Origin of the sequence: Pseudomonas sp. HS6-2 (genome assembly GCF_049325675.2) — a bacterium.
GTDB classification, from domain to species: domain Bacteria; phylum Pseudomonadota; class Gammaproteobacteria; order Pseudomonadales; family Pseudomonadaceae; genus Aquipseudomonas; species Aquipseudomonas putida_N.
In genome coordinates this window covers 2655681-2713351 of sequence record NZ_CM143906.1, presented here as the reverse complement: position 1 = coordinate 2713351, position 57671 = coordinate 2655681, and the positions used below count along the sequence as shown (strand labels likewise).

The window sequence follows — 57671 nt, the reverse complement described above, 5'->3', positions numbered from 1 at the left end:
ACGCCCTACTGGCCATCGTTCGAACGTAGCGGCGAGCTGCAGGTAGTGGATGCCTGGCAGGTTCTGCGCAATGAAGCGCCCCTCGGCCGCTCGGTGCTGGTGATCGACTGGCGCTGCGACTGGATCGGCCCCGGCATCGCCGAGCGCCTGGTCCGCGACGGTCACCAGGTGCAACTGGCGGTAAACGGCACCCACTGCGGCGAAACCCTGCCGCTGTACGTACGCGACCAGCTGGCTGGCGAGCTGCACCGCCTGGGCATCCCGATCACCCCTTACGCCCGCCTGTACGGCTGCGACGACAACACCGTCTACCTGCAGCACACCGCCAGCGGCGAACCGATGATCTTCGAAGGCATCGACACCCTGGTGCTGTGCCTTGGCCACCAGCCTCAGGACACCCTGGCCGCCGAACTGGCAGGCCTGGTGGAGGTGCGACGCATCGGCGACTGCCTGGCCCCACGCACGGTCGAGGAGGCGATCCATGAGGGCCTGACAGTTGCCTGGGCACTCTGAGCCTGTCCATACTGCGGCTTTCCCGATGGACCGAAGCGCATGAGCCAGCAACCCCAGTTCCCGCCCGCCGCCGAAGACGGCGGCAGCGCGCCGCAGTTCCTCGGTGGCCGCATCCGCGGCCTGCGCAAGCGCCGCGGCATGACCCTGGCGGAGCTGGCGGCGCACAGCGAGCTGACCGCTGGCTACATCAGCCAGCTGGAACGCAACCTGTCGTACCCATCGATCCCGGCGCTGTTCAACATCGCCCGCAGCCTGGGCGTAACCATCCAGTGGTTCTTCGCCAGCGAAGCCAGCACCGCCCCCGAAGACCAGGGTTATGTGGTGCGGCGCAACAGCCGGCTGAGCGTGCATTACGAGGACGGCATCGTCGACCAGCTGCTCACCCCGCAGCCCAACCGCCAGCTTGAGATGCTGCACTCGCGCTTTCCGCCGGGCACCTACAGCCAGCAGAGCTACAGCCATGAAGGCGACGAAGCGGGTTATGTGCTCTCGGGCAGTTTCGAGGTGTGGGTCGGCGAGCGTCACTTCTTGCTGGGCGAAGGCGACAGCTTCAGCTTCTCCAGCCAGGAGCCGCACCGCTATGGCAACCCTGGCGAGGTGGATGCCGTGATCATCTGGGTGATCACCCCGCCGACATTCTGAATCCGAGGACGCCATCACCACCAGGCGACGCCCGATACAATGACCGAGCCCAACCAGCAACTTGACCCACCACTGCTCCCCGTCGGCCACCCAAGGGTCCTGGTCTTCGTCGCCTATCCGCAGATGGGCTTGCTCGACCTCAGCGGCGCGCAGACCGTGTTCTGGGCCGCGACCAAGGCCATGACCGAGCGCGGCCTGCCAGGCTACCGGCTGCACACCGCCAGCCTTGAAGGTGGCCTGCAGCAAACGGCCGAAGGCCTGGTAGTAGCCAGCGAGCGGCTGGACGATGTCATGAGGCAAACCGTCGACACGCTGATCGTGCCCGGCGCCCCCGACATCATCCGCAGCCTCCCCGATCACGGCGCGCTGATCACCTGGCTTCGCCGTGCCAGCTACCACGCCAGGCGCACCGCTTCGGTCTGCAGCGGTACATTTCTGCTGGCCAGCGCTGGCTTGCTCGATGGCCGACGCGCCGCCACCCACTGGGCCATGTGCGAGGTATTGCGCCGCGACTTCCCGGCCGTGGAGGTGGACCATGAGTCGATCTTCGTCCAGCAGGGCAGCGTCTGGACCTCTGCCGGCGTGAGCGCGGGTATCGACATGGCGCTGGCCCTGGTCGAATTGGACTGCGGTCGCGACGTCGCGATGCAGGTGGCGCGCGAGCTGGTGGTGTTTCTCAAACGCCCCGGTGGCCAGGCCCAGTTCAGCGAACTGCTCAAGTCCCAGGGCCAGGACACGGGGGCGTTCGAGGCGCTGCACCTATGGCTCAACCAGCATCTGCACGACCCACGGCTCAGCGTCGAACGCCTGGCCGAACAGGCGCACATGAGCCTGCGCAACTTCACCCGGGTGTACAAGCAGAAAACCGGCCGCACCCCGGCCAAGGCCATCGAGGTGTTCCGCCTCGAAGCGGCGCGGCGGCGGCTGGAGAACAGTGACGGCCACATCGAGCAAGTTGCCCGCCAGTGCGGCTTCGGCAGCGAAGAGCGCATGCGCCTGGCCTTCCAGCGCCATCTGGCAGTCACCCCTCGCGACTATCGGGCGCGCTTTGCCCGCACGGTACCCTTGGCCGAAATTCAGGGTTCTCTGGCCTAGGGTGCGGCAGCTGGCCGCTCGTAACATCGTTGACCGCACTGACGGTCTACCTTGTCCACCGGTCTTTCCTCATGGACACCCCAGGAGCATAACGATGAAAAACATCCTGATCATTGGCGCCGGCTTCGCGGGCCTGTGGAGCGCCCTGAGCGCCATCCGCCAACTCGACCTGCACGGCCGCAAGGATGTCCAGGTGACACTGCTCGCCCCCCAGGCCGAACTGCATGTACGCCCGCGCTTCTACGAACCTGAAGTGCATACCATGGCCGCGCCGCTGCAGGAGCTGTTCGATGCGGTGAACGTGCGCTTCGTCCACGGCACGGCCTTCCATGTCGATGAAGCCGAGCAGCGCGTACGCTATCGCACGTCATCCGGCACCGAATGCAGCCTGCCCTACGACCGCCTGATCATGGCCTGCGGCAGCGTGCTCAATCGCCCGGACATGGTGGGTATCGAACACGTCTTCGATGTCGACAAGATCGACAGCGCCACGCGTCTCGAAACCCACCTCAAGTCCCTGGCCGACCTGCCCGAGAGCCCCGCACGCAACACCGTGGTAGTGGCCGGCGGCGGTTTCACCGGTATCGAGACCGCCACGGAACTGCCGACGCGCCTGCGCGCCATTTTCGGCGAGGACACCAGGCTGCGGGTGGTTGTGATCGACCGTGGGGCGAAGATCGGCGCCGCGCTAGGCGATGGCATCCGTCCGGCCATCGAACAGGCCTCCGCGGCACTAGGCATCGAGTGGATCTGCGGCGCCACTGTCGCCTCGGTGGACCGCGACGGGGTGCTGCTGGACAACGGCCAGCGCATCGACACCGCCACGGTCATCTGGACCGTGGGCTTCAAGGCCAACCCGCTGACCGAACAAATCAGCGGCGAGCGCGACCGCCTAGGCCGCCTGCATGTCGATGGCAATCTCAAGGTCATCGGCAATGCCGCGGTCTACGCGGCCGGGGACGTGGCCTATGCCGCCTGCGACAACCAGGGCAACTTCGCGGTGATGTCGTGCCAGCATGCCATTGCGCTGGAGCGCTATGCCGGCAACAACGCAGCGGCCGAGCTGATCGGCGTGGCACCGATGACCTACAGCCAGCCCAAGTACGTGACCTGCCTCGACCTTGGCGCCTGGGGCGCGGTGTATACCGAGGGCTGGGAGCGCACCGTGTCACCACCGACCGACAAGGCCGAGGCCAAGCTGCTGAAATCGCAGATCAATTCGATCTGGATCTATCCGCCGACGGCGGACCGTGCGGCTGCCCTGGCGGCGGCGGACCCGACCATTCCCGTGGCCTGACCCAGCGCATTCGCGGGCATGCCCCGCGAATGCGCCCTCCATGCAGCCCACGCTCGCGCCCGATGCATTTGCGCTTTTCTCCGAACCCGTGGCATAGATGCAGGTCAACGTCTTTGACTGACTGCCTTCGCGCCTTCCCAGGAGAACCCTGCATGAGCAAGCACCCTTACGTACCGCCCAAGGTCTGGCGCAACGACGCGGCCTCCGGCGGCCAGTTCGCCAGCATCAACCGGCCGATCGCCGGGCCAACCCATGACAAGGACCTGCCGGTCGGCAAGCACCCGCTGCAGCTGTATTCCTTGGCCACCCCCAACGGCGTCAAAGTCACCATCCTCCTCGAAGAACTGCTTGCCCTGGGCCACAGCGGCGCCGAATACGACGCCTGGCTGATCCGCATCGGTGACGGCGACCAGTTCTCCAGCGGCTTCGTCGAGGTCAACCCCAACTCGAAGATCCCCGCCCTGCTCGACCGCAGCGTCGAGCCGCCGGTGCGGGTGTTCGAGTCCGGTTCGATCCTGCTGCACCTGGCGGAAAAATTCGGCGCCTTGCTGCCGAACACCCCGGCCGCACGCACCGAGACCCTCAACTGGCTGTTCTGGCAGATGGGCGCCGCGCCCTACCTGGGCGGCGGCTTCGGCCACTTCTATGTGTATGCGCCGGAGAAGTTCGAGTACGCCATCAACCGCTTCACCATGGAAGCCAAGCGCCAGCTCGACGTCCTGGAGCGCCGCCTGGCGGTCAGCCGCTATCTCGGTGGCGACGAATACAGCATCGCCGATATCGCCGTATGGCCGTGGTACGGGCAGCTGGTGCGCGGCAACCTGTATGGTGCGGCCGAATTCCTGTCGGTGGCCGAGTACCCGCATGTGCAGCGCTGGGCCGAGGCCATTGCCCAGCGCCCGGCCGTACAGCGTGGCACCCGGGTCAATCGCACCTGGGGCGATGAAGCCAGCCAGGTGCCCGAACGGCACTCGGCGGCCGACCTGGATTGAGGGCAACGGGGCCGCTGCGCGGCCCCGACAATGCCCCGTTGCAAAAAACCATTTCTCCCGCGCAAACCTCCCAGCCCTGATCCCTTCTTGTACACTCCTCGCACTAGCCCCAACCTGCACAAATTTTGGTGAAAGCATGATCGAGGTAACCGAGGTTTCCATTGCCGAGCTGCGCGACGCACTCGAAACGGGCCGCACGACGGCGGTCGAGCTGGTCAAGGCCTACCTGGCGCGCATCGACGCCTACGATGGCGCCGACACCGCCACCGCCCTGAACGCCGTGGTCGTACGCAACCCTGAAGCGCTCAAGGAAGCCGAGGCCTCCGACGCCCGCCGCGCCAAGGGCCAGGCCCTGAGCCCGCTGGACGGCATTCCCTACACTGCCAAGGACAGCTACCTGGTCAAGGGCCTGACTGCCGCCTCCGGCAGCCCGGCGTTCAAGGACCTGGTCGCCCAGCGCGACGCTTTCACCATCGAGCGTCTGCGCGCCGCCGGTGCCGTGTGCCTGGGCAAGACCAACATGCCGCCGATGGCCAATGGCGGCATGCAGCGTGGCGTCTACGGCCGCGCCGAAAGCCCGTACAACGCGAAGTACCTGACCGCACCGTTCGCCTCTGGCTCGTCGAACGGCGCCGGTACCGCCACCGCCGCCAGCTTCAGCGCTTTTGGCCTGGCCGAGGAAACCTGGTCGAGTGGCCGCGGCCCGGCCTCGAACAACGGCCTGTGCGCCTACACCCCCTCGCGCGGTGTGATCTCGGTACGTGGTAACTGGCCGCTGACCCCGACCATGGACGTGGTAGTGCCTTATGCCCGGACCATGGCCGACCTGCTGGAAATCCTCGACGTGGTGGTTGCCGACGATGCCGACAAGCGCGGCGACCTGTGGCGCCTGCAGCCTTGGGTACCGATCCCGGCCGCCTCCTCGGTGCGCCCGGCGTCCTACCTGGACCTGGCCGTCGACGCCAGCGCGCTCAAGGGCAAGCGTTTTGGCGTACCGCGCATGTACATCAATGCCGACGCCGAAGCCGGCACTTCCGAGAAGCCAGGCATTGGCGGCCCGACCGGCCAGCGCATCTTCACCCGCGACAGCGTCATTGCCCTCTGGCAACAGGCTCGCAAGGCCCTGGAAGCGGCCGGCGCCGAAGTGCTGGAAGTCGACTTCCCGCTGGTATCCAACTGCGAAGGCGACCGCCCTGGCGCGCCGACCGTCTACAACCGTGGCATTGTCAGCAAGGAATTCCTCCATGACGAACTGTGGGAACTGTCGGGCTGGGCCTTCGACGACTTCCTGCGCGCCAACGATGACCCCAAGCTCAACCGCCTGGCCGATGTCGATGGCCCGCAGATCTTCCCGCACGACCCGGGCACCCTGCCCAACCGTGAGGACGACCTGGCCGCCGGCATGGATGAATACGTCAAAATGGCCAAGCGCGGCCTTAAGACCTGGGACCAGATCGAGACCCTGCCCGATGGCCTGCGCGGGCTGGAAAAGACCCGCAAGATGGACCTCGAAGACTGGATGGACGCGCAAGGCCTGGACGCCGTGCTTTTCCCGACCGTGGCCGATGTAGGCCCGGCCGATGCCGACGTCAACCCGGCCTCGGCCGACATCGCCTGGAGCAACGGCATCTGGGTGGCCAACGGCAACCTGGCCATCCGCCACCTGGGCGTGCCGACCGTGACCGTGCCGATGGGCGTGATGGCCGATATCGGCATGCCGGTGGGGCTGACCTTTGCCGGCAAGGCCTATAGCGACAATGCGTTGCTGAGCTTTGCTGCGGCCTTCGAGGCGACCGGCTCGCGCCGGATGATTCCGCCGCGGACGCCAGCCCTGAGTTAAGGCATAAAGGGGCCGTTTTGCGGCCCATTCGCGGGACAAGCCCGCTCCTACAGGTACAGCACTGGCCCACGACCTGTGCTGTACCTGTAGGAGCGGGCTTGTCCCGCGAATGGGCCTGGAAAGGCACATCGCGTAATTCAACTTAATGTGTAAAAATACACAATAAGTTGAATTTCGTGATGTCCCATGTCCCCAGCCGAAGAACGCCAGCTCACCCTCACCGTCCTCAAGGCCGCCCTCCAGGCCTTGGGCAGCGTTGCCGCGCGCAACATGGAAATCCTCCTGCACGACCTCGACCACCCGGAACACTCCGTGGTGGCAATCGTCAACGGCCACCTCTCCGGCCGCATGGTCGGCAGCCCGATCCTCGCCGCCCCCGAGCAGGACCAGGGCTTCAAGGCCCTGATGCAGGCCAGCGCCGATCAGCAAGGCGCTGCCCCCGTGGTACTGCCCGACTACCCCACCACCCTCAAGGGCCGCACCCTGCGCAGCGCCACAGCGATCTTCCGCGACAGCAACGGCCACCCGTTCGCCAGCCTCTGCGTCAACACCGACATTACCGGCCTCGACGCCGCCATGCATTTCCTCCAGCAGCTGCAGCCACTGGGCGCATCCCCCGCCGAGGCCGGCGAGCCCGCCGACATGGCCATCCTGATGAGTGAGATCATCGAAGACTCGCTGCAGCGCACCGGCCAGGGCCGAATGAACAAACAGGCCAAGGTCGAGGCCGTGCGCGTCATGCAGGAACGTGGCCTGTTCATCGTCAAGGGCGGGGTGGAGAAAGCGGCTGCGGCGCTGGGTGTGACCCGCTACACCATTTACAACTACCTGGAACAATTGCGAGGAGCCAACCCATGACCCTGCACATCGAGACACCGTTGATCGAATCCCGCCCGCTGTCGCTGGCCGCAGGCCGCTCGGTCTGGCTCAAGCTCGACGCCCTGCAGCCCTGCGGCTCGTTCAAGCTGCGCGGGGTTGGCCATGCCTGCGAGGTGCACCACGCCCGTGGCGCGCGCCATTTCGTCTCCTCGTCGGGCGGCAATGCCGGGCTGGCCGTGGCCTATGCCGGGCGCAAGCTGGGGGTGCCGGTGACCGTGGTGGTACCTGAGACCACCACCGAGCGGGCCAGGCAGCTGCTGCGCCTGGAAGACGCCAAGGTGGTGGTGCATGGCAGCTCGTGGCAAGAGGCCAACGAGCTGGCGTTGACCCTTGTCGGCGAAGGCGATGCTTTCATCCACCCTTTCGACGACCCGCTGCTGTGGGCCGGGCATGCCAGCCTGGTCGACGAAGTGGCGGCGACCGGGCTCAAGCCGGATGCGGTGGTGCTGTCGGTGGGCGGCGGCGGCCTGCTCAGCGGTGTGGTCGAAGGCTTGCAGCGCCATGGCTGGGGCGATGTGCCGGTGCTGGCGGTGGAAACCACTGGAGCCGCTTCGCTGCAGGTGGCCATGCAGGCCGGGCACACGGTGGAGCTCCCACGTATCGCTTCGGTGGCCAGTTCGCTCGGCGCAAAACGCGTCGCCGAACAGGCACTGGCCTGTACCCGACAGCATCCCGTGCACAGCCACCTGGTCAGTGACCGGGCAGCGCTGGAGGCTTGCGAGCGGTTCCTGCTGGACCATCGGGTACTGGTGGAGCCGGCGTGCGGGGCGGCGTTGGCAGTGGCTTATGATGCGGATGCGCTAGCCAGCTACCAGAACGTGCTGGTTGTTGTGTGTGGTGGGGCTACTGCGACCCTGGAGCAGATTCGGGCGTGGTTGGAACAGGTCGATTGAGTACAAGGGTGAATTGCATTATGGCTGGCAGGCGTTCGACCCGGCATTGGTCAGCCTGTCATCAGAATGTTCATTTCCCTCTGTATTACTGGCCCCACGCAGACGAAATACACCATCCGCCCTTTCGATCTGCGGCAAGTGAAGGCACAATGCGGGTCTTTTTTTTGGCCGGCCTGGCCGGGGGCCTTTAAATGATCAAGACGCCGTACTACCTCATCGACAAAACCAAGCTCCTTAGCAACATGGAGAAGATCGCCTACGTGCGTGAAAACTCCGGTGCAAAGGCGCTGCTCGCCCTCAAGTGCTTCGCCACCTGGTCGGTATTCGACCTGATGCAGCAGTACATGGATGGCACCACCTCGTCCTCGCTGTTCGAGCTCAAGCTCGGCCGCCAGAAGTTCGCTGGCGAAACCCACGCCTACAGCGTGGCCTGGGCCGATGACGAGATCGAGGAAATGCTCGAGAACTGCGACAAGATCATCTTCAACTCGATCGGCCAGCTGCAGCGCTTCGCCGAACAGTCCGAAGGCAAGGTCCGCGGCCTGCGCGTCAACCCGCAGGTGAGCAGCTCCGACTACCTGCTGGCCGACCCGGCCCGCCCGTTCAGCCGCCTCGGCGAGTGGGACCCGGCGAAGATCGAACAGGTGATCGAACAGATCTCCGGCTTCATGTTCCACAACAACTGCGAGAACGGTGACTTCGGCCTGTTCGACAAGATGCTGTCGCACATCGAAGAGCGCTTCGGCCACCTGCTGCACAAGGTCGAGTGGGTCAGCCTCGGTGGCGGCATCCACTTCACCGGCGAAGGCTATGCGCTGGACGCCTTCTGCGCGCGCCTGAAAGCCTTCTCCGAGAAGTACGGCGTGCAGGTCTACCTGGAGCCGGGCGAAGCCGCCATCACCAACAGCGCCTCGCTGGAAGTGACCGTGCTCGACACCCTGTACAACGGCAAAAACCTGGCCGTGGTCGACAGCTCGATCGAAGCGCACCTGCTCGACCTGCTGATCTACCGCCTCAACGCCAAGATGGCCCCCAATGACGGCGAGCACACCTACATGGTCTGCGGCAAGTCGTGCCTGGCCGGTGACATCTTCGGCGAGTACCAATTCGAGCGTCCGCTGGCCATTGGCGACCGCCTGTCGTTCATCGACACCGCAGGCTACACCATGGTCAAGAAAAACTGGTTCAACGGTCTGAAGATGCCATCGATCGTGGTCAAGCAGCTCGACGGCAGCGTCGAGGTGGTTCGCGATTTCGGCTTCGAAGACTACGTTTCCAGCCTGTCGTAAGACCGGCTTTCCGAGTAAGGAGCAAAAGGTAAATTGAAGAAGAACGTTCTTATCATTGGTGCAGGAGGTGTCGCCAAGGTGGTGGCCCACAAGTGCGCGCAGCATAACGACGAACTGGGTCGTATCGCTATCGCGTCACGGAACATCTCCAAATGCCAGGCCATCATCGACAGCGTCAAGGCCAAGGGTAGCCTCAAGGTACCCGCCGACATCCAGGCCTTCTCGCTCAACGCCCTCGATGTCGAGGCGACCAAGGCACTGATCCGCGAGACCGAATCGCAGATAGTGATCAACGTCGGTTCCGCCTTCCTCAACATGTCGGTGCTGCGTGCCTGCATCGATACCGGTGTCGCCTACCTGGACACCGCCATCCACGAAGAGCCGGGCAAGATCTGCGAGACCCCGCCGTGGTACGGCAACTACGAGTGGAAACACCTCGAAGAGTGCCAACAAAAGAACATTACCGCCATTCTCGGCGTCGGTTTCGACCCGGGTGTGGTGAACAGCTACGCGAAACTTGCGCAGCAGCAATACTTCGACAGCATTGATTCGATCGACATTCTCGACGTCAATGCCGGTTCGCACGGCAAGTACTTTGCCACCAACTTCGACCCGGAAATCAACTTCCGCGAGTTTACCGGGCAAGTATGGAGCTGGCAGAACAGCCAGTGGACCAGTAACACCATGTTCGAAGTCAAGCGTACCGACGACCTGCCGGTGGTAGGCTCACAGAACCTGTACCTGACCGGCCACGACGAAGTTCACTCGATCTCGAAGAACCTCAATGTGCCGAACGTGCGGTTCTGGATGAGCTTCGGCGAGCACTACATCAATGTGTTCACCGTACTGAAGAACCTGGGCCTGCTCTCCGAGCAACCGGTGAAGACCGCCGAAGGCCTGGAAGTGGTGCCGCTGAAGGTGGTCAAGGCCGTGCTGCCTGACCCGGCCTCGCTGGCCCCGGGCTACACCGGCAAGACCTGCATCGGTGACCTGGTCAAGGGCACCAAGAACGGCCAGCCGCGTGAAGTGTTCATCTACAACGTGGCCGACCACGAAGAAGCCTACGCCGAGACCGACAGCCAGGGCATTTCCTACACCGCCGGTGTACCGCCAGTGGCTGCGGCCCTGCTGGTCGCCCGTGGCGAGTGGGATGCCAAACGCATGGTCAACGTCGAGGAGCTGCCAGCCGAGCCGTTCCTCAAGGCGCTGGACGTGATGGGCCTGCCGACCCGCGTGAAAGATGAAAATGGCGATCGTCCGTGGGACGCTGAAGTTTAAGCTATGAACCAGAAGGGGCGTCAATCAGGCGCCCCTTCTGCATTTTGCAGGCCCGGCCTCTTCGCGGGACAAGCCCGCTCCAACAGGTTTCGTGTAGGAGCGGGCTTGTCCCGCGAAGAGGCCGACACAGGATTACACCTACTTCCTGGCCTCCAGAATGAGGTTGAACGGTGTCTGCGTGGCTCGCCGGAACCTTGTGAACCCCGCCTCCTCGAACACCGCCCGCAACCGCGCCTCCCCAGCCTGCGCGCCCAACCCCAGCCCCACTTCCTGCGACAGCGAGTTAGGCGTGCAGATGAAGGTCGACGCCGCATAGAACAACCGCCCGACCGGCGTCAGGTTACCCTCCAGCGAGTCTTCGGCGTAGGGCTCCACCAGCATCACCGTGCCATCCGCCTTCAACGCCCGGTAGGCATGCTTCGCCGCGCCCACAGGGTCGCCCATGTCATGCAGGCAATCGAAGAAGCACACCAGGTCGTGGTCGTGCCCCGGATAGTCCTTGGCCGATGCCTGCTGGAAGCTCACACGCTGCGCCAGCCCGGCCTCGCGCGCACGCTCGCTGGCCGTGGCAATGGAGGGTGCGTGGTAGTCATAGCCCGTGAAGCTGGACGCTGGAAACGCCTGCGCCAGGACCAGGGTCGAAGCGCCATGGCCACAACCGACATCCGCCACCTTGGCCCCGGCCTGCAGCTTGGCCACCACGCCTTCAAGCGCTGGCAGCCAGTCCGCCACAAGAAATGTGCGATAACCGGGCCTGAAGAAACGTTCGGTGCCACTGAACATGCACGGGTGGTGGTCACCCCAGGCTAACCCGCCGTCGCCACGCATGGCCGCCACCAGCTTGTCCTTGTCATGGAACAGTGCCGCGATGACCGCCGCGCCGCCAGCCATGTACACCGGCGAATCTTCCAGGGCCAGGGCCATGGCCTGCTCCTCAGGCAGAACGAACATGCCCTTGTCATGCACCATGTAGCCGGAGGCCGCCTGGGCGTTTAGCCATTCGCGCACCAGCCGCGGGTGGCAGCCGGTCTTTGCCGCCAGTGCCTCGGGGCTGGTCGGCTGGCTGTCGGCCATGGCCCGGTAGAGCCCGAGTTCATCGCCGAGGATCACATTGGCCAGGGTCGCCGCAGCGCCCATGTCACTCACCAGCTTGCCCATGAATTCGTGAAGCCTTGCCTCGTCCATGACCTGCCCTCCTCTGCAAGAAGGCCACCGTCGACGATCAAGTCCGGTTCGAGGGAGCGGTGGTCAGTGGGATGAATGGATGTATATCCGTTATGAGTTTAGCTCCTCGGCACCACCACCACTTGAGGCAACTTACCGGCCTCCACTGTCATACAACTGACATTTCTTAGAGCAATTTCCTCTCAACTTCCAGGCTGCGCCAGGCGCTCTTTTGTGCGCCGGGAAGATGCGTTTGCCTTTTATTTGCAAAGCAAACGTGTGCATGAGCAAGGCGCCTTCATATCCGGGCTTAAGTAACAAGATTTAAACAAAAATGTGACATTTTTTTCTACTTTTTCGCCAAGGATCTCTGCGGCCAAATGCCAAACACCTGCGTCAGCAGGGGTACTGCCCGTACAGGTTCACACCATGGAGCTTTGAATGAAGGTTACGGTTTTCGGTACCGGCTATGTCGGCCTTACTCAGGCGGTATGCCTGGCCCAGGTGGGGCACTCGGTGTTATGCATGGATATCAACGCCGAGCGGGTGGCGGCGCTCAGCGAGGGGCATTGCCCGATCTTCGAGCCCGGCCTTGCGCCCCTGCTGGAGAAGAACCTGGCCTGCGGTCGCCTGCGTTTCACCACTAGCGCCGCTGAAGCGGTGCACTACGCTAGGTTGCATTTCATCGCCGTCGGCACCCCGCCCCAGGCCGATGGCAGCGCCGACATGCGCTATGTGTTCAGCGTGATCGACAGCATCCTCGAACATGCCGATGGCCCCAAGGTCATCGTCAACAAGTCCACCTCGCCGGTCGGCACGGTAGACCGCATCAAGGCGCGAATCAGCCAGGCGGTCGCCGACGCAGACCGCTACCAGGTGATCAGCAACCCCGAATTCCTCAAGGAAGGCTCGGCAGTGGATGACTGCATGCGCCCGGACCGCATCATCATCGGCGGCGCCGCACCGGCCGAGGTCGAACTGCTGCGCGAGCTGTACCAACCGTTCAGCCGCAATCACGAAAAAGTCATGGTCATGGACGCGCGCAGCGCCGAGCTGACCAAATACGCCGCCAACTGCATGCTGGCGACCAAGATTTCCTTCATCAACGAAATAGCCAACCTGGCCGAGCAACTGGGGGCCGACATCGAAATGGTCCGCCGCGGCATCGGCTCGGACCCGCGCATCGGCTACGACTTCATCTACCCCGGCTGCGGCTTCGGCGGCTCGTGCTTCCCCAAGGACCTGCAGGCGCTGCGCAGGACCGCCGAGGCCGAAGGCATCGACCCGCTGCTGCTGGGCGCGGTGGAAGCGGTCAACCAGCGGCAGAAGAGCCGGCTGTTCAGCAAGATCCAGCGCCACTACCCCGGCGGCCTGCACGGCAAGGTCTTCGCCTTGTGGGGCCTGTCGTTCAAAGCCAACACCGATGACATCCGCGAAGCTTCCAGCCTGGTGCTGCTCGAAGCACTGTGGGCCGCCGGCGCCAGCGTCCAGGCCCACGACCCGCAAGCCATGCAGGAGATCCAGCGGCACTACGGCAATCGCCCCGACCTGAAACTGGTGCCGTGCAAGGACGATGCGCTGGAAGGTGCCGATGCCCTGGTGATCGTCACCGAGTGGCAGGACTACCGCGTGCTGAACCTGGACAAGGTCCCGCAGCAACTGGCTGACCGCGTGGTGTTCGACGGCCGCAACCTGTTCGAACCCGAGCACATGGCCGCTGCCGGCCTCACGTACTACGGCATTGGCCGTGGCCAGGTGAATCCACCATGCCCGTACTGATCACTGGCGCGGCCGGATTCATCGGTTTCCACCTGGCACGCCGCCTGTGCGAAGCGGGCATCGAAGTGGTGGGCATCGACAACCTCAACGCCTACTACAGCGTCGAGCTCAAACTGGCGCGCCTGCAACAGTTGCTCGCCTACCCCAGTTTCCGCTTCCAGACGGTCGACATCGCCAACGCCGCCGACATGCAGCAACTGTTCGCCGGGCAGCCGTTCAGCGAAGTGATCCACCTGGCGGCGCAGGCCGGTGTGCGCTACTCGCTGGACAACCCGGCGGTCTATGGGCAGTCCAACCTGACCGGCTTTCTCAACCTCCTCGAAGCCTGCCGCCAGCACCCGCCGCAGCACCTGATCTATGCCTCCAGCAGTTCGGTGTACGGCGCCAATACCAAGCAGCCGTTCAGCATCGATGACCCAGTCGAGCAGCCAATTTCGCTGTATGCCGCGAGCAAGCGGGCCAACGAGCTGATGGCCCACAGCTACGCGCACCTGTACCAGTTGCCGATCACCGGCCTGCGCTTCTTCACCGTCTACGGCCCGTGGGGCCGCCCCGACATGGCGCTGTTCAAGTTCACCCGGGCGATGCTCGAAGGCCAGCCGATCGAGATCTACAACCACGGCCAGATGGCGCGCGACTTCACCTACATCGACGACATCGTCGAAAGCATCCTGCGCCTGCGCCAGAAGCCGCCACGCCCTGAAGCCGGGCAACCGCCCTGCCAGCTATTCAACATCGGCCGCGGCCAGCCGGTGCGCCTGCTGGAATTCGTCGATTGCCTGGAGAACACGCTGGGTATCAAGGCCCGGCGCGAGTACCTGCCCTTGCAGGCGGGTGACGTGCTGGAAACCTGGGCGGATGTGGACTCACTGACGCGCTGGATCGATTTTTCGCCGAGCACCCCGCTGGAGCACGGCGTCGCCGCTTTCGTTGGCTGGTACCGGGATTTCTACCGGGTTTGACCACGCAATCATTACAAGAACACAGGTAGCCTCAATGACTGATCCCCTTGACCTCTCGGTACTGATCCCCGCCAAGAACGAGGTCGACAACCTGCCGGCATTGCTGGCGGAAATCCGCACGGCACTGGCCAATGAAAACTACGAAGTGCTGGTGGTCGACGACGGCAGCACCGACCAGACACTCAACATGCTGCGCCAGCTCAAGCAGCAGGGCTTCAACCAGTTGCGCATCCTGCGCCACGACCGCTCGCTGGGCCAGAGCACCTCGATCTGGCATGCCGCCCAGGCTGCCCGTGGCCGCTGGCTGGCCACCCTCGACGGCGACGGGCAGAACGACCCGGCCGACATCCCCGGCATGCTCGCCCTGGTACGCGGCAACGAAGATTTCGCCGGCGGCATCCAGCTGGTCGCCGGCCACCGCGTCAACCGCCGCGATACCGCCAGCAAGCGCTGGGCCTCGCGCTTTGCCAACGGCCTGCGCAGCCGCCTGCTCAAGGACGCCACGCCGGACACCGGCTGCGGCCTGAAACTGATCGACCGCGACGCCTTCCTGCGCCTGCCCTATTTCGACCACATGCACCGCTACATCCCGGCGCTGATCCTGCGCCACAAGGGTCGCATGCTGGTGCACCCGGTGAACCACCGCCCGCGCCATGCCGGGGTATCCAAGTACGGCAACCTGGACCGTGCCCTGGTCGGCATTCTCGACCTGGTCGGGGTCTGGTGGCTGATCCGCCGCACACGCCTCGACACCCAACCCCAGGAGCTCGAAGGATGACCCGCGAAACCCTCTGGCTGATCGTCGGCTTCGCCGGTCAGGTCGTGTTCACCGGCCGCTTCGTCCTGCAGTGGCTGTATAGCGAATTCAAGAAGCGCAGCGTGATCCCGGTGGGCTTCTGGTACCTGAGCATGCTCGGCAGTGCCCTACTGCTGATCTACGCCATCTACCGCGAAGACCCGGTGTTCATCATCGGCCAGTCGTTCGGCCTGGTGGTCTACCTGCGCAACCTGCAATTGATTGCCCGACACAAAGAGCAGAAGGAATAGCCCTTGCCTAGGTTCAAGACGCTCGGGGCCGAACGCCTGGCCCTGGTTGCACTCGCTGTCCTGCTGGTCGGTGCCGGCATCGGCTGGCGCCAGCCGATGAACGTCGATGAGGAGCGCTTCCTCGGCGTAGCCCTGGAGATGCTCCAGAGCGGCAACTGGTTCATCCCCCACCGCGCTGCGGAAATCTACGGCGACAAGCCGCCATTATTCATGTGGACCGTGGCCCTGTTCAGCTACCTGACCGGCTCGCCCAAGGTCGCCCTGTACCTGCCGGGGCTGATGTCCGCGGCGACCATCACCTTGGTGCTGCATGACCTTGGGCGACGCCTGTGGACCCGGCGCATCGGCGTGATTGCCGCGCTGCTGTTCCTGGCGACCTACCAGAGCTATAGCATCCTGCGTACCGGGCAGATCGACAGCTACCTGTGCCTGTGGGTGGCGCTGGGCCTCTACGGCATGGTCCGCCACCTGTTGCTCGGGCCTGCCTGGGGCTGGTTCTACCTGGCCTGCGCGGCCATGGGCCTGGGCATCATCAGCAAGGGCGTGGGGTTTGTCCCGGCGCTGATGCTGCTGCCCTACGCCTGGGCGGTGCGCAAAGGCTGGCGCGGCGTGGTGGCCTATCCCGGCCAGGGTGGGCGCTGGAGCCTGGGCTTCGTCTGGCTGCTGGCAGGCTGCGCGGTGTGGCTGCTGCCGCTGCTGGTCTCGATCGCCCACGGTGGCGGTGCGGCGGAACTGGCCTACCTGAAGGAAATTCTCCTGCGCCAGACCGCCAACCGCTATGCCAATGCCTGGGACCATCGCGAGCCCTTCTGGTACTTCTTCGTCAAGGTCATCCCGCAGTACTGGCTGCCCCTGATCCTGGCCTTGCCGTGGCTGGTTCCGGCCTGGCGCCGGCAGTTGCAGAAACGCGATGGGCGCTTCCTGCTCCTGCTCGGCTGGGTGGCCCTGGTGCTGCTGTTCTTCAGCCTCAGCAGCGGCAAGCGCAAGCTCTACATCTTCCCGGCCCTGCCCGGCCTGGTACTGGCCATCGCGCCGCTGGTGCCATGGATGGTCAAGCGCTGGCTGCAGCGCCGGCCCGGCTGGCGCAAGGCGTTCACCGCCATTGCCGTGGCCTGGTTCTGCCTGTGGTTCGCCCGCGGCTTCGTCGAGCCGCTCAAGGAAGGCCAAAACCCCCACGAAACCTTGATGGCCGACGCCGCACGCGCCACCGGTGGCGCCGAGCTGGTGCTGGTCAACTGGCGTGAAGGGCACTGGCTGTTCGCCCGACAACCCATCGTCCATTTCGGTTTCGCCAACCAGTCCAAGCCTGAAACGGCCGTGTACTGGCTGCGCCATAACCCCTCGGCCTTCGCTCTGATCCCGGAAACCGAACTGGGCCGCTGCTTCAACGCCGACAAGGCCCACCGGCTGGGCGATACCTCGCGCGCCGAGTGGTACGTGGTCGGTGCCGATGCCGACAACGGCCAGTGCCAGCCAGCCGTACCTGCACAGGTCTACCACTTCGCCTGGGCCAACACCCCCGGGAACCTGCAAACCGCAGCACAGAGGCCCGCACCATGACGACCCAGACCCTGCCAGTGCCGCGCCGGCACCTGTGGCGACGCTTGAACCGCTGGGGCCAAGTCGGCGCAGTCGGCGTGCTGGTGGCCATGGCCCTGTTGGGCATCGAAGCCGTCCGCTCGTTCTGGCCCCAGCAGCTCTACGCACACCTGAGCAACCGCTGGACCGGCGACACCGCACCTGGCAAGAACATCTGGCTGCCGGACTTCAAGGTCACGATCGACGCCAAGGTGGTGGACCCTGGCCTGGGCAACCTCTCCGGCATCACCTACGACTACGACCGTGACCGGCTGCTGGCAATCACCAATGGTGTACCCATGGAGCTGCTGGAGCTGAGCACGTCCGGCGACATCGTGGCGCGCTACCCGCTGGTGGACTTCGAGGACACCGAGGGCCTGGCGTACCTGGGCAATGGCCGCCTGGCCATCAGCGACGAGCAGAAGCAACGGCTGGACGTGATCAGCCTGCCCGACCACCCGCAGCCGATCCACGCCAGCGAGGCCCAGTGGATCACCCTCGACATCAACCCGACCTTGCGCAACAAGGGCTTCGAGGGTGTGACCTACGACCGCCAGCACGACCGCCTGTTCGCCATCAAGGAGCGCGACCCACGCCAGCTGTTCACCGTGACCGGCATGCTCACGGCGCTCAGCGGCGGCCCCCTGCAAATTACCGTCAGCGACCGCCGCGACTGGGTCAAGCGCAGCGTGTACGCCACCGATCTGTCCGACGGCTACTACGACCCGCGTACCGGCCACCTGCTGGTACTCAGCGACCAGTCGAAGAACATCACCGAGCTCGCTGGTGATGGCCGCTTCGTCAGCATCCGCTCGCTGCGTTCCTGGCTCGGCGGGCTGCACCGTGATGCGCCGCAGCCCGAAGGCATGACCATGGACAGCGCCGGCAACCTCTATATCGTCAGCGAGCCGAACCTGTTCTACGTCCTCAGCAAGCCCTGAAGCCGATTCAGGCCCTTGCAAATGTACAAGTCTCGAAATACTGTATGAATATTCAGTATTTCGAGACATCCCCATGCAGCTCATCGCCAAACTCGGCATTCTCGCCGATGCCGCCAAGTACGATGCCTCATGCGCCAGCAGCGGCGCGCCGAAACGCAGCTCGCGTGGCAGCGATGGCCTGGGCGCGACCGATGGCATGGGCATCTGCCACAGCTACACCCCTGATGGCCGCTGCGTGTCGCTGCTCAAGGTGCTGCTGACCAATTTCTGCCTGTATGACTGCCAGTACTGCGTCAACCGCCGCTCCAGCAACGTGCCGCGGGCGCGCTTCAGCCCCGAGGAAGTGGTGCGCCTGACCCTGGACTTCTACCGGCGCAACTGCATCAGCGGCCTGTTCCTGAGTTCCGGGATCATCCGCTCGGCCGATTACACCATGGAACAGCTGATCCGCGTGGCACGCCTGCTGCGCGAAGAACACAACTTCCGTGGCTACATTCACCTCAAGACCATCCCCGACGCCGACCCGTTGCTGATCGAAGAAGCCGGGCGCCTGGCCGACCGCCTCAGCGTCAATATCGAACTGCCCACCGATGCCAGCCTCAAGCGCCTGGCCCCGGAAAAGCAAGCGCATACCATCCGCCAGGCCATGGGCGTGATCCATCAGGGCCAGCAGGCCGTGGCCGGTGAACCGAAAGCGCCGCGCTTCACCCCGGCCGGGCAGAGCACCCAGGTGATCGTCGGCGCCGACGCCACCGACGACAGCACCCTGCTGCGCAACGCCGAGTCGCTGTACCAGGGTTATGGCCTCAAGCGCGTGTACTACTCGGCCTTCAGCCCGATCCCCGACAGCCCTGGCAGCGTGCCCCTGGCCGCCCCGCCACTGCTGCGCGAACACCGCCTGTACCAGGCCGACTTCCTGCTGCGTGGCTATGGCTACAAAGCGGGTGAACTGCTCGGCGAGGCCGGCAACCTGGCGCTGGACATCGACCCCAAGCTGGCCTGGGCACTGGCCAACCGCGAGGTGTTTCCGCTGGATGTGAACCGTGCCGAGCCGGCGCTGCTGGCGCGCATTCCCGGCATCGGCCTGCGCAGCGTGCAACGGCTGGTGGCACTGCGCCGCGAGCGGCGCGTACGCTACGACGACCTGATCCAGCTGCGCTGCGTGCTGGACAAGGCAAGGCCGTTCATCGTCACCAGCGATTACCGCCCCGCCGATGGCGAGTTGCGCAGCGGCTTGCTCAGGGCGCGCCTGCGCGAACCTCAGGCGCCACAGCAGATGGGGTTGTGGGGGTGATTGCGCTCGATTGCGATGACCAGTTCGGCACTTGGCGCAACCAGGCCCGCACCTTGCTCGGCCACGGTATCGACCCCGCCGACGTGACCTGGGCGCAAGGCCCGACCCAGGACCTGCTGGCCCTGCCCACACCTCTGCCCGAAGGCCCTGGCCCATTCCGCGCCAAGGTCCCCGCCACGCTGCTAACGCAACTGGAGCAAGCAGCACGCTACCGCGGCGAACAACGCTGGAACCTGCTGTATGAAGTGCTCTGGCGCGTGGCCCACGGCGACCGCACGGCCATGCTGGCGGGTGACCGCCTGGGCAGCGAATTGCAGCGGCGTATCAAGCAGGTCAGCCGCGAGGCGCACCACCTGCATGCGTTCGTACGTTTCGTGCCGCTGCCCGAGGCGCTGGCCGAGCAGTTGCAGCTGGACCTGGTGGCCTACCATGAACCCGCTCACGACATCCTGGAGAGCGCCAGCACGCACTTCGCCGACCGCCTCGGGCGCCAGCGCTGGCTGATCGCGACACCACAGGACGGCATCCGCTTCGACGGCCAGGCTTTCGAATATCAGCGCCGTTGCCCGGACGATTGGCGGCAATGGGCACAAAATGCCGAAGACCCCGGTGCCGAACTGTGGCGTACCTATTACCGGCACACCTTCAACCCGGCCCGGCTCAACCCGGACGCGCTACGCCTGCACATGCCAGGGCGCTTCTGGCGGCACCTGCCGGAAGGGATGCTGATTCCCCAGCTCGAAGGCCTGGCGCGGCAAGGCAAGCAGCGTGACGGGCAGGCGCTGGAGGTGGCCAGCCAGCGTGGCAAGAGGATCACCCGCTCCGGGTGATTTGTGAAAATTTTGTAATGGATCTGGCATACCGCCTTCCCAAGATGCGACACATCCTGACAAACTGATTGCTAATCATTCTCATGCTTATGTGCATTAGCAACCATCAGGAGCCCACCCGTCATGTTGTCGCCCCTCGCGCACACGCGCCCCCTTCCCGCTCGCAACCTGCTCGCCATGGCCATCTGCATGGCTGTTGTCACGCCAGCCGTAGCCGAAGATACCCCCACCACCCTGGAACTGGGCGCCACCGAAATCAGCTCGGACGCGCTGGGCAGCACCACCGAGGGCTCGGGCTCCTACACCACCGGCTCCATGTCCACCGCAACCAAGCTGCCACTGAGCATGCGTGAAACGCCGCAGGCGGTGACCGTGATCACCCGCCAGCGCATGGACGACCAGGCCATGACCAGCATCAATGACGTGGTCAAGGCCACCCCCGGCCTGTTCCTCGACTACTCCAGCGGCCCGGGCCGGCAGAGCTACTCCTCGCGCGGTTTCAACATCGACAACCTGATGTACGACGGCATCCCCAGCGGCTATACCGGTTGGGTGGTCGGCGCCCAGCCGAACCTGGCGATGTTCGACCGAGTCGAGGTGGTGCGCGGCGCCACCGGCCTGGTCACCGGTGCCGGCAACCCGTCGGCAGCCATCAACCTGGTGCGCAAGCGCCCACTGGCCGAGCAGAAGGTCACCCTGACCGGCGCCGCCGGCAGCTGGGGCGATTACCGCGGCGAGGTCGATGCCTCCAGCCCGCTAAACGACAGCGGCACCCTGCGCGGACGCGTGGTGGCGTCCTACCGTGACGCCAACAGCTACATCGATGACGTCGAGGAAGACCACGGTCTGTTCTATGCGGTGACCGAGGCGGACCTCTCCGATGACACCAGCCTGATGCTTGGTTTCTCGCACCAGAAGGACAAGACCAACTACTTCTGGGGCGCCATGCCCACCGCCCTCGACGGCCACCACATGGGCTTCTCGCGCTCCTACAACCCGGGCACCGACTGGGAGAACAAGGACCAGGAGATCAACACCGTGTTCGCCGAATTGCGCCATCGCCTGGCCAATGACTGGGCGCTGCAGCTCAACGCCAACTATGCGCAACAGGATGCGACCTTCACCGGGTCCTACCAGTCGCGCTGGGCTGGCCTGCAAGCACCGCTGCAACGCACGGTCTACCAATCCAAGCATCAGGAGAACCAGGCCGGCCTGGACGGCTTCGTCAGCGGCCCGTTCGAGCTGCTCGGGCGCACCCACGAACTGGTGATAGGTGCCAGTAAGCGCATCTACGACATGGACACCCGCAACTACAGCCCGTACGACATGTTCTGGCCGCTCAATGGCGGTAAACCGAACTTCGTACACACCGACAACCAGCGTGAAGTCACCACCCAGGATGGCGTGTACCTGACCACCCGGCTGAACCTGGCCGACCCGCTTCAGCTCATCCTCGGCGGGCGCCTGGACTGGTACGACTATGACAACCGTGATGGCGACGGCGATTACAAGGTGACCCGCAACGTCACCAAGTATGCCGGCCTGATCTACGACCTGGACGACCACCACTCGGTGTACGTGAGCTACAGCGACATCTTCACCCCGCAAAGCTCCAAGGACACCTCTGGCCCCCCGGTGAAACCGATCGTGGGCAAGAACTATGAGGTCGGCATCAAGGGCGAATACTTCGACGGCGCGCTCAATGCCAGCATCGCGCTGTTCCGCATCGACCAGGAAAACCGTGCCACCCAGGTGTTCGTCGCGAACTGCCCGCAGACTTCCTGCTACGAAGCTTCGGGCGAAGTGCGCAGCCAGGGCATCGACATGGAACTGCAAGGCGCGCTGACGCCAAACTGGCAGATCGGTGGCGGCTATACCTATGCCCGCGCGCACACCATCAAGGACGCCGCCAACCCCGCCAATGTCAACCAGCGTTTCGATACCGACACCCCGGAGCACATGTTCAAGCTGAACACCGTGTATCACTTCCAGGGCCCGCTGGAGAAGCTGCGGGTCGGTGGCAACATTTCCTGGCAGAGCCGCATCTACAACGACTTCACCGTGGCCGATGGCAGTGAGTACAGGCTGGTCCAGGGTGCCTATGCGGTCACCGACCTGATGGCCGGCTACCGGGTCAGTCAGCATCTCGACCTGCAACTCAACGCCAACAACGTGTTCGACCGCAAGTACTATTCGGCCGTCGCCAGTTCGGTGGACTACGGTGGCGATACCTGGGGGGCGCCACGTAATCTGATGATGACCGCCAAATACAGCTTCTAGTGCCGCCTCAGTCGGCCTGCTGATGCTCAGCCAGCTTCTCCAGCAACACCTTGGCCAGTGCCTTGTCGGAGAACGGGTTCTGCCCGGTGATCAATTCACGATCCACCAGCACATGAGGCTGCCAGGCCTGGGCGTAGGTCATGTGACCGCCCGCTCCGGCCATGGCCTTGGCCGGATAGAACTGCAGGCGCTGCGGCTTGAGCGAAGCTTCGAACACCTGCTCTTCCGGGTCGGAGAAGATGGTCATCCGATAACCCTGGTAAACCCAGTCATCGGCCGCCGGCTGCTCGCCACGCGTCAGGGCGGCCTGGTAGCTGGCCGGGTCGCGTTGCGCCGACAGCAGCGCAATGGGCCCGTGGCAGATAGCGGCGGTAGGCTTGCCGGCCTGATGGAAGTGTCGCAGCAAAGCCCCGACATCAGGGTTGTTGGCCAGGTCGATCAGCGGCGCATGGCCACCGGGAATGAACAAACCGGCATAGCGGTCAAGGTCGCCGGCCAGCACTTGCTTCACCGACAAGGTGTCGTTGATGCCCGGCAGGCCTTTCACGACCTGCTCGATGCGCCGCATTTCCGTGGCGTCGCCAGCAAAGTACTGGGGATCGATCGAGCGCACGTCCACGCGTGGCGCATTACCCTTGGGCGTGACCAGCACCAGCTTGTATCCAGCCTTGAGCAACTGGTCGGCGGGCACACCGAATTCATTGAGGTAGTAACCCGTCGGATAGCGCTTGCCATCCTGCAACATCAAACTGTTCTCACTGGACAGCAGCACCAGCACTTCGCCTTTTGGCGTGGCATGGGCAGCACCGGTGAGCAATGCCCCAGTCACCGCCAGCACCAGGGAGGTCGTCTTGTTCATCAGGTTTTACCTATCGAGTCATGAGGGAACTGGGCCCATCCTAATCAGGCAGCTATGATTCGATAATTCGAAAGCTTTTATTTCTGTGATCCATAAAATGAATATCGCTAGCAAGGATCTCAACCTGCTGTACCTGTTCCACGTGCTGTATCAGGAACGCAACGCCACACTGGCGGCCGCGCGCATGGCCCTGAGCCAGCCAGCTCTGAGCCACAAGCTCAACAAGTTGCGGCACCAGTTTGGCGACCCGCTATTTGTGCGCGCCCCACGTGGCCTGGCGGCAACCCCACGTGCCCATGAACTGGCTCCCGAAGTGCAGCGCCTGGTCGAAGGCCTGGCCGCCTTCTATGAACGCTGCGACGGCCAGGACTTTCTCGCCCGCCCTGCCCGCCTGCACGTGTACAGCACCGATTTCATGGAGCAGACCCTGCTGCCCAGGCTCTTGCCAGTCCTGCGCCGCCAAGCGCCCAACCTGGTGTTGATCACCCACAACACCCGTGGCCAGTTGCCGCGCGAAGCCCTGGAAAAGGGGACCTGCGACTTGGCCATCGCAGGCTTCTACACCGACCTGCCAGACACCTTTCATCAGCAACGCCTGCTCAGCGAGGATTTCGTGGTGCTGGCATCGCGCAGCAACCCGCGCCTGACGCAGGGGCTCGACCTTGAGGCCTTCCTGGCCTGCGACCACCTGCTGACCACGCTCACTGGCGACCTCGATGGCCTGGTGGACCGCGCCCTGCGCGCTGCCGGCCACAGTCGACGGATAGTGGCCGGTTTGTCGAGTTTCCTCGCGCCGGCACGGCTCGTTCGCGGCACCGACCTGCTGCTCACCTGCCTGCGCTCGGTCGCCGAAGAAGCCGCCGAACGTGACACAGACTTGTGCATGTACGCCTTGCCCCTGGCCCTGCCCAAGGTCGAAGTGATGCAAATCTGGCATGAGCGGACCCATGCCGATCCGCTGCGGCAATGGTTTCGTCAACAGCTGCAGGCCGCAGCACGGACTGACGCCAACCCCGCAGCTATCACCAGAGCCTGACGGTATAGTCCACATTGACCCGCAGTTCGTTGTCATCGCGGTGGCTCGCCCCCGCCGCGAAGTCATTGCGATACCAGGCATGGCGCAGGCGCAGCGTCACGCCTTGGAACGTGCCCTGCTGTACGGCGTACGACAGCTCCACATCCTTCTCGCTCTCGCTCAGCCCACTGCCACCCAGATGCGCCAGTTCGATGTTGTCGCCGCGCACGTAGCGCAGCATGCCCTTGAGCCCCGGCACGCCGAACGGCGCGAAGTCTTGGTCGAACTTGACCTGCCAACTGCGCTCCCTGGGGTTGATGAACTCCGAGCTGAGCGTACCCTCGGTGATCACCAGCGGCTCGGTGCCGTACAGGTACGGCATGGCAGTATCACCGTCCAGGCGCATGTAGCCAGCCCCGAGGCTGTGGCTGGCCCAGGCGTAGGTCAGCATCAGTGCGGTATTGCGGTTGTCGACCTTGCCGGCCTTGGCAGCGCCGTCCTCACCGGCGACGAACAGGCGAAAATCGCTTTTCAGGCGGCCCGCCCCCACCGCGCGGTCGTCGACGAAGCCGAAGTAGTCCTTGCGGTACATCTGGTCCAGTTCGGCATGGTAGTAGCGCAACGTCAACGCGTCGGACCAGGCGTAGTCGCCCCCGACGAATGTGAAGCGGTCCGAGGTGGCCGCACCATTGAAGCGGCCGTTGGGCGCGGCGACGCTCATCTTCTGGTAGTCGGTGGAATCGCGCAGGTTGATCCGGTCGAGCCAGCCGGCGTGCAGGCTGAACCGGTCGATATCAGTTGAACGCAGGTAGGCACCACGGAAGGTCTGCGGCAACAGCCGGGTCGGGCTGGCGAAGGCGATTGGCAGAAAGGTGCTGATGGTGCCGCCTTGCAGCTCGGTGTGCGAGATGCGCATCTTGCCGGTCAGGCCCAGTTCTGAATAGTCATCGGCGGGTTCACGGGTGGTTCGGTCGAACGGCAGCAGGCCGGTGCCGGCGCGATCGGGCGAGGAGTCCAGCTTCACCCCGAGCATGCCCTTGGCATCCAGGCCGAAGCCGACCGGCCCCTGGCTGAACCCGGAGCTGACATTGAGGATGAAACCCTGGGCCCATTCGCGTGCGGCGGCCTGTGGCGTGGTACCCAGGTAGTTACGGTCGAAGTAGTAGTTGCGCAGCACCAGCTCGGCATGGCTGTCTTCGACGAAGCCAGCGGCATGGGCAGCGCTGCTGCAGAGCAGGCCGATGGCCAGGCAGGTTTTCGGGGCCTTGTGCATGGTCACTTTACTTTTTTGTAGTTGTAGAAACCCCTGCCGCAGACCCAGCAGGGAGCACGCAAGGTTGAACAGCGCGAAGTCAGGCGGGGCGCCGGCCGATCAGGCGGAACAACGCCAGCGCCGCAATCACCACACCCGGCGCCGAGGCCAGCAGCACGCCGGCAGAGCCTGCCCCGAGGGCCAGCATCTGGCCCGCCACCAGCGGCCCGCTCATCGCCCCCAGGCGGCCGACGGCAACGGCCGCGCCAACGCCTGTAGCGCGCACCCGCACAGGGTAGAAATGCGGGGCCAGGGCATACAGCACGCCCTGCCCACCGGTGGCGAAGAAGCCTGCGCAAAAGCCGGCGGCAAGCATGCCGCGCAACTCGCTGGCCAGCCCCAGGCCAGCCAGCGCAGCGAGAATGCCCAAGTACACCAGCGCTGCCGTGGCCCAGGCCGGCAGACGTTCGAGGACCAGGCCCAGGGCCAGGGTGCCGATGGCGGCGCCGATCTGCAGGGCGAACATCACCCAGCTGGCGTCATGGCTGCTGAAACCCTGGCCGACCAGCAGGCTCGGCAGCCAGTTGATCAGGATGTACACCACCATCAAGGTGAAGAAGTAGCTCAGCCACAGCAGCCAGGTCGCCCCCTGGCCGAACAGCTCGCGGCGCAGGTTCGCCGTGGCCTCGGCCTGGGCCGTGGCGCGAAACTGGCCCGACTCGGGCAGGTAGCGCAGCAGCAGAGGCAGGATCAGCAGCGGCCCGGCACCGCCGACATGAAACACCCGCTGCCAGTCACCGCTGTAGCCGGCAATGCCGATGCCCGCTGCCAGCGCCGCGCCCAAGGGCACACCACAGTACATCAGGCTCACTGCGCTGCCGCGCAGGCGCTGGCCAGCGGCTTCCGACGTGAGCGCGATGAGGTTGGGCAGTGCCGCGCCCAGGCCCACGCCAGTCAACAGGCGGGCCGTCAGCAGGCTGGGCAGGTTCCAGGCATGGGCAGTGGCCAGGGAGAACACACCGAACAGCGCGACCGAGCCGATCAGCACACGCTTGCGGCCAACCCGGTCGGCCAGCCAGCCGCCGACCAGGGCGCCGGGCAGCAAGCCGAGGATACCGGCGCTGAACACCCAGCCCATTTGCAGCTTGCCCAGTGCGAAGGCGCTGGCCATGCCTGGGGCGGCGATGCCGGCGGCTTGCAGGTCGAGGCCTTCAAGCAGCGCGACGAGAAAGCACAGGCCGATGGTGATCGATACACGCGACGTGTCGATTGCAGGAGAAGTCATGGGATTACCCGTCTTGTTTTTGTATTGGGGTCGAGAGGGGGCGCTGTGCGCCCCATTCGCGGGACAAGCCCGCTCCTACAGGGGTCAGCGCTTGAGCAGGTCCAGCGCCACATCGACGATCATGTCTTCCTGGCCACCCACCATGCGCCGCTTGCCCAGCTCGACGAGGATGTCCACCGCCTTGATGCCATAGCGGGCAGCGGCCACTTCGGCATGGCGCAGGAAGCTCGAGTAGACCCCGGCGTAACCCAGCGCCAGGGTTTCCCTGTCCACCCGCACCGGCCGGTCCTGCAGCGGCCGCACCAGGTCGTCGGCGGCGTCCATCAGCGCGTACAGGTCGGTGCCGTGGTGCCAGCCCAGCTTGTCGGCGGCGGCGATGAACACTTCCAGTGGTGCGTTGCCGGCACCCGCGCCCATGCCGGCGAGGCTGGCGTCGATGCGGTCGCAGCCCTCCTCCACGGCGGCGATGGAGTTGGCCACGCCGAGGCTGAGGTTGTGGTGGGCGTGGATGCCGGTCTCGGTCGCCGGGTCGAGCACCGCCTTGACCGCCCGGAAGCGCGCACGGATGTCGTCCATGTTCATCGCCCCGCCGGAGTCGACCACGTAGATGCAGGTGGCGCCGTAGCGCTCCATCAGCTTGGCCTGTTGCGCCAGCCCTTCGGGCGTCTGCATGTGGCTCATCATCAGGAAGCCGACGGTGTCCATCCCCAGCTCGCGGGCATACTCGATGTGCTGGCGCGACACGTCCGCCTCGGTGCAGTGGGTGGCCACGCGAACGATGCGAGCACCGGCGTCGTAGGCGTTCTTCAGGTCGTGAATGGTGCCGATCCCTGGCAGCAGCAGCGTGGCGATCTTGGCGTGGTTGACCGCGTCGGCCGCTGCTTCGATCCATTCGAGGTCAGTGTGGGCACCGAAACCGTAGTTGAAGCTGGAACCCTGCAGGCCGTCGCCATGGGCCACTTCGATCGAGTCGACCTTGGCCCGGTCGAGGGCGCTGGCGATGGCGCGCACGTCATCCAGCGAATACTGATGGCGGATGGCGTGCATGCCATCGCGCAGGGTCACGTCACTGATGTAAAGCTTCTTGCCGTTCATGCCGGGGCTCCCATCGCCAGGGCCATGCGCTCGGCGGTGGCCAGCGCGGCAGAGGTCATGATGTCGAGGTTGCCGGCATAGGCCGGCAGGTAGTGGGCGGCGCCTTCGACTTCGAGGAACACCGAGGTCTTGAGGCCGGTGAAGGTCCCCTGCCCCGGCAGCTTCAAGTCGCGCACCTGTTCGAACTGCACCTGCTGCTTGAGCCGGTAGCCCGGCACATAGGCCTGCACCGCAGCGGCCATCTCTTCGATGCTCGCCGCCACCTGCTGCGGGTCGGCGGCTGTGCTGAGCACGTAGACGGTATCGCGCATCATCAGCGGCGGTTCGGCCGGGTTCATGATGATGATCGCCTTGCCCTTGGCCGCACCGCCGATCACTTCGATGGCCTTGCTGGTGGTCTCGGTGAATTCGTCGATGTTGGCGCGGGTGCCGGGGCCGGCGGATTTGCTGGCGATCGAGGCGACGATCTCGGCGTAGTGCACCTTGGCCACCCGCGACACCGCCGCGACCATGGGGATGGTCGCCTGGCCACCGCAGGTGACCATGTTGACGTTGGTCGCCTGCAGGTGCTGCTCAAGGTTCACCACCGGCACGCAGTACGGGCCGATGGCCGCCGGGGTCAGGTCGATGATGCGCAGCTCGGCCTTGTGCTGGCGCAGGAAGGCGTCGTTCTTCACGTGGGCGCCGGCGCTGGTGGCGTCGAAGACGAAATCGATGTCCTTGAACACCGGCAGGCGGGTCAGGCCCTGCACCCCTTCGTGGGTGGTGGCCACGCCCAGGCGGGCGGCGCGGGCCAGGCCGTCGGAGGCCGGGTCGATGCCGACCATCGCGGCCATCTCCAGGTGCTTGGCATTGCGCAGGATCTTGATCATCAGGTCGGTGCCGATGTTGCCGGAACCGATGATGGCGACTTTGCGTTTGTGGCTCATGGGGTTCTCCGTCATTCGCCGCTGAAGGTCACGCCGACGCGGCCCAGGCCGTCGATCTCGGCTTCGAAATGGTCGCCCGGCGCCACCGTTACCATCGGCCCGAGGGCCCCGGTGAGGATGATGTCGCCCGCCCGCAGCGGTTCGCCCAGGCGGGCCATGGTGCGGGCCAGCCACACCGCAGCGTTGAGCGGGTGGCCGAGGCATTCGGCGCCGCTGCCACTGGACACCAGCTCGCCATTGCGGCTCATGCGCATGGCCGCGCCGCGCAGGTCGAGGTCGTGCAGTTGGCGGGCCGGGCCGCCGAGCACGAAGCTGCCGCTGGAGGCGTTGTCGGCCACGGTGTCGGCGAAGCGGATGTTCCAGCCCTGGATGCGGCTGCCGACGATTTCCAGTGCCGGCAAGGCATAGGCCGTGGCGCCGATCACATCGGCGAAGGTGGTCTGGGCACTGGGCAGGTCATGGGCCAGTACCAGGGCGATCTCGGCCTCGATCTTTGGCTGCATCACGCTCGCAAAAGGCACGGTTTCGTTGTCGCCGTAGCACATGTCGGCGAACAGGCTGCCGAAGTCGGGCTGGTCGACACCCAGCTGTGCCTGCACCTTGGGGTTGGTCAGGCCGATCTTGCGCCCGACCAGGCGGCGGCCGGTGGCCAGGGCATGGGCCACGTTCAGGCGCTGGATGGCATAGGCGGCCTCGGCGTTTTCCGCGCCGATGGCGTCGCGCAGCGGGGCAATGGCTTCGCCCTGCTGTTGCGCGCGCCGCAGGCCGGCGGCCAGGCGTTCGAGGGTTGGCGAATCGATGGTCATGGGGTGTACCTCAAATCAGTGCTGGAGGAAGTCCAGTACCAGGCGGTTGAAGGTGTCGGCGTGCTCCCACTGGGCCCAGTGGCCGCAGTTGTTGAACACGTGCAGTTCGGCGTCGGCGATGCCGGCGATCAGGCGCAGGCCGACGTCCATCGGCACGAAGCGGTCGTTGCGGCCCCAGATCACCAGGGTGCGGGCCTTGATCTCGCCCAGGCGTGCGCCGAAGTCGGGGAACTGCTTGGGGTTGGCGGCCAGGCTGGCGACGAAGTTGTCGAGGTGGTCGCGGCGGGCGAGCATGTTGTCCAGGCGGGTCTGGAACAGCGCCTCGGTGAGGTCGCTGGGGTCATAGACGAAGACGTTCATCATCTTCTTCAGGTTGTCGATGGTCGGCTCGCGGTACAGCGCGTTGATCAACTTGATGCCCTCGGTGGGCATCGGCACGAACGGGCTTGCGCCACCGGTGCCACCGCCCATCAGCACCAGTTTGCCGACCCGCTGCGGGTAGCGCAGGGCAAAGGCCACTGCACTGTGGCCGCCCATGGAGTTGCCAAGGATGTGCACGCGCTCAAGGCCGAGCACATCGAGCAGGCCCTTGAGCGCGGTGGCGTTGAGGTCCGAGCGCGAACCACGGCAGACGATCGGGTCGCTCTTGCTCCAGCCGGGGCAGTCCAGCAGCACCACGCGGTAGCCGGCGGCCAGCAGCGGTTCGATGTTGCGGTTGAAGTTGGCCCAACCACTGGCACCCGGGCCGGAGCCGTGCAGCATGACCACGGTCTCGGCGCCTTCGCCGAGGTCGTTGTAGTGCACCTGCAGGTCGAGTTCACCTTCGCGGATATGGGCGAAACGGCTGCTGTCGGCTTCGTTGATGGCGATGCGGGTCATGAAGGGAGTCCTCCGTTGATCAGGTAAGGGAATGGGCGCTGAGCGAGCCGAAACCGGCGATCCATTCGGGGATCGGCCGGTAGTAGCGCGCGCAGGCCTGGTAGTCACCAAACGCGGCCAGCGCGGCAAAGGCGGCTACCCAGGTCTTGACCTCGTGGGTCGACTTGCCGGCCAGTGCCGACAGCTCGGCATTAGCCATGCCATCGAGTTCGGCAAAGCGGCGCTGCTCCAGCAGGTCGAGGAAGTGGTTGTCCCAGGCCGGGTTGAGCGGGTGCAGGCTGTGCTGGTCACGCACGAAACCTTCGGCCGCGCTGATCACCCGTTGCTGGCGGGCCTGGCGCTCGTTGGCCGGCAGGTCGCGGCCACTGCCCATCAGGCGGTCGGCCATGCGCGCATCGACATGGGCCAGCTCCGGTACCGGCGGCTGGTGCGACAAGCCACCGGAGCCGAGGAACAGCACGCGCTTGCCGGTACTGCGGGCGAAACGGCCGATGGCCTCGCCGAGCAGGCGGGCACGGGCAAAGCTCGGCAGCGGTACCGCCACGCTGTTGATGAAGACCGGGATCACCGGCTTCTGCGCCAGGCCACCGAGCAGATACTCCAGCGGCTGGGCAAAACCATGATCGACCTGCATGCGGTAGGACACGGCGGCGTCCACACCCGCCTGCAGTACCGCATCGGCGCAGGCCTCGGCGATATCACGCGGCACCTCCAGCGGGCCGGCGACACTGTTGAAATCACCGATGGCGGTGGCGCCCATGCCGATGCAGAAGGCCGGCATCACGTCGTAGAAAAAGCCGTTGTAGTGGTCCGGGGCGAACAGGAACACCAGCTCCGGGTCGAACGCGGCGATGCGCGCGCGGGCAGCGGAGACCACCTCGTCCACTTCCGCCAGCACGGCTTGCGCCGGATCGACGTACCCCACCAGCGGGGTGTGCGACAAGCAATGGAGGTAGGCGCTCATCTCAGGCCACCTTGGACGCCAACGGCGCCTGCTGGGTGGTTTGAGGGCGAGCGTCCAGCGCCTGCAACAGCGCGTCGCTGGCCTGGCCGACGGTTTGCGGAATGGCCACCGCACCTACGAAACGGTCCGGGCGCAGCAGCACGATAGACACCGGGTGGCGACCGAACCATTCCTTGAGGCGGCCACTGCAGTCGCCCACGCGAATCACCCCATCCGGCACTTCGCGCCCGGCCTTGAGCTGCACCTGGGGCAGTACCTGGATGAAGCAGGCCCCCAGTGCACGCCAGGCCTGCACCTGCTCGGCACTCAGGCCCCACAGTGGGTCGTTGCCCCAGGCGATGAAGGCGAAATTGCTGCCGATCACATCGTCGAGCAGGCGCGTCTCACCCGCTTCGGTGACCACCTTGGGCTGGATGAACATGCGCCCGACCGGCGTGGCCTTGTTGTTCGGCTCGGCCACCAATGCGCCTTTGGCGTATTGCGGCATGGGTTTGAAGCGCATTTCCAGGAAGTAGCGCTTGACCGCCGGCAGGTAGTTCAACGCCCACGACACGCCATCACGCAGGATGCCCTGCCAACGCTTGGGCGGCGCCAGCACGTGGCCGGCAAGCACCGACAGGTCGATCATCGCCTTGGCATGGTCGCGCCGTTCCTGCTCGTAGGTGTCGAGCAGCGCCTCGCCGGCCAAGCCCTTGGCCACAAGCGCCAGCTTCCAGCCGAGGTTGCTGGCATCGCGCATGCCGCTGTTGTAACCCTGGCCCTGCCACACCGGCATGATGTGCGCGGCATCGCCGGCCAGCAGCACCCGCTTGACCCGGAACTGGCCGGCCAGGCGGGCATTGTGCGTGTACACGCGCTTGCGGATCAGCTCGACCCGGTCCGGGTCCGGCAGCACCTTGGCCAGCAACTTGCGCAGGTTCTCCGGCTGGCTCAGCTGCGCCTCGGTCTCGCCTGGCATCACCATGAACTCGAAACGCCGCACGCCGTGGGGCAACGCGGCCGATACGTACGGGCGCACCGGGTCGCAGCACAAGTACACGTTTGGCGTGCCCAGCGGGTCGTTGGCGATGTCGATGACGATCCACTGGTTGGGCGCGGTTTTGCCTTCGAAGGCAATATCCAGAGAGCGGCGGATCAGGCTGTTGCCGCCGTCACAGGCCACCAGGTAACGACCACGCACCGTCTCCTGCCGACCTTCAGGGCCGTTCATGCGCAGGCTCACGCCCTGCTCGTCCTGCTGAAACTCGACCACATCGCGGGAGAACAGCGTGCGTACATTGGCAAAGCGCGCCAGACCCTGGTACAGCACGGCATCGACCTGCGGCTGGATGAAGGCATTGCGCCGCGACCAGCCAAATTCGTCGGTCATCGGCTGGATGTCGGCAAAGCAACGGCCCTTGGGCGTCAGGAAGCGCATGGCGTGCCACGGCGTGGTGTGCGGCAGCACTTGCTCGACCAGGCCGATGGCCTGCACGGTGCGCAGCGACTCGTCGTCGATGCCGATGGCGCGGGGGTAGTCGATCAGCTGGTCGAGCTTCTCGATCTGCAGCACCTGCACGCCGGCCTGGCCCAGGTAATTGGCGATCGCCAGCCCTACCGGGCCGGCACCGATGACCACCACGTCAGCGGTGTAGTCGGCCTGAAGGTGATCTGAATGTGACGTGTTCATTGCGGTAATCCTCGACACGGCCCGACGGCGCTCCCGGTAACTCCAGGCAAGCCGCTACCGCCCTCGCGCAGGCAGGCACAAGGCAGTTGAATGGGCGTTTTGGCTGGTACGGGTATTAGCGGCGCGGCGCTACGCTTGGATGTGGGCAGGCGCAGGCAACGGGTAAGGACGGCAGGCAGGCATGGCGCATGGTGTATTCCCCTGTCAGGGCATTTGTAGTTGTTGTGGCGAGTATAGGAATGCTGCGGACTGCCCTACAATGAAAAACCGCCCTGCTGTGCACTTGGTGCACATCGTTGTTTTATAAGGCTTTTTATGAACAAAGACCGAGTCTCCGAGTACAAGAGCGTGCGCGGGCTGAGCCGCGGCCTGGCCTTGCTCAATGCCCTCAACCGCCTGGACGGCGGCGCCAGCCCGACCCGCCTGGCCGAACTCACCGGCCTGCACCGCACCACCGTGCGGCGCCTGCTTGAGACCCTGCAGGAGGACGGCTACGTGCGTCGCAGCGAGTCCGACGACAGCTTCCGCCTGGCACTCAAGGTGCGCGAATTGAGCGAAGGGTTTCGCGATGAGCAGTGGATCAGCGCCACGGCGGCGCCATTGCTCGCCGAGCTGTTGCAGGAGGTGGTGTGGCCGACCGACATCAGTACCCTGGATGTGGATGCCATGGTGGTGCGTGAAACCACCCACCGCTTCAGCCGGCTGTCATTCCACCGCTCCATGGTCGGGCGCCGCCTGCCGCTACTGGAGACGGCTACCGGGCAGGCCTACCTGGCGTTTTGCGACGACGCCGAGCGCGAACAGATCATCGCTCTGCTGGCAAGCCGTGAAGGGCCCGAATACCGCTTGGCGCGTGACCCTGTGACGCTCGACAATCTGCTGCGCAAGGTGCGCCACCGGGGCTATGCGGAGAATTTCATGGCCTGGAACCAGGAAGAGAAGATCGCCTCGATCGCCGTGCCCTTGCACTCTGGTGGGCGGCTGCTGGGGTGCCTGAACCTGGTGTATGTGGCCAAGGCGATGAGTATCGAACAGGCGGTGGTGAAGTACCTGCCGGCGCTGCAGCGGTTTGCCGGGCGGATTGACCAGCTGTTGAGCGAGGCGCGCAAAGATGATTGATTGCAGGCAACGCTAGCCTCAAGCCGAACGATCCGCTCGCCATGCCGTCATAACCTTGGCCGGTGCCGCCACGCTAAGAGGACGCGAAATGACCCAGCCCGACCCGTCATACCTCAAATGGCTTGAAGACCGCTCGATGCTGAAGGCTTCGCAGGAACGGGCCCGCCTGTACTCCGGCCAGTCACGCCTGTGGCAGAATCCCTACGCCGAAGCGCAGCCACGCCGCGCCACCGAGATCGCCTCGGTGTGGCTGACGGTCTACCCCGACGCGATCATCGCGCCCGAAGGCTGCTCGGTGCTCGCCGCCCTCGGTCACGAAACGCTGTGGAAGCGCCTGTCGGAGATCGGCGTGCAGGGCATCCACACCGGCCCGATCAAGCAGTCTGGCGGCGTGCGCGGGCGTGACTTCACCCCGAGCATCGACGGCAACTTCGACCGCATCAGCTTCGACATCGACCCGCTCTACGGCAACGAGCAGGAACTGGTACAGATGAGCCGCCTGGCCGCCGCGCACAATGCCGTGACCATCGACGACTTGATCCCGTCGCACACCGGCAAGGGCGCCGACTTTCGCCTGGCCGAACTGGCCCACGGTGCCTACCCCGGGCTCTACCACATGGTCGAGATCCGCGAGGAAGACTGGCCGCTGCTGCCTGACGTGCCCGAGGGCCGCGATGCGGTCAACCTGGCGCCGGCACTGTGCGACGAGCTCAAGCTGCGCCACTACATCGTCGGCCAGTTGCAGCGGGTGATCTTCTTCGAGCCCGGGGTCAAGGAAACCGACTGGAGCGCCACCGCGCCGATCACCGGGGTCGACGGCAAGACCCGGCGCTGGGTGTACCTGCACTATTTCAAGGAAGGCCAGCCGTCACTGAACTGGCTCGACCCCAGCTTCGCCGCCCAGCAGATGATCATCGGCGACGCCCTGCACGCGCTGGACTGCTTGGGGGCCCGCGGCCTGCGCCTGGATGCCAACGGCTTTCTCGGCGTGGAAACCCGCGCCAGCGGCAGCGCCTGGTCCGAGAGCCACCCGCTGTCGATCGTCGGCAACCAGCTGATCGGCGGCATGATCCGCAAGGCCGGCGGCTTCAGTTTCCAGGAGCTCAACCTGACCCTCGACGACATCGCGCAAATGTCCAAGGGCGGTGCCGACCTGTCCTACGACTTCATCACCCGCCCCGCCTGCCAGCATGCCCTGCTGACCGGCGACACCGAGTTCCTGCGCCTGATGCTCAAGGAGATGCACACCTTCGGCATCGACCCGGCGTCGCTGATTCACGCCCTGCAGAACCACGACGAACTGACCGTCGAGCTGGTGCACTTCTGGACCCTGCACGCCCATGACATGTACCTGTACAAGGGCCAGACCTTGCCCGGCGGCATTCTGCGCGAGCACATCCGCGAGGAAATCTACGAGCGGCTGTCGGGTGAGCATGCACCGTACAACCTGCGCTTCGTCACCAACGGCATTGCCTGCACCACCGCCAGCCTGATCACCGCGGCGCTGGGCATTCGCGACCTCGAACAGATCAGCCCGGCGGACATCGCGCTGATCCAGAAGATGCATTTGCTGCTGGTGATGTACAACGCCATGCAACCGGGCGTGGTCGCGCTGTCCGGCTGGGACCTGGTCGGCGCCCTGCCGCTGCCGGCCGAGGCGGTAGCCGAGCGCATGGTTGACGGTGATACCCGCTGGATCCACCGGGGCGGCTACGACCTGGCCGGCCTTGCCCCACAGGCACAAGCCTCGGTACGCGGGATGCCGCGCGCCCGCTCGCTGTATGGCAGCCTCGACAGCCAGCTGGACAACCCCGAGTCGTTCGCCAGCCAGGTGAAGAAGCTGCTGGCCGTGCGCCAGGCCTATGGCATCGCCACCAGCCGCCAGGTGCTGGTGCCCGATGTCAGCAGCCCGGGCCTGCTGGTGATGGTGCATGAGCTGCCGGCCGGGCGTGGCATCCAGATCAGTGCCTTGAACTTCGGCCATGAGGTGATTGTCGAGGAACTGCAATTGACCGGCTTCACCCCAGGGCCAGTGGTGGACATGATCAACGAGACGGTCGAAGGCGACCTGACCGAGGATGGCCGGCTGACTGTCAACCTGGACCCTTACGAGGCACTGTGCTTGAGGATTGTGAACAGCAGTGGGCATGTCTGAGGCCAGTACGGCAACTTGCATTTGCAGCGCCATGGGCATAGCTTCCTGATGTTTTCCCTCTCTGTGCCCAGGAGCAACTCCATGTACACCGGCATCGTCCAGGCCGTTCGCCCTCTCCTTGATGTGACCACCTACCCGGGCCACAACCAGTTCACCATCGACCTCACCCCGGAGCTGCTCGACGAGCTGAAGATTGGTGCGAGCGTCAGTGTCGAGGGCACCTGCCTGTCGGTTACCGAAATCGACGGCACCCAGGTGAAGTTCGACGCCATGACCGCCACCCTCGAACGCACCAACCTGCGCTGCTTCAAGGCTGGCCAGGGCGTGAACATCGAGCGTTCGGCGAAAATGAACGCCGAAGTCGGCGGCCACCTGATGGCCGGCCACATCGCCACCACTGCCGAGGTCGTCGAACTGTCGATCAAGGAAACCGGCGCCTTCATCACCTTCCGCATGCCCCCGCAATGGGGCAAGTACGTGTTCCCACGCGGTTTCATCGGGGTCAACGGCTGCAGCCTGACCGTCGCTGACGTCGACGACAACGTGGTGACCATCAACCTGATCCCGGAAACCCTGCGCCAGACCACCTTCGCCCGCTACCAGGCCGGCGAGTTGCTGAACATCGAGGTGGACCACCAGACCATGGTGCTGGTGGACGTGGTGGAGCGCACGATCAAGAGCACCCTCGCCCGCGAAATGCCGCGCTGAAGCCCGCCCATGCTACCCAACACCCTCCCCGCGCGCACGGCCAGGCGCCTGCGCCTGCAAGTCCTGCGTGGCCGCGTCGGCCTTGGCCTGGTGGCCGGGCTGTCGGTGCTGGCCGGCATGACCGATGCCATCGGCCTGCTGGCGTTGGGCGATTTCGTCTCGTTCATGAGCGGCAACACCACGCGCCTGGCCGTGGCCATCAGTGAGGCAGACCTGGCCATGGTGCTGCGCCTGAGCGGCGCCGTACTGGGCTTCGTCGCCGGCAATGCGCTGGGCGTGCTGCTGGCCCGCGGTTTCCGGCGCCGGGCCTGGCCGGTGTTGCTGGTGGTCGCGGCACTGCTTGCCTGCGCCGCGTTGTGGCCGTTTGCAGCGACGTTCCCGGCGCTGCTGGCCGCCACCCTGGCCATGGGCATGATCAATGCGGTGGTGGAGCAGGTGAACGGCCTGCCCATCGGCCTGACCTACGTCACCGGCGCCCTGTCGCGCTTCGGCCGCGGCCTGGGCCGCTGGCTGCTGGGCGAGCGGCGCAACGGCTGGCGGGTGCAACTGGTGCCCTGGGCCGGCATGCTGCTGGGCGCCGCCCTCGGCGCCTGGCTGCAACAGCACCTGGGCTTGCAGGCGATGGCGGCCAGTTGCGCCCTGGCCTGCCTGCTGGCGCTGGTGTCGCGGTTCATTCCACGCTCGTGGCAGCGCGGCTACATGCCACGCTGAGCCTCAGTCGATGCGCGGGTGCTGCTGCGCCAGCAGTTGGCGCTTGGCCTCGAGCTCGGCGATCTGCGCGTCGATGTCTTCGATCTTCTGCTCGATGTTGTCGTGGTGCTCTTGCAGCAGTTCGCGCGCTTCTTCGATGTCCGACGCCGCGGGTGCTGCCCCCCGCAGCGGCTTGTTGGCGGTTTCCTTCATGGTCAGGCCGGTGGCCAGGCCGATCAGGGCAATCACCATCAGATAATACGCTGGCATGTACAGGTTGCCGCTGCTTTCCACCAGCCAGGCGGCGAGGGTCGGGGTCAGACCGGCGATCAGCACCGAGATGTTGAAGGCGCTGGCCAGGGCGCTGTAGCGGATGTGCGTGGGGAACATCGCCGGCAAGGTCGAGGCCATCACACCGATGAAGAAGTTCAGCAGCACAGCGATGATCAGCAGGCCAGAGAAGATCAGCCCGAGCGCGCCGCTGTTGATCAGCATGAACGCCGGAATGGCCAGGGCGAACAGCCCGACACTGCCCACCACGATAAATGGGCGGCGGCCGTACTTATCGCTCATCAGGCCGATGATCGGCTGCACAAAGAGCATGCCGACCATGATCGCGATGATGATCAGCACGCCGTGGTCTTCGCTGTAGTGCAGGTTGTGTGACAGGTAGCTGGGCATATAGGTGAGCAGCATGTAGTAGGTGACGTTGGTGGCGATCACCACGCCGATGCAGGTCACCAGGCTGCGCCAGTGCTGGGTGGCAACCTCCTTGAACGACACCTTCGGGCCCGAGGCCAGCCCCTCGCGGTCACCCTGTTCGAGCTTGTCCACGTGCTGCTGGAACGCCGGGGTCTCCTCCAGCGCGTGGCGCAGGTAGAGGCCGATGATGCCCAGCGGCAAGGCCAGGAAGAACGGCAGGCGCCAGCCCCATTCGAGGAACTTCTCTTCACCGACGACGGTGTTGATCAGCACCACCACACCCGCCCCCAGCACGAAGCCGGCAATCGAGCCGAAGTCCAGCCAGCTACCGAGGAAACCGCGCTTGCGGTCCGGGGCGTACTCGGCGACGAAGATCGATGCCCCGGTGTACTCGCCGCCCACCGAGAAGCCTTGGGCCATCTTCGCCAGCAACAGCAGGATCGGTGCCCAGATGCCGATCGAGGCATAGGACGGTATCAGGCCAATGGCGAAGGTGCTCAGCGACATGATCACGATGGTCGCGGCGAGGATCTTCTGCCGCCCGAAGCGGTCGCCCAGGGCGCCGAAGAACAGCCCACCCAACGGGCGGATGAGGAACGGCACCGAGAACGTGGCCAGTGCCGCGATCATCTGCACGCTGGGGTTGGCATTGGGGAAAAATACTTTGCCCAGTGCATAGGCGACGAAGCCGTACACACCGAAATCGAACCACTCCATGGCGTTGCCCAGTGCGGCGGCGGTGATCGCCTTGCGCATCTTGGCGTCGTCGACGATGGTGATGTCCTTGAGGCCGATTGGCTGGACGCTTTTCTTGCGAGATTTCATGCCCGTTTCCCTGTTGCTGATAGCTCTATGGGATCTGATACAACGGGACACTAAATAATTCAGCGCTTACTGCTTTTTTCCTGCGCCAGCGCTCTGCGAACAGGTGAAGCGCCGCTGAAAAGCGGCGCTTGGGCAACGATCAGATCCCTTCGCGGGCCAGGTCCATGGCGAAATAGGTCAGGATCAGGTCGGCACCGGCACGCTTGATCGCGCCGAGGCTTTCACGCACCACCCGGCCTTCGTCGATGGCACCGGCCAGGCCGCCGAACTTGATCATCGCGTACTCGCCGCTCACCTGATATGCCGCCAGCGGCAGGCGCGAGGCGGCGCGGATGTCAGCGATCACGTCGAGGTAGGCGCCGGCCGGCTTGACCATCAGCACATCGGCCCCTTCCTGCTCGTCGAGCAGCGACTCACGCACCGCTTCGCGGCGGTTCATCGGGTTCATCTGGTAGCTCTTGCGGTCGCCCTTGAGCGCGGTACCGCCTGCTTCACGGAACGGGCCATAGAGCGACGAGGCGAACTTGGTGGAATAGGCCATGATCGCGGTGTCGTGGAAGCCGGCACCGTCCAGGGCGCTACGGATGGCCTGCACCTGGCCGTCCATCGCCGCCGACGGGGCGATGAAGTCGGCACCGGCAGCGGCGGCGATGACCGCCTGCTTGCCCAGGTTGGCCAGGGTGGCGTCGTTGTCCACGCCATGGTCGTGCAGCACGCCGCAGTGGCCGTGGCTGGTGTATTCGCAGAAGCAGGTGTCGGACATCACGACCATTTCCGGCACGGTGTCCTTGCAGATCCGCGACATGCGCGCGACCAGGCCGTTCTCGTTCCAGGTGTCGCTGCCGGTGGCGTCCAGGTTGTGCGACACGCCAAAGGTCATCACCGACTTGATGCCGGCGCGGGCATAACGCTCGATTTCCTGGGCCAGCAGTTTTTCCGGAATGCGGTTGACACCCGGCATGCTGGTGATCGGCACGAAATCATCGATGCCTTCCTCGACGAAGATCGGCAAGATCAAGTCTTCCAGGCGGAATTCGGTTTCCTGGAAGATCGTGCGCAGGGATTCGTTCTGGCGCAGGCGGCGGGGACGAACGGAAGGGAAACGGTTGGACATGACAGCTCCAGGGCATTTTTAACGGCGTATACCTTATGCCTGTCGAGCGTCAGTGAAAAGGCCAGATGACGAGATACTGCCTTGCATCAAAGGCAACAGCCGTATTTTGCCCGTACCGGCCCTTTCGCGGGTTGTGCCGCCCAGCGCTTGAGCTGAATCATGCCGCGACGGCAATAGTCGAGTCCCAGCGCTGCGTGGGCGCCTCGGCAAGCAGCCCGGTACTGGCTGCCTCCGGGGCGAACGCCACCATGGCATCAACCAGGTTGGCAAGGTTGGGTAGCGCTGCGGGTGCCATGGCGGGCAAGCCCGCCGCAGCTGGCGGGGCGAAGATGAAATCGTCGGCCGTTACCTGGGCCAGCTCCAGCGCATCCAGATACAGCAGCTTGACCATGTTGCCCTGCCCCGCCACCGTCACACCGTGTATCTGGGCAAAACCATTCAACTGGAAGCGCGCGTCCTTGGTGAGCAGCAAGTCTTCGTAGCGGCTGATGCCGGTCTGGCTCAGATCGATCTTGTCGATACCGTGCCGGAAGCCACGCACCGTATTCCAGTAGTTGGTCACACCGTCCTGTTTTCCCACCACGAAGACACTGGGAGCGACACTTGCCGGGCCATAGATCGTGCCTGTCAACGACGCGACAAGTTGCCCCGAGGCATCCGATGTCAGTGACACCCCTCCTGAACCGCCACTGAGCAGCACGGTACCGCTGGAAGGCTCCTGCACTTGCCCTTCAGGGCTACCGTCGAAATAGCCCGGCGCAGCAATCAGCGTGTCCAGGAAGCGGAAGTTGCTCGGCTGCAGTTCTGCGACAGCCTGTTGCGCAAAGCGCAGGGTCTGCCCATTACCCAGATCAACTACGGCAGCAGCGCCATCCTGGCTCAGTTGCAAATCGGTAAAGGCCTTTTTGCCAAAACCAATCAGATCGACGACCTCTCGGGAGCGCTCGAACTGTTCGAGTTCATCACGGCCGTCCGCACGCTTGTGAATGACATAGCGATCAGTACCGCTGCCGCCTTTGAGCAGGTTGTAACCGCGTCCGCCATCGAGCCATGCACCATCCGCCCCGGCGATGAGGGTGTCGTCACCGTCGCCACCGATCAAGTTGTGCACCGCACCAGGTGCGATGGTGAGTGGGGACCCGCCAATGCTGGCGATGCCACTGAGCAGATCGACCGAAATACTGCGGCTGAGCGCAGCGGCATTGAGGGTATTGCGACCGCCTGCAGTGCCGTTGAGCGCATCGTCCAGCGCGCCGCGCGCAGCGTTATGGGCCACGGCATCGGCGTAATCATTGGTGTAGTAATAGACATCGTTGGCATTGCTGGGGCTACCCACGACGCGCAATGCCCAGCGATCAAGCGTCAGTGGCAGTCCGTTGCCGGCATTGCTGACTTCCAGCTGCCACTCGCCGACCGAGCGTTCACCGCGATGATGGGTCGACATGAAGCCGTACTTGAATTCGCCTGAGCGTGGATTGCCCTGTTCGTCATCGGCCGAGCCCGGTGCCTTGCCAGCGCGGTCCAGCAGCACACTGCGCGTTCCGCCAGGCGATATCAGCGTGACGGTCATGTCGCCGAGGCGGCCAACCTGCGAATGCACATCGACTTCGACGTGTTCTACCAGCACCCCAGCCGGCATGTTCAGGGCGAATGTGCTGACCTGTCCCGGCGCAATCACCTGCGCAAGCGCTTCGCTGCCGGCCGCCAGTTGCTGCTCGTTGGCCTTGCTCGCCTGGCCGGCCCACGACTCGGCCAGGCGCACGGCGGCACGAGCGTCGATCATGCCGAAGCCGTAGTCATGGCTGGCGCGCATGCCACCGCTATTCCAGTTGGTCCCCCCGTTGTCGCGCCAGACGGTCGCCGGGTCATCGACCTTGCGTGCGGATAACGCCAGAATCTGCTGTACATCCCGGTAGCCAAGCCCGGGGTTGGCTTGCAGCATCAACGCCACCACACCGGAGACGATCGGCGCGGCGAAGCTGGTGCCCTGGGTCGTGCCATAGGCACTGCCAACCCTGGCGCCACGCTCGGCCTCCAGGTTGATGCCGCTGGACAGCACATGGCTACCCGGCGCCGCCACCAGCAGGCTCGAACCGGGGTTGGAGAATGGTGCACTGGCCACTTGCAGTACCGAGAGGTCTGCCTTGGCATTGACGGCCGCCACTTCGATGGCGTGACGGCTGTTGTTGATCAGCGAACCCTGCGCGCTGCCGCCCTGTTCTCGCTGGTTGCCGCCCGAGGTGACGATGACGGTGCCCAGTCCGCCGCGCCCGTTGGTGGCCGCCAGCGTTGCGCTGAAGGCCAGCGCCAGGGACGTGTCGACCCTGCCTTCGGGCACATTGCCGATGGCGAAATCGGTCTTGAAGCCCCAGCTGTGGTTGGCGATGTCGTAATTGACCATCTGCCCCAGGTTGGTCAGGTCATCGCCTTTGTTGGCCAGGTAGTGCCCACCGAGTTTCGCATCGTAGGCAATGCCAATGCCGCCTTGATCATTGCGCGCACCGACCATGACCCCCGCCACTTGCGTCGCATGATTGGAAGCCAGGGCCGGAAGCGTGCCATTGCTGCGCAGGGTCTGTAGCCAGATGGGGTCGATATTGGCTTGCAGGTCCGGGTGCTGGATGTCGAAGATCTCCGGCGCAACAGCAAATTCACCCCCGGGCTCGAACTGGCCGATCCTCACGCCTTTGCCCGAGAAATCACGCCAGATCGGCTGAACATCGATCTCATTGAGGTACCACTGACGCGATGCCAACGGATCGACAGGCGACTTCTCGTGACGCAAGGTCACCGTGGCGCGCAAGGGGGCCGATACGCCGCTGTTTACCTCTGTCACGCCCACTGATGGGTTGCCGGCAGCATCGACGAGGTCGTAGCGGAAGGTCACATCCGCGTCATGGCCAGGCAACGGCGTAACTTCGACATCACCCTGCTCATTGAGCCGAACGGTCGCGCCCTTGCCGTCGCCGACCGAGGCAATCCGCAGCGGGCCACTGCTATTGAGTGGCTGGTCATTGGCCAGCAGCACCGAGGCAGGAATGACCAGGGCGGTTGGCGTGGTGGTGAATGCTGCCATCTGTTCCGGGGCAAGCGTATCGCCAATCGGCAGTGCGCCGAGGCCCTGCAGGTCGACCGCCGCGATATCGGCGAAACTGAGTTTCTGAACATTGCTCAGGGTAAGGCTGCCGTCGCGCTCGGCCTGGCGATCGCTGACCTGGTAGCCGGTCGCCGTACGGGTAATCAGGTACTCATCGTGATTACCATGCAGGGTGACCAGGTTGACCCCGCCTGCGCCGTCAATGGTGGCATTGCCGCGCCCGGCCTCGATGACGTCGTCCGCCGCACCGCCCGTGATCTGATCTGCACCGCCGCCGGCATGGATGATGCTGCCTGCGGCCGAAGCCTGAATGCGGTCGCCATTGTGGCCGGCATAGATAACTGCCTTGCCCGTGCCGCCGATGATGGTGTTGCGGCCCGCGCCGCCAACCAGCACATCGTTGCCGCCGCCACCGATCAGCAGGCTGTCACCCGATCCGCCCTTGATGAAAACACCGCGCTGCCCGCCACTGACGATGACGTCCTTGCCACGCCCGCCCTGGGCAATGGTCAGCCCGGCTTCGGCCATGTTCAGGCCAACACCCTGCTCGCCGACGATCAGGGCAGTGTCACGCCCGCCGTTGCCACGGATGTTCGCCAACTGGTCAGCGGCGCTGATCACCAGCACATCATCACCGGCGCCGCCCACATAGGTGTTGCTGCCACCGCCGCCAACCAGCCAGCTGCCGCCTGGGGCGGCCTTGAGCACATCGTCACCGGCCCCGCCCTGCACGGTATCCACACCCAGCGCGGCGGCATCGAGCTCGGCGCCTTGCGGGCTGTTGCTGATGTAGGAACGGCGCGAGGTCGCTCCGCTGATGGAAGTCAGCATGGTGGCGCCGTCTTGCTGCTCGACGAGGTTACCGACGGTGTCGGCGAGGTACTTCACCGCCAGCACTTCACGCTCCACGCCATTGGTCACGAACGTGCCGCGGGAGATGACTTCGTTGCCCTGACGCACCTCGTTCACCGGCTGAACCTGGCGCAGGTCGATCTGCGTGATGCCATGTTCCGGCAGCGCCCTGAGTTCACCGGCATCGGCACGGCCGTCGTGGTTGGCATCGACCCAAAGCTTCAGCTGTGCCCACGCCGCATCGTCAGCAGTAATCAAGCCATCGGCATTGGCATCGACACTGGCCAGTGCGGCGAAACCATCCTTGAACGGCGACTCGCCCGGGGCACCATTGCTGCCCGGCTGGCCGCCGAAGTATTCAGAGAACAGCTGGCGGATGCTGACGACCTGGCCACTGCCGTCGTCGTGCACCAGCATCCCGGTCTGGCGATCGGCCCAGCCCGTGCGCCGCAGCTGGCCGCTGTTGTCGACATCGAACAGCACCGCGTCCTCGATGTCGGTCAGCCCTGCGCCTTGGCCGCTGAGGTCGAAAAGCAGCGGGTCGACGAAGGTGTTGACCGTGGTCATGGCGGCCAGCCCGTTGAGGACGGCGGCGTTGCGCAGGCTGAAGTCGGGCTGGTCAGTGGCGTCCTGATAGAACTGGGCAAGGTGCTGGTTGGGGCGGACGTTGGGGTCCAGTTGCAGCTCGCCGGGGCGAATGCCGCCTGTGGCCAGGCTGCCCAGCTGGGCGGAGGTGAAGTCGGTGTTGTTCAGGGTGTTGTCGGTGAAGGCGATGCTGTGGGTCAGGCGGCGGTTGACGTAGCCGGCGGAAACATCGTTGCGGATGTCGTCCTGGCCTTGCAGGTCGCGGCGGGATTCGGTGGTTGGGGTGATTTCGATCTGGATGGATTGGGGAGGTGCGGGCTCATCGGCTGGTATCACCTCGGAAATCACGCTTTGAATGCCATTCAACGTGACGGTCCCCAAGCCCAATACAATGGACGTGATACCTTCAGGTGAGTCAATCCTCGACAACCAGGATCTTGCCTGGGCGCGTAATTCCACCGGGGCCATCGCTGTAGCATATGAAATTTGCATATCAGTACTAGCTGCCAACTTCAATTCAGCAACCGGCTTACCTGCCGCGTCCAACACCATTTCCCAATATCCATCGCGGGCTTTCGGATCTTTTAATTCAAAAATGGTATTCAGCGTCCAAGCATCTCTCGACCGCCCCAGACTTTCAAAAACCTCAGTATGAAAGTCCCACACTTCCTTATGATTTGCTTGAACACCTATCGTCCCTTCCTCGACTTTTCTATCTAACAAGCCTAGATAGGCCTCGGCCATTTTGAGCCGAACCGTTTCGACATCGGCATCTTGCATGAGCCGACCAGCATCTCGCTCAGTACGCCTCATAAAATCAATCGCGATAATACCTGCCAATGACTCCCCCTTTGCAACACCGTTCGCAAGAACAGCGTATCGATCCCCCCTACTCGCTAGATAATCATACATATCACCCACGCCCTGAGATTCAAAGAGCTCACGAGCGCGCTTCACATCTTCCATAAGCAAACCAGTCATACGCCACCTCTTGTTCTACTTTTATTGATAAACACTTCCAGCGCCAACCGTATCTTCGGCCACTGCACCAACTTTCCAGGAAGCATTCTAGCCTTTACATACAACTGCCCAAAAACTACAAAAGTCATTTCACAAGTATAAAAATTTGGCTCTCGCGGACGCCAAAGGCATTCGATCACCGAAGTGATTTCGCCCGAATCCTCACTCCAATAGACTCGTTTCCTTTTCCCACCCAGAAGCTTGTCCTCGCCCTCCACCAGATAAAGTTTCAGCCACTCGTCATATGTAAATCCCTTACCAACTTCATGATTGAGCCTGCTCAGCAAATAATCACGTCCGAGACGTAAGTCACCCTCCTTGGCGAAGATCGGGGAAATTGCGACAAGTAGGCCCTCATGCTCTAGCCCTTGCTCAAAAATAAGTCGATCCTTCGCCGGTTCTAACGTGGGCCAAGCCATTGCCAAGAAGACCGAGCGAAGGTTGGCATCGCAGCCTCTCTTGTTATTAATAAAGTCCGGATCAAACGAGCTTTTCTCTTCATATTCAGGCCAAAATGGGAAGTACACTCTCGGAAATTCATATACCATTCCCGCCATTTTTCCGCAGACGATTGGGTCGGGCGGAACGTAAGTGCTGGTGGTGCTCCGCTCTATGCGATCCGCAATATGCGCAACGAAGACGACCGCAGGAATTAGCAACAGCAAGCCGCTGAAAATTCTCAAGACCGACCAAACGAACCTATACAACCAAATAGCAAGCACCTTGAATGTGGTCATCGCTCCCCCAAGCTTTCCTTAACATGCCGCTGCAACGGACTCAGGAAATAACTAATCACCCTGCGCTTATCAATAATCAGCTCAGCACGCACCGCCATCCCCGGAGCAAGCGGCATATCCTTATCCCCAACTCGCAAAGTACTTAATCCCAGTTGAATCCGAGCGTTATAAACCCACCCCCGCCGTTCATCCTCAACCGCATCATTGGAAACACTCTGAACAACCCCCGGCACCACGCCATACTTGGTAAACGTGAACGTCTCCACTTTCACTTCCACCGCCTGCCCCGCCCGAACAAAGCCGATATCCTTGTTCTCGACCTGCACTTCCACTTCAACCGGCTGATCACTCGGCACAATCACCATCAATGTTTGCGCCGGCGTCACAACGCCGCCCTGGGTATGGATGGCCAATTGCTGCACCGTGCCGTCGACCGGGGAAGACAGTGCCCTGAGACGGTGGCGTTGTTCGGCCTTGTACAGCTCCTGGCTCAGGGTCGCGATCTGCCGTTCAGCCTCGGCATGCAGGTCGAGCATGGCCCGGCGCAGTTGGGCGATAACGCCTTCGCGGCGGTGCTGGGCCGCCAGACGGGCAGCGCCCAGTTCTTCGATGCGTGAACGTTGAGTGGCCAGCTCGCGCTCCTGCTCCAGGCGGCCCTGTTCCTTCTCCAGGTAGGTGTGCTTGGCGACCGCCGACTCGCTGAACAGCTGCTGGTAGTCAGCCGTGAGCTGGCGGGTGATTAGCAGCAATTGCTGCAGCGCATCGGCGCGGGCTTGTGCCGAGCGGATCTCTGCGCCGCGCTGGGCGATTTCGGCATCGGCCTGTTGCAACGAGGTGCGCAGTTCCTGGTACTGCCCTTGCAGCCAGCGTTGCGCGGCCGCTTGCTGTGCTGCCGTGGCCTGGGGAATGCGTGGCGACAGGGAGGCCGGCGCGGTGTTGCCATCGAGTGCTTCGAGCAAGGTAGCGGCGCGAGCCAGGTCGATCCGGGCTGCCAACAGCTCGCTGTTCAGGCGCTTGATGTCGGCGGCGGTCAGCTGCCCTTCGAGCTCGACCAGCAGGTCGCCCTTGGCAACGGTTTGGCCGTCCACTACATGAATCGCCTGCACCACTGCGACCTCACTGGCCTGGATCACCTTGCTCCTGCCACTGGGCACGATCCTGCCCTCGGCACTGGCGACTACATCGATTTCGCCTACGCAGGCCCACAGCAAGGCCAGCGCTATGAGTGCCAGCAGGCTCCATTGCAGGCGGCGCGGCAGCGGATGCACCGGGGTTTCCTGCAAGGCCAGCGCTGCGGGCAGAAACGCCAGCTCATCGGGCTCCCGTGGCGCACCCTGCATGGCGCGGCGGCGCCTCCAGGCGTGGCGCCAAGCCTCGCGGTAACGCTCCAGCAGGTCGAGGATCGGCGCCCTCATGCTGCCGCCCCCTGCTGCAACCGATGCAGGTAGGCATAGGCGCCTTGCGGGTTGCCCAGCAGTTCATCGTGAGCGCCCTGCTCGATGATCTGCCCGCGCTCCATGACCACGATGCGGTCTGCATGGCGCACGGCAGAAAGCCGGTGGGCGATGATGATCACCGTGCGTTGGGCGCAGATGCGCGCCATGTTCTGCTGGATGATCCGCTCGGACTCGTAATCCAGCGCGCTGGTGGCTTCGTCCAGGATGAGGATGCGCGGGTCGCCCATCAGCGCACGTGCGATCGCGATCCGTTGCCGCTGGCCACCCGACAGGCTGGCGCCGTGCTCGCCAACCAGCGTTTCATAGCCGTCAGGCAGTTCGAGGATGAATTCATGTGCGCCCGCCAGCGTCGCCGCTGCAATGACCTCCTCAAGGGAAGCTGCTGGGTTGGCCAACGCGATGTTCTCGCGCACGGTGCGCCGGAACAGCATGTTCTCTTGCAGCACCACACCGATCTGCCGTCGCAGCGACGTGACATCGGCCAGTGCCAGGTCAGCCCCATCGAGCAGTACCCGGCCTCTCTCCGGCGAGTGCATCCGCTGGATCAAACGGGTCAAGGTGCTCTTGCCGGAACCTGACTTGCCGACGATGCCGATCACCTCGCCAGGGATGATCCTCAGGCTGACGTCACGCAGGATTTCGTTGCCACCGGGGCGGTAACGGAAGCACACCCGATCGAGTTCGATCCGCCCTTTCAGCACAGGCAACTGCGCGCCCTGGCTGACCTCGGTACGGTTGTTGAGAATGTCGCCCAGCCGCTGGATCGAGATACCGGTCTGCTGAAAGCTGGTCCACAACTGCGCCAGACGCATGATCGGCTGCGCCACACGGCCGGCGAGCATGTTGAAGGCAATAAGCTCGCCAACCGTAAGCTGCCCTTCGATGACCAGCCGCGCACCCAGCCACAAGGTGCCGACCGTGACCAGTTTGCCGATCAGGGCAACCGTTTCATGGGCGATGTTGGACAGGTTCTGGGTCTTGAAACTGGCGGCAACGTAAGCCGCCAGCTGCTGGTTCCAGCGACGCGTGACGTGCGGCTCGACGGCCATGGCTTTCAACGTGTCGATGCCATTGACCGCTTCCACCAGGAACGCCTGGTTTTCCGCCCCGCGCTGAAAACTCTGGTCGATCCGGGCACGCAACACAGGGGTGACCAACACCGATATCAGCAAGTAAAGCGGCAGGGAAGCGATGACCAGCAGCGTCAGCCAACCGCTGTAAAGCCACATCACCACAATGAATACCGCGACGAACAACACATCCAACAGTAACGTGATGCTGTTACTGGTGAGGAAACTTCGGATGTTCTCCAGCTCCCGCACGCGGGCAACCGAATCCCCCACTCGCCGTGCCTGAAAATAGGCGATCGGCAGTGCTATCAAGTGCTGAAACAACTTGGCACCGAGTTCGACATCGATGCGCGAAGCGGTATGCGCCGATACATAGGCACGCAAACCACTGAGCAGACTTTCGAATATCAATACAGCCAAAAGGCCCAGTGCGATGACATCCAACGTGGTAAGGCCCCGGTGGACCAGAACTTTGTCCATCACCACCTGGAAAAACAACGGCGTCAGCAGTGCGAGGACCTGAATGATGAATGAAACCAGCAATACCTCGCCGAGCAACTTTCTATGTTTGACCACTGCCGGGATGAACCAAGTCAGGTCAAAACGTTCAAGGCCCCGAGGCAATGGAGCGTCTGAGCGAACCAGAATCAGCTCCCCGGCCCACCGCTGTCCGAGCTCAGCCAGCGACCAGGTTTGCGGCGTACACACTCGAGGGTCTTGCACCAGCACGTGCTCGCCCTCGACCCGGGCGATGATGAAACAACCACCTTGTCGGTCCATCGCGATGGCTGGCAGCGGCATGTGTGCCAGACGCTTCAGGTCAGTGCATCGATGTTTGGCTTTCAGGCAAAAATGCTGGAATGCCTGCAGCATCTGGGCAACTGAAAATGGCTTGCCATCGGTTGCAAACTCATGACTCAGTTGCTCGGGAGAAACCGCTACGTCGTGATACCGCGCCAGCATCACCAGGCAGGCCAGGCCGCTGTCAATTGAGTGGTGCTCACCGGTTTCAGATAGATCGGACACTTATCCACTCCATGTGCAATAGAACATGGGCGAATGTTAGCGCCTGATTAAACGACAATAGTCCTACATAGTTCAGACTTATGCTGTAGGAATAATCCAAGCAAACCCATCGCTACTCGGAACAGTGAGAATAGTGCGTAGGAATTTATTACTGGCAAAGTAGGAAGTTATACATCTCTTCAGGGCCGCTCCATACTTAGATGAAGCCGCAGCCCTGAAAAGAGCAGCACGCGCGGTCAGGCCGTTATTGCATCCACGGCGGCGTCGGCTCTTCAGCCTTGGCCGGCCCATGCTCAGCCTCATCCCGCGCCGCTCGGCGGCGGGCTTCATCGCGCAGGGTGGCATCGATCTCACGCATCACCCCGGCTACGTCGGCCGCCTCGTCGTCTTCCTCGAACTGCCCGCTCAGCGGGCTGTCCGGGCGCAGTTCGCCGGCTTCGTACAACGCCCACATCTCATCGGCGTAACGGGTGGCTTTAAGCTCCGGGGCAAAGCGCCCGAAGTAATGCGCCATGTTCGCCACGTCCCGGTGCAGCATGCTGAACGCATGGTTGTTGCCCGCCGCATCCACCGCCTGTGGCAGGTCGATGATCACCGGGCCGTCAGGGCCAAGCAGCACGTTGAATTCGGACAGGTCACCATGCACCAGACCGGTGCAGAGCATCAGCACGATCTGGCGGATGACAAAGGCATGGTATTCACGGGCCTCTTCGGCTTCGAGGTGCACGTCGTTCAGCCGTGGAGCGGCGTCGCCATCGGCGTCGGTCACCAGTTCCATCAGCAGCACACCGTCCTGGAAGTCGTAGGGCTTGGGCACGCGCACACCGGCACCGGCCAGGCGGAACAACGCCGCCACTTCAGCGTTCTGCCAGGCGTCTTCGGCCTCTTTGCGGCCGTACTTGCTGCCCTTGGCCATGGCCCGGGCCTGGCGGCTGTTGCGGACCTTGCGGCCCTCCTGGTATTCGGCGGCCTGGCGGAAGCTGCGCTTGTTGGCCTCCTTGTAGACCTTGGCGCAGCGTACCTGGGCACCGCAGCGCACCACGTAGACGGCCGCTTCCTTGCCGCTCATCAACGGCCGCAGTACTTCGTCGACCAGGCCGTCTTCGATCAGTGGTTCGATTCGTTTTGGTGTCTTCATCAGGCTGCGTTCGGGGTCCTGGCTGGGGTGGTGGACATCCTCTCACAGGCTGCGGCGTCTTGCTCGTTTGTCTGCAAGGGCCGATCGCCGGCAAGCTGGCTCACACAGTCAAAGCGCAAATTTCAGGGCAAGCGCAAATCCTGTGGGAGCGGGCTCGCCCACGAAAGGGCCAGCAGCCTTAAACCAAGGCTTCCCGGCTGTACTCACCATCGACCAGGCGCAATAGCCCCAGCGGATTGGCGCTCCTCAAGGCCTCCGGCAGCAAGGCATCCGGATAGTTCTGGTAGCACACCGGCCTGAGGAACCGATCAATGGCCAAGGTCCCCACCGAGGTCCCCCGCGCATCGGACGTGGCCGGATAGGGCCCGCCATGCACCATCGCGTCGCTCACCTCGACGCCGGTCGGGTAACCATTGACCAGCAGGCGGCCCGCCTTGCGTTCAAGCAACGGCACCAGCGCTGCAAACCGCTCCAGGTCCTGAGCCTCGGCAATCAGCGTGGCGGTCAGCTGACCGTGCAAGGCTTCCAGCGCACGGCGCAGTTCGGCTTCGTCGGCCACTTCGACCACCACCGTGGTCGGGCCGAAGACTTCTTCCTGCAGCAGTTCATCACCTTCCAGCAGCAAGCTGACATCGGCCTGGAACAGCTGCGCATGGGCCTGGTCACCGCTCTGCTCTGGCCCTGCCAGGTGGCGTACGCCCGGGTGCTGGTGCAGGCGCGCCACTCCGCTGGCATAGCTGCGCAATGTGCCAGCATTGAGCATGGTCTGCCCCGGCTGGTCTGCCATGCGTGCAGCCAGTGCGGCAACGAACGCCGAGAAGGCTGGCCCGGCCATGCCGATGACCAGGCCCGGGTTGGTGCAGAACTGCCCGCAGCCCAGCACCACCGAAGCCGCCAGCTCGGCTGCCACCTGCTCGCCCCTGGTCTGCAACGCTGCTGGCAGTACCAGCACCGGGTTGATGCTGCTCATCTCGGCGAACACCGGAATCGGCTGCGGGCGCGCCGCCGCCAGGTCGCACAAGGCCCGGCCGCCCTTGAGCGAGCCGGTGAAGCCGACCGCCTGGATCGCCGGGTGGCGCACCAGCGCTTCTCCCACGCCAGCGCCATAGACCATGTTGAACACCCCGGCCGGCATGCCGGTGGCCTCGGCAGCGCGCTGGATGGCCTCACCGACGTACTCGGCGGTAGCCATGTGGCCGCTGTGGGCCTTGACCACCACCGGGCAACCGGCAGCCAGCGCGGCAGCGGTATCACCACCTGCCGTGGAGAACGCCAGCGGGAAGTTGCTGGCGCCGAACACCGCCACCGGGCCGACGCCGGTGCGATACTGACGCAGGTCCGGGCGCGGCAGCGGCTGGCGCTGGGGCTGTGCGCGGTCGATGCGTGCGCCCAGATAGTCGCCGCGGCGCAGCACCTGGGCGAACAGGCGCAACTGGTTGCTGGTGCGGCTGCGTTCGCCCTGGATGCGTGCCGCAGGCAATGCGGTTTCGCGGCAGACCGTGTCGATGAACGCCTCGCCCAGCGCGTCCAGCTGCCCGGCAATGGCCTCCAGGAACTGCGCGCGACGCTCCGGCGCCAGGCCGTTGTACCCGGCAAAGGCCTGCTCGGCGGCGCGGGCGGCGGCATCCACCTCATCAGGCGTGGCCTGGGTGAAGACTACCGGCAGGGCCTCGCCCGTGCGTGCGTCGAAACTCTGCAGGCGCACGCTGCCAGCGGCGCTGCGGGCGCCGCCGATGAAGTTGCTTCCCGACATGATTGACTCCTGTTAATAGGATTGAAGGCTCAGAGGCTTTTCACCAGCCCCGGTCGCACGGCCTGCCCGGCAGCGACGATGCCGTTTAGCAGTGGCTGGCCGAACGCTTCGAGGCTGACTTCGAAGGTGTCGCCAGGCCGGGCCTGGATGCCGTCGCCGAACGACAGCGTGGCGGTGCCGAAGTAATGCACGTGGACATCACCTGGGCGCAGGAACTGGGCGTACTTGAAGTGGTGGAACTCAAGGTTCTCGAAGCTGTGGCACATGTTCTGCTCACCGGACAGGAACGGCTTGCTCCAAAGCTCCTGGCCATCGCGCAGGATGCGGCTGCGGCCTTCCAGGTGTGCCGGCAGCGCACCCAGACGCAGCTCCGGGCCGAAGCTGCAGGCGCGCAGCTTGGAATGTGCCAGGTACAAGTAGTTGCGACGTTCCATCACATGGTCGGAGAACTCGTTGCCCAGGGCATAACCCAGGCGGAACGGCGTCCCGCACTCGCCGATCACATACAGCCCGACCAGCTCCGGCTCCTCGCCGGCATCTTCGGCAAAGGCCGGCAGCGGCAGGTCGGCACCGGGGCGCACGACAATGGCGCCATCGCCCTTGTAGAACCACTCTGGTTGCGCGCCCTCCTCACCTGCTGGCGGTCGCCCACCTTCCAGGCCCCACTGGAACATGCGCATGCTGTCGGTGACGGCACCCTCGGCCTGCTGCTGGTGCATCTTGTCGCGGGTGGCGGCGCTGCCCAGGTGGGTCAGGCCGGTGCCGGTGACCAGGCAGTGCGCTGGGTCTTCGTGGTCCAGCGGTGGCAGCACCCGGCCTTCGGCCAGCAGCGCCAGGTAGTCATGGCCCTCGCCCAGGCCTGCGGCCTGCACCTGGCTGACCATGTCGCGGCCAGCGGCGATGGCCTGCAGGGCCAGTTCACGGGTACTGCTGACGCCGCGGATTTCCAGGGCGCGCTCGCCTTCCACCACGCCGACCCGGCGCTGGCCGGGGGCGGTTTCGAATTGGATCAGTCGCATGCTTGTGCTCGCTTGTCGGTTGCAATGTTCACGGATGCCTGGCGCTGGCGGCGCTCAAGGCGGTTGTAGACGACGCCGGTCAGCACCAGCCCGAACACCATCACTCCGGCCAGGAAGTACAGGCCCGAGGACAGCTGGCCGGTATGTTCCTTGAGCGCGCCGATGCCGAACGGGCCAAGGTAGCCGCCGAGGTTGCCGATCGAGTTGATCAGGGCGATGCCTGCCGCCGCACTGGCACCGGAGAAGAAGCGCCCGGGCAAGGTCCAGAAGATCGCCGTGCAGGAGAACAGCGCGAAGGCCACCAGGCACAACGCGGCCAACTGCAACGCCGGCACCGTCAGCCAGGCGCTGAGGAACAGGCCCAGGGCGCCCAGGGCATACAGCAGACCCAGGTGGCCGTAGCGATCGTTGAGGCGGTCGGAGCTGCGCGGGATGATCAGCAGGCCGATGATGCCGAACAGGTACGGCACCGCCGAGACGAAACCGGTCACCAGGTCGCTGCCACCGAACTGGTGGATCAGCGTCGGCAGCCACAGGCCCAAGCCATAGATGCTCAAGGTTACCGGCAGGTAGAACAGCGCCAACAGCAGCACCCGGCCATCCTTCAGGGCATGCAGCGGGTTGCCGTGGCGAGTCTGGCCGAACTCGCGCTGGTCTTCGGCCAGCTGCTTCTTGAGCCAGCTGCGCTGGGCATCGTCCAGCCAGCGCACCTTGTCCGGGCCGTCCGGCAGCAGGCGCAGGGTGGGCCAGGCCAACAGCACCGCCGGGGTACCGATGCAGATGAACAGCCACTGCCAGCCGTGCAGGCCGAGGTTGCCATCCAGGCCCAGCAAGGCGCCCGACAGCGGCCCGGTGACCAGCATCGCCAGCGGTTGCGACAGGATGAAGAATCCAAGGATCTTGCCGCGATGGCGCACCGGGTACCACTGGGTGATGTAGTACAGCACGCCGGGGAAGAACCCCGCCTCCGCCGCCCCCAGCAGAAAACGCATCACATAGAAGCCGTTTGGCCCGGTGATGAATGCCATGCCGATAGTGATCGCCCCCCAGGTCAGCAGGATGCGGGCGAACCAGCGCCGGGCGCCGAAGCGGTCGAGCAATAGGTTGCTGGGAACTTCGCACAGGAAGTAACCGATGAAGAACAGCCCGGCACCGAGGCCGTAGGCCGCATCTCCGAGGCCGATGTCGGCCCCCATGTGCAGCTTGGCAAAACCCACCGCCGAACGATCGACGTAGGCCACCAGGTAAAGCAGGACCAGAAAGGGGATGAGTTTCAGCGTGATCAGGCGGACGAGCCGCTGCTCCTGGATCATGGCGAGGTCTCCGATTGTTCTTGTAATGGGGACAGCACATGGCCGGGGTTTTGTGGGCAGACCTCCGGCGCGGTGGAAGGATCATATAGTATTACTATTTAAAACAACAACCCTTCACATGGCGCATTTTTAGCGATAGAGTCGATGCATAACGACAAATAGTAATACTAATAAGGTGCCCGTCATGTCTGATAGCAAACGCCCCCTGCGCTCCGCCCAATGGTTCGGCACCGCCGACAAGAACGGCTTCATGTACCGCAGCTGGATGAAGAACCAGGGCATTCCTGACCATGAGTTTCAGGGCAAGCCGATCATCGGCATCTGCAACACCTGGTCTGAGCTGACCCCGTGCAACGCGCACTTTCGCAAGATCGCCGAGCATGTGAAGAAAGGCGTGCTGGAGGCCGGCGGCTTCCCGGTGGAGTTCCCGGTGTTCTCCAGCGGCGAGTCAAACCTGCGCCCCACCGCCATGCTCACCCGCAACCTGGCGAGCATGGACGTGGAAGAAGCCATCCGCGGCAACCCGGTGGACGCCGTGGTGCTGCTCACCGGCTGCGACAAGACCACCCCGGCCCTGTTGATGGGCGCTGCCAGCTGCGACGTGCCGGCGATCGTGGTCACCGGCGGGCCGATGCTCAACGGCAAGCACAAGGGCCGCGACATCGGCGCCGGCACCATCGTCTGGCAGATGCACGAGGCCTACAAAGCCGGGCAGATCGACCTCAACGAGTTCCTTTCGGCCGAAGCCGGCATGTCGCGCTCGGCGGGCACCTGCAACACCATGGGTACCGCCTCGACCATGGCCTGCATGGCCGAAGCCCTGGGCACTTCGCTGCCGCACAACGCGGCGATCCCGGCGGTGGACTCGCGCCGTTATGTGCTCGCTCACCTGTCGGGCATGCGCATTGTCGAGATGGTCAATGAAGACCTGCGCCTGTCGAAGATTCTCACCCGCGAAGCTTTCGAGAATGCCATCCGCGTCAATGCCGCCATCGGTGGCTCGACCAACGCGGTGATCCACCTCAAGGCCATCGCTGGCCGCATCGGCGTCGACCTGCAACTGGAAGACTGGACCCGCGTCGGCCGCGGCACGCCGACCCTGGTCGACCTGCAGCCGTCCGGGCGCTTCCTGATGGAAGAGTTCTACTACGCTGGCGGCCTGCCTGCGGTGATCCGTCGCCTCGGCGAACACAACCTGCTGCCCAACCCCAGCGCGCTGACCGCCAACGGCAAGAGCCTGTGGGACAACTGCCAGAGCGCACCGCTGTATGACGAAGAGGTCATCCGCCCGATCGACAAGCCGCTGGTGGCCGATGGCGGCATCTGCATCCTGCGCGGCAACCTCGCGCCCAAGGGCGCGGTGCTCAAGCCCTCTGCGGCAACCCCCGAGTTGATGCGTCACCGTGGCCGCGCGGTGGTGTTCGAGCACTTCGAGGACTACAAGGCGCGCATCAACGACCCAGAGCTGGAGGTCGATGCAAGTTCGGTACTGGTGATGAAGCACTGCGGCCCGAAGGGTTACCCGGGCATGGCCGAAGTGGGCAACATGGGCCTGCCCGCCAAGCTGCTGGCCCAGGGCGTGACCGACATGGTACGCATCTCCGACGCGCGCATGAGTGGCACGGCGTATGGCACCGTGGTGCTGCACGTGGCCCCGGAGGCTGCGGCGGGCGGGCCATTGGCGGCGGTACGCGAAGGCGACTGGATCGAACTTGACTGCCATGAAGGCCGCCTGCACCTGGATATCACCGATGAGGAACTGGCCGGCCGCCTGGCGGATCTGCAGGCGCCGCAGCAGTTGATCAGCGGGGGCTATGCGAAGTTGTACATCGACCATGTGATGCAGGCCGATGAAGGCTGCGACTTCGATTTCCTGGTCGGCTGCCGGGGTTCTGCGGTGCCTAAGCACTCCCATTGAACCTGCACAGGCCCCTTCGCGGCTGAA

At 64.3% G+C, this 57671-nt stretch carries 45 protein-coding genes (1 of these 45 only partly in view); 25 read left to right on the top strand and 20 right to left on the bottom strand.

Annotated features, from left to right (window positions below; genetic code table 11):
- The 10 genes from ACOKS3_RS12705 to ACOKS3_RS12660 form a co-directional block, all read left to right on the top strand.
- Window positions 1-513 carry the final stretch of an oxidoreductase gene (locus ACOKS3_RS12705; protein WP_422763133.1) on the top strand. Its footprint begins 1440 nt before the window's first position, so 513 of the gene's 1953 nt are visible here — the last part of the coding sequence; its start codon lies off the left edge, out of view; it ends in the stop codon at window positions 511-513.
- A gap of 39 nt (window positions 514-552) precedes the next feature.
- Entirely contained in the window at window positions 553-1155 is a 603-nt protein-coding gene (locus ACOKS3_RS12700; protein ID WP_103447040.1) for a helix-turn-helix domain-containing protein, read from the top strand.
- A 39-nt stretch (window positions 1156-1194) separates the two neighbouring features.
- Entirely contained in the window at window positions 1195-2250 is a 1056-nt protein-coding gene (locus tag ACOKS3_RS12695) for a GlxA family transcriptional regulator (protein ID WP_103447039.1), read from the top strand.
- Window positions 2251-2344: 94 nt separating this feature from the next.
- On the top strand, window positions 2345-3547 hold the full coding sequence (locus ACOKS3_RS12690) for an NAD(P)/FAD-dependent oxidoreductase (protein ID WP_422763132.1): 1203 nt from the start codon (window positions 2345-2347) through the stop codon (window positions 3545-3547).
- A gap of 152 nt (window positions 3548-3699) precedes the next feature.
- The gene (gene yghU, locus ACOKS3_RS12685) at window positions 3700-4539 is read left to right on the top strand and encodes a glutathione-dependent disulfide-bond oxidoreductase (RefSeq protein ID WP_103447037.1); all 840 of its coding nucleotides are present in this window, start codon (window positions 3700-3702) and stop codon (window positions 4537-4539) included.
- A gap of 136 nt (window positions 4540-4675) precedes the next feature.
- Window positions 4676-6379, top strand: a complete 1704-nt coding sequence (locus tag ACOKS3_RS12680; RefSeq protein WP_103447036.1) for an amidase — start codon at window positions 4676-4678, stop codon at window positions 6377-6379.
- A gap of 186 nt (window positions 6380-6565) precedes the next feature.
- A complete protein-coding gene (locus ACOKS3_RS12675; RefSeq protein ID WP_103447035.1) occupies window positions 6566-7237 on the top strand; it encodes a helix-turn-helix transcriptional regulator in 672 nt (223 codons plus the stop codon).
- Window positions 7234-8151, top strand: a complete 918-nt coding sequence (locus tag ACOKS3_RS12670; protein WP_103447034.1) for a pyridoxal-phosphate dependent enzyme — start codon at window positions 7234-7236, stop codon at window positions 8149-8151. The genes ACOKS3_RS12675 and ACOKS3_RS12670 overlap by 4 nt, the downstream gene beginning before the upstream one ends.
- A gap of 191 nt (window positions 8152-8342) precedes the next feature.
- On the top strand, window positions 8343-9440 hold the full coding sequence (locus ACOKS3_RS12665) for a carboxynorspermidine decarboxylase (RefSeq protein WP_422763131.1): 1098 nt from the start codon (window positions 8343-8345) through the stop codon (window positions 9438-9440).
- Window positions 9441-9473: 33 nt separating this feature from the next.
- Entirely contained in the window at window positions 9474-10718 is a 1245-nt protein-coding gene (locus tag ACOKS3_RS12660) for a saccharopine dehydrogenase family protein (RefSeq protein ID WP_103447032.1), read from the top strand.
- Between the two features lie 138 nt (window positions 10719-10856).
- On the opposite strand, the gene ACOKS3_RS12655 is transcribed toward ACOKS3_RS12660, so the two are convergent.
- Window positions 10857-11903 (bottom strand): class I SAM-dependent methyltransferase, encoded by a 1047-nt coding sequence (locus ACOKS3_RS12655; RefSeq protein ID WP_422763130.1) that lies wholly within the window; start codon window positions 11901-11903, stop codon window positions 10857-10859.
- A gap of 420 nt (window positions 11904-12323) precedes the next feature.
- On the opposite strand from ACOKS3_RS12655, the gene ACOKS3_RS12650 reads away from it, so the two are divergent.
- The 9 genes from ACOKS3_RS12650 to ACOKS3_RS12610 all read left to right on the top strand — a co-directional run bounded on the left by ACOKS3_RS12650 (window position 12324) and on the right by ACOKS3_RS12610 (window position 22593).
- Window positions 12324-13661, top strand: coding sequence for a UDP-glucose dehydrogenase family protein (locus tag ACOKS3_RS12650; RefSeq protein WP_422763129.1), 1338 nt, complete (start codon window positions 12324-12326; stop codon window positions 13659-13661).
- On the top strand, window positions 13649-14623 hold the full coding sequence (locus ACOKS3_RS12645) for an NAD-dependent epimerase (protein ID WP_422763128.1): 975 nt from the start codon (window positions 13649-13651) through the stop codon (window positions 14621-14623). Before ACOKS3_RS12650 ends, ACOKS3_RS12645 begins: the two co-directional genes overlap by 13 nt.
- Window positions 14624-14657: 34 nt before the next feature.
- Window positions 14658-15401 (top strand): glycosyltransferase family 2 protein, encoded by a 744-nt coding sequence (locus ACOKS3_RS12640; RefSeq protein WP_103447028.1) that lies wholly within the window; start codon window positions 14658-14660, stop codon window positions 15399-15401.
- Window positions 15398-15670: a lipid-A-disaccharide synthase N-terminal domain-containing protein gene (locus ACOKS3_RS12635; protein ID WP_079227811.1), complete on the top strand. Its 273-nt coding sequence runs from the start codon at window positions 15398-15400 to the stop codon at window positions 15668-15670. Before ACOKS3_RS12640 ends, ACOKS3_RS12635 begins: the two co-directional genes overlap by 4 nt.
- Window positions 15671-15673: 3 nt before the next feature.
- Complete coding sequence (locus ACOKS3_RS12630) at window positions 15674-17230, top strand: ArnT family glycosyltransferase (protein WP_103447027.1); 1557 nt, start codon at window positions 15674-15676, stop codon at window positions 17228-17230.
- 89 nt (window positions 17231-17319) lie between these two features.
- Complete coding sequence (locus ACOKS3_RS12625; protein WP_422763213.1) at window positions 17320-18189, top strand: SdiA-regulated domain-containing protein; 870 nt, start codon at window positions 17320-17322, stop codon at window positions 18187-18189.
- 73 nt (window positions 18190-18262) lie between these two features.
- Window positions 18263-19483, top strand: a complete 1221-nt coding sequence (locus tag ACOKS3_RS12620; protein ID WP_103447025.1) for a putative DNA modification/repair radical SAM protein — start codon at window positions 18263-18265, stop codon at window positions 19481-19483.
- The gene (locus ACOKS3_RS12615) at window positions 19474-20313 is read left to right on the top strand and encodes a TIGR03915 family putative DNA repair protein (RefSeq protein ID WP_422763127.1); all 840 of its coding nucleotides are present in this window, start codon (window positions 19474-19476) and stop codon (window positions 20311-20313) included. Before ACOKS3_RS12620 ends, ACOKS3_RS12615 begins: the two co-directional genes overlap by 10 nt.
- 123 nt (window positions 20314-20436) lie before the next feature.
- Window positions 20437-22593, top strand: a complete 2157-nt coding sequence (locus ACOKS3_RS12610; RefSeq protein WP_422763126.1) for a TonB-dependent siderophore receptor — start codon at window positions 20437-20439, stop codon at window positions 22591-22593.
- Window positions 22594-22600: 7 nt separating this feature from the next.
- Here ACOKS3_RS12610 and ACOKS3_RS12605 read toward each other — a convergent pair whose 3' ends face one another.
- The gene (locus ACOKS3_RS12605) at window positions 22601-23452 is read right to left on the bottom strand and encodes a type 1 glutamine amidotransferase domain-containing protein (protein ID WP_422763125.1); all 852 of its coding nucleotides are present in this window, start codon (window positions 23450-23452) and stop codon (window positions 22601-22603) included.
- Window positions 23453-23549: 97 nt separating this feature from the next.
- Here ACOKS3_RS12605 and ACOKS3_RS12600 point away from each other — a divergent pair, with 97 nt between their 5' ends.
- On the top strand, window positions 23550-24488 hold the full coding sequence (locus ACOKS3_RS12600; protein ID WP_422763124.1) for a LysR family transcriptional regulator: 939 nt from the start codon (window positions 23550-23552) through the stop codon (window positions 24486-24488).
- On the opposite strand, the gene ACOKS3_RS12595 is transcribed toward ACOKS3_RS12600, so the two are convergent.
- The 8 genes from ACOKS3_RS12595 to ACOKS3_RS12560 all read right to left on the bottom strand — a co-directional run bounded on the left by ACOKS3_RS12595 (window position 24475) and on the right by ACOKS3_RS12560 (window position 33346).
- Window positions 24475-25740, bottom strand: a complete 1266-nt coding sequence (locus tag ACOKS3_RS12595; protein ID WP_422763123.1) for an OprD family porin — start codon at window positions 25738-25740, stop codon at window positions 24475-24477. The two genes, ACOKS3_RS12600 and ACOKS3_RS12595, sit on opposite strands and share 14 nt — an antisense overlap.
- A gap of 79 nt (window positions 25741-25819) precedes the next feature.
- Window positions 25820-27004: a 3-(3-hydroxy-phenyl)propionate transporter MhpT gene (gene mhpT, locus ACOKS3_RS12590; RefSeq protein ID WP_103447019.1), complete on the bottom strand. Its 1185-nt coding sequence runs from the start codon at window positions 27002-27004 to the stop codon at window positions 25820-25822.
- 84 nt (window positions 27005-27088) lie between these two features.
- Window positions 27089-28099 carry a 4-hydroxy-2-oxovalerate aldolase gene (gene mhpE, locus ACOKS3_RS12585; RefSeq protein WP_103447018.1) on the bottom strand — a complete coding sequence of 337 codons (1011 nt, stop codon included), beginning with the start codon at window positions 28097-28099 and terminating at the stop codon, window positions 27089-27091.
- Window positions 28096-29028, bottom strand: a complete 933-nt coding sequence (locus ACOKS3_RS12580) for an acetaldehyde dehydrogenase (acetylating) (RefSeq protein WP_103447017.1) — start codon at window positions 29026-29028, stop codon at window positions 28096-28098. The genes mhpE and ACOKS3_RS12580 overlap by 4 nt, the downstream gene beginning before the upstream one ends.
- Window positions 29029-29039: 11 nt before the next feature.
- Entirely contained in the window at window positions 29040-29834 is a 795-nt protein-coding gene (gene mhpD / locus ACOKS3_RS12575; protein ID WP_422763122.1) for a 2-keto-4-pentenoate hydratase, read from the bottom strand.
- Window positions 29835-29849: 15 nt separating this feature from the next.
- Complete coding sequence (locus tag ACOKS3_RS12570) at window positions 29850-30713, bottom strand: alpha/beta fold hydrolase (RefSeq protein WP_422763121.1); 864 nt, start codon at window positions 30711-30713, stop codon at window positions 29850-29852.
- 19 nt (window positions 30714-30732) lie between these two features.
- Window positions 30733-31677 carry a 3-carboxyethylcatechol 2,3-dioxygenase gene (gene mhpB, locus ACOKS3_RS12565; RefSeq protein ID WP_422763120.1) on the bottom strand — a complete coding sequence of 315 codons (945 nt, stop codon included), beginning with the start codon at window positions 31675-31677 and terminating at the stop codon, window positions 30733-30735.
- 1 nt (window position 31678) lies between these two features.
- On the bottom strand, window positions 31679-33346 hold the full coding sequence (locus ACOKS3_RS12560) for a bifunctional 3-(3-hydroxy-phenyl)propionate/3-hydroxycinnamic acid hydroxylase (protein WP_422763119.1): 1668 nt from the start codon (window positions 33344-33346) through the stop codon (window positions 31679-31681).
- A 315-nt stretch (window positions 33347-33661) separates the two neighbouring features.
- Here ACOKS3_RS12560 and ACOKS3_RS12555 point away from each other — a divergent pair, with 315 nt between their 5' ends.
- From ACOKS3_RS12555 to ACOKS3_RS12540, 4 genes are all read left to right on the top strand, one after another.
- Window positions 33662-34465: a DNA-binding transcriptional regulator gene (locus ACOKS3_RS12555; RefSeq protein ID WP_422763118.1), complete on the top strand. Its 804-nt coding sequence runs from the start codon at window positions 33662-33664 to the stop codon at window positions 34463-34465.
- An 88-nt stretch (window positions 34466-34553) separates the two neighbouring features.
- Entirely contained in the window at window positions 34554-36620 is a 2067-nt protein-coding gene (gene treS / locus ACOKS3_RS12550) for a maltose alpha-D-glucosyltransferase (RefSeq protein ID WP_422763117.1), read from the top strand.
- Between the two features lie 81 nt (window positions 36621-36701).
- Window positions 36702-37328, top strand: coding sequence for a riboflavin synthase subunit alpha (locus ACOKS3_RS12545; RefSeq protein WP_103447010.1), 627 nt, complete (start codon window positions 36702-36704; stop codon window positions 37326-37328).
- A 9-nt stretch (window positions 37329-37337) separates the two neighbouring features.
- Window positions 37338-38039: a YoaK family protein gene (locus tag ACOKS3_RS12540; RefSeq protein ID WP_103447009.1), complete on the top strand. Its 702-nt coding sequence runs from the start codon at window positions 37338-37340 to the stop codon at window positions 38037-38039.
- 3 nt (window positions 38040-38042) lie between these two features.
- Here the strand turns inward: ACOKS3_RS12540 and proP are convergent, their stop codons facing one another.
- The 10 genes from proP to ACOKS3_RS12490 form a co-directional block, all read right to left on the bottom strand.
- Window positions 38043-39545: a glycine betaine/L-proline transporter ProP gene (proP, locus tag ACOKS3_RS12535; RefSeq protein WP_422763116.1), complete on the bottom strand. Its 1503-nt coding sequence runs from the start codon at window positions 39543-39545 to the stop codon at window positions 38043-38045.
- A gap of 139 nt (window positions 39546-39684) precedes the next feature.
- Window positions 39685-40659 (bottom strand): porphobilinogen synthase, encoded by a 975-nt coding sequence (gene hemB / locus ACOKS3_RS12530; protein WP_422763115.1) that lies wholly within the window; start codon window positions 40657-40659, stop codon window positions 39685-39687.
- A 157-nt stretch (window positions 40660-40816) separates the two neighbouring features.
- Window positions 40817-45661 (bottom strand): S8 family serine peptidase, encoded by a 4845-nt coding sequence (locus ACOKS3_RS12525; protein WP_422763212.1) that lies wholly within the window; start codon window positions 45659-45661, stop codon window positions 40817-40819.
- A 509-nt stretch (window positions 45662-46170) separates the two neighbouring features.
- Window positions 46171-46950 carry a hypothetical protein gene (locus tag ACOKS3_RS12520; RefSeq protein ID WP_422763114.1) on the bottom strand — a complete coding sequence of 260 codons (780 nt, stop codon included), beginning with the start codon at window positions 46948-46950 and terminating at the stop codon, window positions 46171-46173.
- Window positions 46947-48365, bottom strand: coding sequence for an HlyD family type I secretion periplasmic adaptor subunit (locus tag ACOKS3_RS12515; RefSeq protein WP_422763113.1), 1419 nt, complete (start codon window positions 48363-48365; stop codon window positions 46947-46949). The genes ACOKS3_RS12520 and ACOKS3_RS12515 overlap by 4 nt, the downstream gene beginning before the upstream one ends.
- A complete protein-coding gene (locus ACOKS3_RS12510; RefSeq protein WP_422763112.1) occupies window positions 48362-50503 on the bottom strand; it encodes a type I secretion system permease/ATPase in 2142 nt (713 codons plus the stop codon). The genes ACOKS3_RS12515 and ACOKS3_RS12510 overlap by 4 nt, the downstream gene beginning before the upstream one ends.
- Before the next feature lie 244 nt (window positions 50504-50747).
- On the bottom strand, window positions 50748-51641 hold the full coding sequence (locus ACOKS3_RS12505; RefSeq protein WP_103447006.1) for a PA4780 family RIO1-like protein kinase: 894 nt from the start codon (window positions 51639-51641) through the stop codon (window positions 50748-50750).
- Window positions 51642-51819: 178 nt separating this feature from the next.
- On the bottom strand, window positions 51820-53394 hold the full coding sequence (locus ACOKS3_RS12500) for an aldehyde dehydrogenase (NADP(+)) (RefSeq protein WP_422763111.1): 1575 nt from the start codon (window positions 53392-53394) through the stop codon (window positions 51820-51822).
- Window positions 53395-53423: 29 nt separating this feature from the next.
- Complete coding sequence (gene araD1 / locus ACOKS3_RS12495; protein WP_103447004.1) at window positions 53424-54413, bottom strand: AraD1 family protein; 990 nt, start codon at window positions 54411-54413, stop codon at window positions 53424-53426.
- Window positions 54404-55726 (bottom strand): MFS transporter, encoded by a 1323-nt coding sequence (locus tag ACOKS3_RS12490; protein ID WP_103447003.1) that lies wholly within the window; start codon window positions 55724-55726, stop codon window positions 54404-54406. The genes araD1 and ACOKS3_RS12490 overlap by 10 nt, the downstream gene beginning before the upstream one ends.
- A 184-nt stretch (window positions 55727-55910) precedes the next feature.
- On the opposite strand from ACOKS3_RS12490, the gene ACOKS3_RS12485 reads away from it, so the two are divergent.
- Window positions 55911-57644, top strand: coding sequence for an IlvD/Edd family dehydratase (locus ACOKS3_RS12485; protein WP_422763110.1), 1734 nt, complete (start codon window positions 55911-55913; stop codon window positions 57642-57644).
- Window positions 57645-57671 lie beyond the last annotated feature (27 nt).

What these genes read in the sequence shown, in the direction of transcription:
- ACOKS3_RS12690 (WP_422763132.1), top strand. Translation starts at nt 2,345, where the DNA reads ATGAAAAACATCCTGATCATTGGCGCCGGCTTCGCGGGCCTGTGGAGC.
- ACOKS3_RS12670 (WP_103447034.1), top strand. Translation starts at nt 7,234, where the DNA reads ATGACCCTGCACATCGAGACACCGTTGATCGAATCCCGCCCGCTGTCG.
- ACOKS3_RS12620 (WP_103447025.1), top strand. Translation starts at nt 18,263, where the DNA reads ATGCAGCTCATCGCCAAACTCGGCATTCTCGCCGATGCCGCCAAGTAC.
- ACOKS3_RS12540 (WP_103447009.1), top strand. Translation starts at nt 37,338, where the DNA reads ATGCTACCCAACACCCTCCCCGCGCGCACGGCCAGGCGCCTGCGCCTG.
- mhpT (WP_103447019.1), bottom strand. Translation starts at nt 27,004, where the DNA reads ATGACTTCTCCTGCAATCGACACGTCGCGTGTATCGATCACCATCGGC.
- ACOKS3_RS12580 (WP_103447017.1), bottom strand. Translation starts at nt 29,028, where the DNA reads ATGAGCCACAAACGCAAAGTCGCCATCATCGGTTCCGGCAACATCGGC.
- ACOKS3_RS12560 (WP_422763119.1), bottom strand. Translation starts at nt 33,346, where the DNA reads ATGAACACGTCACATTCAGATCACCTTCAGGCCGACTACACCGCTGAC.
- ACOKS3_RS12645 (WP_422763128.1), top strand. Translation starts at nt 13,649, where the DNA reads ATGCCCGTACTGATCACTGGCGCGGCCGGATTCATCGGTTTCCACCTG.
- ACOKS3_RS12625 (WP_422763213.1), top strand. Translation starts at nt 17,320, where the DNA reads ATGGCCCTGTTGGGCATCGAAGCCGTCCGCTCGTTCTGGCCCCAGCAG.
- ACOKS3_RS12500 (WP_422763111.1), bottom strand. Translation starts at nt 53,394, where the DNA reads ATGTCGGGAAGCAACTTCATCGGCGGCGCCCGCAGCGCCGCTGGCAGC.
- ACOKS3_RS12605 (WP_422763125.1), bottom strand. Translation starts at nt 23,452, where the DNA reads ATGAACAAGACGACCTCCCTGGTGCTGGCGGTGACTGGGGCATTGCTC.
- ACOKS3_RS12655 (WP_422763130.1), bottom strand. Translation starts at nt 11,903, where the DNA reads ATGGACGAGGCAAGGCTTCACGAATTCATGGGCAAGCTGGTGAGTGAC.
- hemB (WP_422763115.1), bottom strand. Translation starts at nt 40,659, where the DNA reads ATGTCCAACCGTTTCCCTTCCGTTCGTCCCCGCCGCCTGCGCCAGAAC.
- ACOKS3_RS12490 (WP_103447003.1), bottom strand. Translation starts at nt 55,726, where the DNA reads ATGATCCAGGAGCAGCGGCTCGTCCGCCTGATCACGCTGAAACTCATC.
- ACOKS3_RS12680 (WP_103447036.1), top strand. Translation starts at nt 4,676, where the DNA reads ATGATCGAGGTAACCGAGGTTTCCATTGCCGAGCTGCGCGACGCACTC.
- ACOKS3_RS12610 (WP_422763126.1), top strand. Translation starts at nt 20,437, where the DNA reads ATGTTGTCGCCCCTCGCGCACACGCGCCCCCTTCCCGCTCGCAACCTG.
- ACOKS3_RS12515 (WP_422763113.1), bottom strand. Translation starts at nt 48,365, where the DNA reads ATGAGGGCGCCGATCCTCGACCTGCTGGAGCGTTACCGCGAGGCTTGG.
- ACOKS3_RS12635 (WP_079227811.1), top strand. Translation starts at nt 15,398, where the DNA reads ATGACCCGCGAAACCCTCTGGCTGATCGTCGGCTTCGCCGGTCAGGTC.
- ACOKS3_RS12595 (WP_422763123.1), bottom strand. Translation starts at nt 25,740, where the DNA reads ATGCACAAGGCCCCGAAAACCTGCCTGGCCATCGGCCTGCTCTGCAGC.
- ACOKS3_RS12695 (WP_103447039.1), top strand. Translation starts at nt 1,195, where the DNA reads ATGACCGAGCCCAACCAGCAACTTGACCCACCACTGCTCCCCGTCGGC.
- yghU (WP_103447037.1), top strand. Translation starts at nt 3,700, where the DNA reads ATGAGCAAGCACCCTTACGTACCGCCCAAGGTCTGGCGCAACGACGCG.
- mhpD (WP_422763122.1), bottom strand. Translation starts at nt 29,834, where the DNA reads ATGACCATCGATTCGCCAACCCTCGAACGCCTGGCCGCCGGCCTGCGG.
- ACOKS3_RS12545 (WP_103447010.1), top strand. Translation starts at nt 36,702, where the DNA reads ATGTACACCGGCATCGTCCAGGCCGTTCGCCCTCTCCTTGATGTGACC.
- ACOKS3_RS12525 (WP_422763212.1), bottom strand. Translation starts at nt 45,661, where the DNA reads ATGGCCCCGGTGGAATTACGCGCCCAGGCAAGATCCTGGTTGTCGAGG.
- ACOKS3_RS12675 (WP_103447035.1), top strand. Translation starts at nt 6,566, where the DNA reads ATGTCCCCAGCCGAAGAACGCCAGCTCACCCTCACCGTCCTCAAGGCC.
- ACOKS3_RS12505 (WP_103447006.1), bottom strand. Translation starts at nt 51,641, where the DNA reads ATGAAGACACCAAAACGAATCGAACCACTGATCGAAGACGGCCTGGTC.
- ACOKS3_RS12520 (WP_422763114.1), bottom strand. Translation starts at nt 46,950, where the DNA reads ATGACCACATTCAAGGTGCTTGCTATTTGGTTGTATAGGTTCGTTTGG.
- ACOKS3_RS12665 (WP_422763131.1), top strand. Translation starts at nt 8,343, where the DNA reads ATGATCAAGACGCCGTACTACCTCATCGACAAAACCAAGCTCCTTAGC.
- mhpE (WP_103447018.1), bottom strand. Translation starts at nt 28,099, where the DNA reads ATGAACGGCAAGAAGCTTTACATCAGTGACGTGACCCTGCGCGATGGC.
- ACOKS3_RS12700 (WP_103447040.1), top strand. Translation starts at nt 553, where the DNA reads ATGAGCCAGCAACCCCAGTTCCCGCCCGCCGCCGAAGACGGCGGCAGC.
- mhpB (WP_422763120.1), bottom strand. Translation starts at nt 31,677, where the DNA reads ATGAGCGCCTACCTCCATTGCTTGTCGCACACCCCGCTGGTGGGGTAC.
- treS (WP_422763117.1), top strand. Translation starts at nt 34,554, where the DNA reads ATGACCCAGCCCGACCCGTCATACCTCAAATGGCTTGAAGACCGCTCG.
- araD1 (WP_103447004.1), bottom strand. Translation starts at nt 54,413, where the DNA reads ATGCGACTGATCCAATTCGAAACCGCCCCCGGCCAGCGCCGGGTCGGC.
- ACOKS3_RS12570 (WP_422763121.1), bottom strand. Translation starts at nt 30,713, where the DNA reads ATGACCCGCATCGCCATCAACGAAGCCGACAGCAGCCGTTTCGCCCAT.
- proP (WP_422763116.1), bottom strand. Translation starts at nt 39,545, where the DNA reads ATGAAATCTCGCAAGAAAAGCGTCCAGCCAATCGGCCTCAAGGACATC.
- ACOKS3_RS12555 (WP_422763118.1), top strand. Translation starts at nt 33,662, where the DNA reads ATGAACAAAGACCGAGTCTCCGAGTACAAGAGCGTGCGCGGGCTGAGC.
- ACOKS3_RS12640 (WP_103447028.1), top strand. Translation starts at nt 14,658, where the DNA reads ATGACTGATCCCCTTGACCTCTCGGTACTGATCCCCGCCAAGAACGAG.
- ACOKS3_RS12485 (WP_422763110.1), top strand. Translation starts at nt 55,911, where the DNA reads ATGTCTGATAGCAAACGCCCCCTGCGCTCCGCCCAATGGTTCGGCACC.
- ACOKS3_RS12600 (WP_422763124.1), top strand. Translation starts at nt 23,550, where the DNA reads ATGAATATCGCTAGCAAGGATCTCAACCTGCTGTACCTGTTCCACGTG.
- ACOKS3_RS12650 (WP_422763129.1), top strand. Translation starts at nt 12,324, where the DNA reads ATGAAGGTTACGGTTTTCGGTACCGGCTATGTCGGCCTTACTCAGGCG.